Source organism: Niallia yueguangensis (assembly GCF_052663115.1).
This window is the reverse complement of record NZ_JBQTCX010000013.1, coordinates 57,672-115,342: the sequence shown is the minus strand read 5'-3', so window position 1 is coordinate 115,342 and position 57,671 is coordinate 57,672. Positions and strand designations below refer to the sequence as shown.

At 35.2% G+C, this 57,671-nt stretch carries 51 protein-coding genes, 1 pseudogene, 1 riboswitch and 1 other annotated feature (1 of these 54 only partly in view); of the genes and pseudogenes, 39 read left to right on the top strand and 13 right to left on the bottom strand.

Annotated elements, in window-relative coordinates:
- Nucleotides 1-1,658, top strand: partial view of an asparagine synthase (glutamine-hydrolyzing) gene (gene asnB, locus ACTYA4_RS13635; RefSeq protein ID WP_443482270.1) — the 3' portion only. 241 nt of this gene lie to the left of the window's left edge; the window shows 1,658 of its 1,899 coding nt (coding positions 242-1,899); its start codon lies beyond the left edge, outside the window; it ends in the stop codon at nt 1,656-1,658.
- Here the strand turns inward: asnB and ACTYA4_RS13630 are convergent.
- Nucleotides 1,648-2,496 (bottom strand): C39 family peptidase, encoded by an 849-nt coding sequence (locus ACTYA4_RS13630; RefSeq protein ID WP_443482271.1) that lies wholly within the window; start codon nt 2,494-2,496, stop codon nt 1,648-1,650. The two genes, asnB and ACTYA4_RS13630, sit on opposite strands and share 11 nt — an antisense overlap.
- Before the next feature lie 347 nt (nt 2,497-2,843).
- Between ACTYA4_RS13630 and ACTYA4_RS13625 the strand changes: the two genes are divergently transcribed.
- The 3 genes from ACTYA4_RS13625 (at nt 2,844) to thiH (ending at nt 6,531) form a co-directional block, all read left to right on the top strand.
- The gene (locus ACTYA4_RS13625) at nt 2,844-3,647 is read left to right on the top strand and encodes an alpha/beta hydrolase (RefSeq protein WP_443482272.1); all 804 of its coding nucleotides are present in this window, start codon (nt 2,844-2,846) and stop codon (nt 3,645-3,647) included.
- Between the two features lie 14 nt (nt 3,648-3,661).
- Entirely contained in the window at nt 3,662-4,756 is a 1,095-nt protein-coding gene (tbcS, locus tag ACTYA4_RS13620; protein ID WP_443482273.1) for a tetraprenyl-beta-curcumene synthase, read from the top strand.
- 313 nt (nt 4,757-5,069) lie between these two features.
- Nucleotides 5,070-5,167, top strand: a riboswitch (TPP riboswitch).
- Between the two features lie 257 nt (nt 5,168-5,424).
- Nucleotides 5,425-6,531, top strand: a complete 1,107-nt coding sequence (gene thiH / locus ACTYA4_RS13615; protein WP_443482274.1) for a 2-iminoacetate synthase ThiH — start codon at nt 5,425-5,427, stop codon at nt 6,529-6,531.
- A 130-nt stretch (nt 6,532-6,661) separates the two neighbouring features.
- Here the strand turns inward: thiH and mnmM are convergent, their stop codons facing one another.
- Together mnmM and mnmL are read right to left on the bottom strand one after the other, a co-directional pair.
- Nucleotides 6,662-7,234, bottom strand: a complete 573-nt coding sequence (gene mnmM / locus ACTYA4_RS13610; protein ID WP_443482275.1) for a tRNA 5-(aminomethyl)-2-thiouridylate-methyltransferase MnmM — start codon at nt 7,232-7,234, stop codon at nt 6,662-6,664.
- Entirely contained in the window at nt 7,231-8,196 is a 966-nt protein-coding gene (gene mnmL / locus ACTYA4_RS13605; protein ID WP_443482276.1) for a tRNA modification radical SAM protein MnmL/YtqA, read from the bottom strand. The genes mnmM and mnmL overlap by 4 nt, the downstream gene beginning before the upstream one ends.
- Before the next feature lie 203 nt (nt 8,197-8,399).
- Here mnmL and ACTYA4_RS13600 point away from each other — a divergent pair, with 203 nt between their 5' ends.
- Together ACTYA4_RS13600 and ACTYA4_RS13595 are read left to right on the top strand one after the other, a co-directional pair.
- Nucleotides 8,400-8,663 carry a YtzC family protein gene (locus ACTYA4_RS13600; RefSeq protein WP_443482277.1) on the top strand — a complete coding sequence of 88 codons (264 nt, stop codon included), beginning with the start codon at nt 8,400-8,402 and terminating at the stop codon, nt 8,661-8,663.
- A gap of 15 nt (nt 8,664-8,678) precedes the next feature.
- On the top strand, nt 8,679-8,858 hold the full coding sequence (locus tag ACTYA4_RS13595) for a glycogen biosynthesis protein GlgD (RefSeq protein WP_443482278.1): 180 nt from the start codon (nt 8,679-8,681) through the stop codon (nt 8,856-8,858).
- A gap of 46 nt (nt 8,859-8,904) precedes the next feature.
- Here the strand turns inward: ACTYA4_RS13595 and ACTYA4_RS13590 are convergent, their stop codons facing one another.
- Nucleotides 8,905-9,276 carry a DMT family transporter gene (locus ACTYA4_RS13590; RefSeq protein WP_443482279.1) on the bottom strand — a complete coding sequence of 124 codons (372 nt, stop codon included), beginning with the start codon at nt 9,274-9,276 and terminating at the stop codon, nt 8,905-8,907.
- 203 nt (nt 9,277-9,479) lie between these two features.
- On the opposite strand from ACTYA4_RS13590, the gene ACTYA4_RS13585 reads away from it, so the two are divergent.
- The 5 genes from ACTYA4_RS13585 to ACTYA4_RS13565 all read left to right on the top strand — a co-directional run bounded on the left by ACTYA4_RS13585 (nt 9,480) and on the right by ACTYA4_RS13565 (nt 15,197).
- Nucleotides 9,480-10,049 carry a histidine phosphatase family protein gene (locus ACTYA4_RS13585; RefSeq protein ID WP_443482280.1) on the top strand — a complete coding sequence of 190 codons (570 nt, stop codon included), beginning with the start codon at nt 9,480-9,482 and terminating at the stop codon, nt 10,047-10,049.
- Between the two features lie 44 nt (nt 10,050-10,093).
- Complete coding sequence (locus ACTYA4_RS13580) at nt 10,094-11,263, top strand: amidase (RefSeq protein ID WP_443482281.1); 1,170 nt, start codon at nt 10,094-10,096, stop codon at nt 11,261-11,263.
- Between the two features lie 159 nt (nt 11,264-11,422).
- Nucleotides 11,423-11,646: a binding site (T-box leader), on the top strand.
- Nucleotides 11,647-11,710: 64 nt separating this feature from the next.
- Nucleotides 11,711-14,131, top strand: coding sequence for a leucine--tRNA ligase (gene leuS, locus ACTYA4_RS13575; protein ID WP_443482282.1), 2,421 nt, complete (start codon nt 11,711-11,713; stop codon nt 14,129-14,131).
- 186 nt (nt 14,132-14,317) lie between these two features.
- The gene (locus ACTYA4_RS13570) at nt 14,318-14,620 is read left to right on the top strand and encodes a rhodanese-like domain-containing protein (RefSeq protein ID WP_443482283.1); all 303 of its coding nucleotides are present in this window, start codon (nt 14,318-14,320) and stop codon (nt 14,618-14,620) included.
- Between the two features lie 394 nt (nt 14,621-15,014).
- Nucleotides 15,015-15,197 carry a sporulation protein Cse60 gene (locus ACTYA4_RS13565; RefSeq protein WP_443482284.1) on the top strand — a complete coding sequence of 61 codons (183 nt, stop codon included), beginning with the start codon at nt 15,015-15,017 and terminating at the stop codon, nt 15,195-15,197.
- Nucleotides 15,198-15,625: 428 nt separating this feature from the next.
- Here the strand turns inward: ACTYA4_RS13565 and ACTYA4_RS13560 are convergent, their stop codons facing one another.
- Complete coding sequence (locus ACTYA4_RS13560) at nt 15,626-16,903, bottom strand: BaiN/RdsA family NAD(P)/FAD-dependent oxidoreductase (protein WP_445505686.1); 1,278 nt, start codon at nt 16,901-16,903, stop codon at nt 15,626-15,628.
- Between the two features lie 256 nt (nt 16,904-17,159).
- On the opposite strand from ACTYA4_RS13560, the gene ACTYA4_RS13555 reads away from it, so the two are divergent.
- The 3 genes from ACTYA4_RS13555 (at nt 17,160) to ACTYA4_RS13545 (ending at nt 20,748) form a co-directional block, all read left to right on the top strand.
- Complete coding sequence (locus ACTYA4_RS13555; protein ID WP_443482286.1) at nt 17,160-18,788, top strand: putative polysaccharide biosynthesis protein; 1,629 nt, start codon at nt 17,160-17,162, stop codon at nt 18,786-18,788.
- A gap of 37 nt (nt 18,789-18,825) precedes the next feature.
- Nucleotides 18,826-19,545: a pseudouridine synthase gene (locus ACTYA4_RS13550; RefSeq protein ID WP_443482287.1), complete on the top strand. Its 720-nt coding sequence runs from the start codon at nt 18,826-18,828 to the stop codon at nt 19,543-19,545.
- A gap of 357 nt (nt 19,546-19,902) precedes the next feature.
- The gene (locus ACTYA4_RS13545) at nt 19,903-20,748 is read left to right on the top strand and encodes a polysaccharide deacetylase family protein (protein WP_443482288.1); all 846 of its coding nucleotides are present in this window, start codon (nt 19,903-19,905) and stop codon (nt 20,746-20,748) included.
- A gap of 352 nt (nt 20,749-21,100) precedes the next feature.
- Here ACTYA4_RS13545 and ACTYA4_RS13540 read toward each other — a convergent pair whose 3' ends face one another.
- Nucleotides 21,101-21,322 carry a DeoR family transcriptional regulator gene (locus ACTYA4_RS13540; protein WP_016202849.1) on the bottom strand — a complete coding sequence of 74 codons (222 nt, stop codon included), beginning with the start codon at nt 21,320-21,322 and terminating at the stop codon, nt 21,101-21,103.
- Nucleotides 21,323-21,753: 431 nt separating this feature from the next.
- Between ACTYA4_RS13540 and ACTYA4_RS13535 the strand changes: the two genes are divergently transcribed.
- Nucleotides 21,754-23,037 carry a M48 family metallopeptidase gene (locus tag ACTYA4_RS13535; protein ID WP_443482289.1) on the top strand — a complete coding sequence of 428 codons (1,284 nt, stop codon included), beginning with the start codon at nt 21,754-21,756 and terminating at the stop codon, nt 23,035-23,037.
- 261 nt (nt 23,038-23,298) lie between these two features.
- Here the strand turns inward: ACTYA4_RS13535 and ACTYA4_RS13530 are convergent, their stop codons facing one another.
- Complete coding sequence (locus tag ACTYA4_RS13530) at nt 23,299-23,754, bottom strand: NUDIX hydrolase (RefSeq protein WP_443482360.1); 456 nt, start codon at nt 23,752-23,754, stop codon at nt 23,299-23,301.
- Between the two features lie 103 nt (nt 23,755-23,857).
- Here ACTYA4_RS13530 and ACTYA4_RS13525 point away from each other — a divergent pair, with 103 nt between their 5' ends.
- The 4 genes from ACTYA4_RS13525 (at nt 23,858) to dat (ending at nt 28,137) form a co-directional block, all read left to right on the top strand.
- Entirely contained in the window at nt 23,858-24,568 is a 711-nt protein-coding gene (locus ACTYA4_RS13525) for an ABC transporter ATP-binding protein (RefSeq protein WP_443482290.1), read from the top strand.
- Entirely contained in the window at nt 24,561-25,703 is a 1,143-nt protein-coding gene (locus tag ACTYA4_RS13520; RefSeq protein ID WP_443482291.1) for an ABC transporter permease, read from the top strand. Before ACTYA4_RS13525 ends, ACTYA4_RS13520 begins: the two co-directional genes overlap by 8 nt.
- 88 nt (nt 25,704-25,791) lie before the next feature.
- A complete protein-coding gene (gene pepV, locus ACTYA4_RS13515) occupies nt 25,792-27,207 on the top strand; it encodes a dipeptidase PepV (protein WP_443482292.1) in 1,416 nt (471 codons plus the stop codon).
- A gap of 72 nt (nt 27,208-27,279) precedes the next feature.
- On the top strand, nt 27,280-28,137 hold the full coding sequence (gene dat / locus ACTYA4_RS13510; protein ID WP_443482293.1) for a D-amino-acid transaminase: 858 nt from the start codon (nt 27,280-27,282) through the stop codon (nt 28,135-28,137).
- A 170-nt stretch (nt 28,138-28,307) separates the two neighbouring features.
- Here the strand turns inward: dat and ACTYA4_RS13505 are convergent, their stop codons facing one another.
- Nucleotides 28,308-28,940 carry a vWA domain-containing protein gene (locus ACTYA4_RS13505; RefSeq protein ID WP_443482361.1) on the bottom strand — a complete coding sequence of 211 codons (633 nt, stop codon included), beginning with the start codon at nt 28,938-28,940 and terminating at the stop codon, nt 28,308-28,310.
- Between the two features lie 616 nt (nt 28,941-29,556).
- On the bottom strand, nt 29,557-30,483 hold the full coding sequence (gene cysK, locus ACTYA4_RS13500) for a cysteine synthase A (protein ID WP_443482294.1): 927 nt from the start codon (nt 30,481-30,483) through the stop codon (nt 29,557-29,559).
- Nucleotides 30,484-30,769: 286 nt separating this feature from the next.
- On the opposite strand from cysK, the gene thpR reads away from it, so the two are divergent.
- From thpR to ACTYA4_RS13480, 4 genes are all read left to right on the top strand, one after another.
- Entirely contained in the window at nt 30,770-31,330 is a 561-nt protein-coding gene (gene thpR, locus ACTYA4_RS13495; RefSeq protein WP_443482295.1) for an RNA 2',3'-cyclic phosphodiesterase, read from the top strand.
- Between the two features lie 33 nt (nt 31,331-31,363).
- On the top strand, nt 31,364-32,347 hold the full coding sequence (locus ACTYA4_RS13490) for a nuclease-related domain-containing protein (protein WP_443482296.1): 984 nt from the start codon (nt 31,364-31,366) through the stop codon (nt 32,345-32,347).
- A gap of 689 nt (nt 32,348-33,036) precedes the next feature.
- Nucleotides 33,037-35,187 (top strand): type I pullulanase, encoded by a 2,151-nt coding sequence (gene pulA / locus ACTYA4_RS13485; RefSeq protein WP_443482297.1) that lies wholly within the window; start codon nt 33,037-33,039, stop codon nt 35,185-35,187.
- Nucleotides 35,188-35,663: 476 nt separating this feature from the next.
- Entirely contained in the window at nt 35,664-36,437 is a 774-nt protein-coding gene (locus tag ACTYA4_RS13480; protein WP_443482298.1) for a phosphotransferase, read from the top strand.
- Here the strand turns inward: ACTYA4_RS13480 and ACTYA4_RS13475 are convergent, their stop codons facing one another.
- Nucleotides 36,438-36,716 (bottom strand): YtzH-like family protein, encoded by a 279-nt coding sequence (locus ACTYA4_RS13475; protein WP_443482299.1) that lies wholly within the window; start codon nt 36,714-36,716, stop codon nt 36,438-36,440. It abuts the gene before it with no gap.
- Between the two features lie 305 nt (nt 36,717-37,021).
- Between ACTYA4_RS13475 and ACTYA4_RS13470 the strand changes: the two are divergent.
- From ACTYA4_RS13470 to ACTYA4_RS13455, 4 genes and pseudogenes are all read left to right on the top strand, one after another.
- Nucleotides 37,022-37,123, top strand: a pseudogene (locus ACTYA4_RS13470) (IS607 family transposase); the annotation flags it as partial.
- 47 nt (nt 37,124-37,170) lie between these two features.
- Nucleotides 37,171-38,289 carry an RNA-guided endonuclease InsQ/TnpB family protein gene (locus tag ACTYA4_RS13465; protein ID WP_443482300.1) on the top strand — a complete coding sequence of 373 codons (1,119 nt, stop codon included), beginning with the start codon at nt 37,171-37,173 and terminating at the stop codon, nt 38,287-38,289.
- Between the two features lie 163 nt (nt 38,290-38,452).
- Nucleotides 38,453-39,091 carry a tRNA (guanosine(46)-N7)-methyltransferase TrmB gene (trmB, locus tag ACTYA4_RS13460; protein WP_443482301.1) on the top strand — a complete coding sequence of 213 codons (639 nt, stop codon included), beginning with the start codon at nt 38,453-38,455 and terminating at the stop codon, nt 39,089-39,091.
- Nucleotides 39,092-39,177: 86 nt separating this feature from the next.
- Nucleotides 39,178-40,029 carry a YtnP family quorum-quenching lactonase gene (locus tag ACTYA4_RS13455; RefSeq protein WP_443482302.1) on the top strand — a complete coding sequence of 284 codons (852 nt, stop codon included), beginning with the start codon at nt 39,178-39,180 and terminating at the stop codon, nt 40,027-40,029.
- Between the two features lie 373 nt (nt 40,030-40,402).
- Here ACTYA4_RS13455 and ACTYA4_RS13450 read toward each other — a convergent pair whose 3' ends face one another.
- Complete coding sequence (locus tag ACTYA4_RS13450; RefSeq protein ID WP_443482303.1) at nt 40,403-40,720, bottom strand: PepSY domain-containing protein; 318 nt, start codon at nt 40,718-40,720, stop codon at nt 40,403-40,405.
- Nucleotides 40,721-41,038: 318 nt separating this feature from the next.
- On the opposite strand from ACTYA4_RS13450, the gene ACTYA4_RS13445 reads away from it, so the two are divergent.
- The 6 genes from ACTYA4_RS13445 (at nt 41,039) to murC (ending at nt 48,830) form a co-directional block, all read left to right on the top strand.
- Nucleotides 41,039-42,109: a M42 family metallopeptidase gene (locus ACTYA4_RS13445; protein ID WP_443482304.1), complete on the top strand. Its 1,071-nt coding sequence runs from the start codon at nt 41,039-41,041 to the stop codon at nt 42,107-42,109.
- Nucleotides 42,110-42,128: 19 nt separating this feature from the next.
- Nucleotides 42,129-42,647, top strand: coding sequence for a DUF84 family protein (locus ACTYA4_RS13440; RefSeq protein WP_443482305.1), 519 nt, complete (start codon nt 42,129-42,131; stop codon nt 42,645-42,647).
- Between the two features lie 467 nt (nt 42,648-43,114).
- A complete protein-coding gene (locus tag ACTYA4_RS13435) occupies nt 43,115-43,432 on the top strand; it encodes a thioredoxin family protein (RefSeq protein WP_443482306.1) in 318 nt (105 codons plus the stop codon).
- 176 nt (nt 43,433-43,608) lie between these two features.
- Nucleotides 43,609-44,412: a DUF1444 domain-containing protein gene (locus ACTYA4_RS13430; RefSeq protein WP_443482362.1), complete on the top strand. Its 804-nt coding sequence runs from the start codon at nt 43,609-43,611 to the stop codon at nt 44,410-44,412.
- A 388-nt stretch (nt 44,413-44,800) separates the two neighbouring features.
- Nucleotides 44,801-47,257 (top strand): DNA translocase FtsK, encoded by a 2,457-nt coding sequence (locus tag ACTYA4_RS13425; RefSeq protein ID WP_443482307.1) that lies wholly within the window; start codon nt 44,801-44,803, stop codon nt 47,255-47,257.
- Between the two features lie 274 nt (nt 47,258-47,531).
- On the top strand, nt 47,532-48,830 hold the full coding sequence (murC, locus tag ACTYA4_RS13420; RefSeq protein ID WP_443482308.1) for a UDP-N-acetylmuramate--L-alanine ligase: 1,299 nt from the start codon (nt 47,532-47,534) through the stop codon (nt 48,828-48,830).
- Between the two features lie 91 nt (nt 48,831-48,921).
- On the opposite strand, the gene ACTYA4_RS13415 is transcribed toward murC, so the two are convergent.
- On the bottom strand, nt 48,922-50,037 hold the full coding sequence (locus tag ACTYA4_RS13415) for an aminopeptidase (protein ID WP_443482309.1): 1,116 nt from the start codon (nt 50,035-50,037) through the stop codon (nt 48,922-48,924).
- 258 nt (nt 50,038-50,295) lie between these two features.
- Between ACTYA4_RS13415 and ACTYA4_RS13410 the strand changes: the two genes are divergently transcribed.
- The 5 genes from ACTYA4_RS13410 to ACTYA4_RS13390 all read left to right on the top strand — a co-directional run bounded on the left by ACTYA4_RS13410 (nt 50,296) and on the right by ACTYA4_RS13390 (nt 53,829).
- Complete coding sequence (locus ACTYA4_RS13410) at nt 50,296-50,772, top strand: DUF948 domain-containing protein (RefSeq protein WP_443482310.1); 477 nt, start codon at nt 50,296-50,298, stop codon at nt 50,770-50,772.
- 29 nt (nt 50,773-50,801) lie between these two features.
- On the top strand, nt 50,802-51,224 hold the full coding sequence (locus ACTYA4_RS13405; protein WP_443482311.1) for a YtxH domain-containing protein: 423 nt from the start codon (nt 50,802-50,804) through the stop codon (nt 51,222-51,224).
- A gap of 51 nt (nt 51,225-51,275) precedes the next feature.
- Nucleotides 51,276-51,605: a bacillithiol system redox-active protein YtxJ gene (gene ytxJ / locus ACTYA4_RS13400; RefSeq protein WP_443482312.1), complete on the top strand. Its 330-nt coding sequence runs from the start codon at nt 51,276-51,278 to the stop codon at nt 51,603-51,605.
- A 343-nt stretch (nt 51,606-51,948) separates the two neighbouring features.
- Nucleotides 51,949-52,596: a TetR/AcrR family transcriptional regulator gene (locus ACTYA4_RS13395; RefSeq protein WP_443482313.1), complete on the top strand. Its 648-nt coding sequence runs from the start codon at nt 51,949-51,951 to the stop codon at nt 52,594-52,596.
- An 18-nt stretch (nt 52,597-52,614) separates the two neighbouring features.
- Nucleotides 52,615-53,829: an Acg family FMN-binding oxidoreductase gene (locus ACTYA4_RS13390; protein WP_443482314.1), complete on the top strand. Its 1,215-nt coding sequence runs from the start codon at nt 52,615-52,617 to the stop codon at nt 53,827-53,829.
- A gap of 49 nt (nt 53,830-53,878) precedes the next feature.
- On the opposite strand, the gene ACTYA4_RS13385 is transcribed toward ACTYA4_RS13390, so the two are convergent.
- A complete protein-coding gene (locus ACTYA4_RS13385; protein ID WP_443482315.1) occupies nt 53,879-56,035 on the bottom strand; it encodes a cell division protein FtsA in 2,157 nt (718 codons plus the stop codon).
- Nucleotides 56,036-56,378: 343 nt separating this feature from the next.
- On the opposite strand from ACTYA4_RS13385, the gene ACTYA4_RS13380 reads away from it, so the two are divergent.
- A complete protein-coding gene (locus tag ACTYA4_RS13380; protein WP_443482316.1) occupies nt 56,379-57,455 on the top strand; it encodes a bifunctional 3-deoxy-7-phosphoheptulonate synthase/chorismate mutase in 1,077 nt (358 codons plus the stop codon).
- The last annotated feature ends 216 nt before the right edge of the window (nt 57,456-57,671 follow it).

Sequence of the window (57,671 nt, the reverse complement as noted above, 5' to 3'; positions counted from 1 at the left end):
ATAATTACTTAGAAATTAGAGAAGAGCTTATAAAAGCAGGTTTAACATTTCAAACGAATTCCGATACAGAAGTGATTATTGCGCTGTACAGCCATGAAAAAGAAAAAGCAGTGGAAAAACTGCGTGGCATGTTCTCTTTTGTCATTTGGGATAAACAAGAGGAAACGTTATATGGAGCTCGTGATCCATTTGGCATTAAACCTTTCTTTTATTATAATGATGGCGAAAAAACATTTTTTGCATCGGAAAAGAAAAGCATTTTAATGGCATTAGAAAAGGATGTTTTAAACGAAGAATCACTTCAACATTATTTAACTTATCAATTTGTTCCAGAACCTGACACGATGTCAAAAGGAATAAAAAAATTAGAGCCAGGCCATTATTTTACGAAAAAAATCGGATCGCCAATGGAGATCAAACGTTATTGGAGAGCAGCTTTCCAGCCTGTTAACAAAACAGAAGATGAATTTGTCAAAGAAATAAAAGATGTTTTGTTTGATAGTGTTAAAATACATATGAGAAGTGATGTACCAGTTGGTTCGTTCCTTTCAGGAGGGATTGATTCATCGATCATTGCAAGTATTGCAAAAGAATTTCATCCAGCCATTAAGACTTTTTCTGTAGGTTTTGAGCATAATGGCTTTAGTGAAATAGATGTAGCAAAAGAAACAGCGGATAAACTAGGAGTAGAAAATATCAATTATGTTATCTCTCCAGAAGAATACATGAATGAAATTCCAAAAATTATGTGGCATATGGACGATCCTTTAGCTGATCCTGCATGTGTGCCGTTATATTTTGTTGCAAGAGAAGCGCGCAAACACGTGACAGTGGTTCTGTCAGGTGAAGGGGCAGATGAATTATTTGGTGGATATAATATTTATCGTGAACCACAATCTTTGGAAATGTTTAATAAAATACCAAAAGTCGGGAAATCAATGTTGCGTACGATAGCAACAATGCTTCCTGAAGGGGTAAAAGGAAAAAGCTTTATTGAACGTGGTGTAACGCCAATGGAAGAACGTTACATTGGGAATGCAAAAATGTTCACAGAAGAAGAAAAGCAACAATTATTATCCGTTTACCATCATAACTTGCATTATACGAATATTACTAAACCACTTTACAACGAAAGCATAGGATATGATCCTGTCGATAGAATGCAATTTATTGATATTCATACATGGATGCGTGGAGATATATTATTAAAAGCAGATAAAATGACGATGGCACATTCATTAGAATTACGTGTACCGTTTTTAGATAAAGCTGTTTTTGATGTCGCTTCTAAAATTCCAACAAGTTTAAAGACGGCCAACGGAACAACAAAATATATTTTACGTAAAGCAGCAGAATCTTTTGTACCAGAACATGTGCTAAACCGTAAAAAATTAGGGTTTCCTGTTCCAATTCGCCATTGGTTAAAAGCGGAAATGAATGACTGGGCTAAAAATATCATTAAAGAAAGTGGTACAGATCATCTATTAAATAAAGCTGTTATTTTGCAGTTGTTAGAAGACCATTGCCAAGGAAAAGCAGATAATAGCCGCAAGATTTGGACAGTATTAATGTTTATGGTATGGCATAGCATTTATATAGAAAAAAAATATTCCTTCGAAGAGGAATATGTAAAAAAAGTACAAGCTGTTAGGAATTAATATAGGTAATAGCTTGACTTCCCATTTGCACCCAGGATTCTTGAAAATCTTTTATGGGTGCTTTTTTATTTTTTTTACCAGTGAGTGGATCATTAAAATAAATATAATCATCATCATAACCGGTCAGTAAAACAGAGTGTTCAGATTTAGTTATTTTAATAGTGCTGTTTGGTGTAATCCACGTTTGGAACTGATTATCCGACAGCTTTTTATATTTTGTATTAGTAATAACCCAGACTGGACGATTATCGGAAAGATGAGTTTTTAGCTTGTCAAAATCGGAGCCAGTTAAATCTACGATTAAGTTTGGCAAATAGTTATTGGCTAGTTTAGCAATCGGTTTGTGGTAAACACCAAAGCCTGGTTCCTTTATAGAATACATATTGCCTACAAATCCATTATTCGGATGGCCATAATATATTTTCCCGTTTATTTGTTTATAAGGAGTAGAATCTTTTGTTATTTCTTCCGCAAGTGTCATTTTGTCGACATCTATACCTGCATATTGAAGCAGCATAGCTAGGCTTGTTACTTCACAGCCCCTTGGAAGCTCTGGCAATTGACGAATAACGGGAGCGTTTAAATGCACACTTGGTTTTACTGAAGCGGTGCTTTCTTTTTTTTCATTTTCTTTTGTTGCTTGTATCGTTATTTCTTTTGCGAAGGCAATTTCATTTTTGTCTTTGAATTTAAGCACGTAGATGCTGGCAGCTGTTACGAGAAGAATTAATGAGAAAATAATCCCTTTTAACAATATGGTCAGCTTTTTTTGAATATATAAAAATAGAAGGACCAATAATCCTATCATAGAATATAAAATAATTGCATTTGAGTTCATCGTTTCACCTATTTAGTTTTTTATAAAATTATTTCGGTTTATGGACGAAAATGTTGAAGTAAATAGGCAAAGTTACCTATGGCATTCTCACATAAATCGTCAATGTAATCATACCTTCTTTTTTTGAAGTTTGTAAATAAAATAATATTCTAGCAGTTAGTAGAAGAACAATCATGTGTTAACGTCAATTAAGTTAATAATATTCGATTGTATTATTGCAATAATTTATTAAATCTTAGGGAAAGATAGAGAGATAAAGTCCATAGGTTCTTCCTGTTTGTAAAAGTATAGGACCTGCTACATAATAAAAAAAAGAGAAAATGGAAGAATTGGAATGGGGGACAGTTATGTGGAAATGGGAAGCAGAAGGCGAAGCAAAAGCGGTCATCGTTATTGTTCATGGTGCAATGGAGCATCATCGAAGATATGGCTGGCTAATTGAAATGTATCGATTATCTGGCTTTCATGTTGTGATGGGTGACCTCCCTGGGCAAGGAATGACAACAAGATCGAGAAGAGGCCATATTGAATCATTTGATGAATATACAACAGAGATAAAGGATTGGATTCAAGCAGCATATCAATTTGAATTGCCAGTTTTTTTATTAGGTCATAGTTTAGGGGCATTAGCATCTGTACGATTGCTGCAGCAAGAAAAATTAAAGGTGGCAGGGTTAATTTTATCTTCGCCTTGTCTTGGGCTAGTTGAATATCCAAATAAGCTTTTAAACGGTCTTTCCTTGGTTTTAAATAAAATAATACCTACCTTTCGTTTGAAGACAGGCTTAACGATTGATATAGCTACTAGGAATGAATCAATCCGTGAAATCGACAACAATGATACATTATATATTACAAAAGTTTCGGTTAGATGGTATCGAGAAATGCTTACTGCTATTAAGTTTGCCTTTACAGAAGTGGACAAAACACAAGATCTCCCTTTATTGTTAATGCAAGGAGGAGGAGACTTAGTGGTAGATAAAAAAATGGTAAAGAACTGGTTTAATATGGTACCATTATCTGAAAAGAGATATAAAGAATGGCCAAAATGTTATCACGAAATTTTTAATGAACCGGAAAGAGAAGAAGTATTTGAATATGCAAAGGATTTTATTATTAGTCAATTAAAATCTATTGGGTATATTGTATAAGTGAGGTTTTTTATATGTCAGTACCAATTATGCCACTATCTTTACTGTCAAAAGTATATTTGAAAGTGTTTCCTGTCGTCCATAAAGAGTTAAAATACTGGACTGATAGAGCAAGCTCAATACCAAACATAGAGCTTCGAAAACAAGCTTTAGCAAGTATTGAACAAAAGACCTTTCATTGTGAAGGCGGATCGATTATGGCACTTATTGCAAAGGAAAACTATAAAGATGCGATAAAATTTATTGTTGCCTATCAGACAATCAGTGATTATTTAGACAATTTATGTGACCGCAGTACATCGTTAGATCCGGAAGACTTCTCCGCGCTGCATGAATCGATGAGGCATGCGTTAACATTGGATGCAAATCCTAATAACTATTATCGTTTGAGAGAAGATCAAGATGATGGCGGATATTTATATGATTTAGCAAAAACATGTCGCGACGCTCTATCGAAGCTTGATAATTATATACATATAAAGGACCATTTACTAGAGCTTTGCGGCTACTATTGTGATCTGCAAATTCATAAGCATGTTATCGTGGAAGAAAGAATTCCTAGATTACGGTCTTGGTTTGAGCGAAATAAGCATCTAATCCCTGAAATGGAATGGTATGAATTCTCGGCTTGCTCTGGGTCTACTTTAGGAATATTTTGTTTAGTTTCCTATGCGTACCGAAAAGATTTTGAACCAGCTTATGCATTATCTATTCGTGATGGCTATTTTCCATATATTCAAGGTTTACATATATTATTAGATTATTTTATCGACCAAGAAGAAGATAGAATTGGTGGAGATTTAAACTTTTGTTTTTATTATAAAGATGAAAAAGAACTATTTAGTCGATTAAAATATTTTGTTGCCGAAGCAGATAAACACACAAACACACTGCCTCATCAGCAGTTTCATAAATTAATAAACAGAGGCTTATTAGGCGTTTATTTATCAGATGAAAAAGTCAATAAACAACAGAATATCCGAAAACTGGCAAAAGAAATAATTAAAACATCTGGCCCAATCGGTTACTTTTTTTATTTAAATGGAAGAGCCTATCGGAAGTTCCAGAAAATAGTTCCTGCAAGTATAGTGAAAGCGATGATAAAGTAAAACTTTTATAAAGTGAACCTTCCATTTGAGGATTTTCTCATCCTCAAATGGAAGGTTCATTTATTTTCGTCTAGGAAATTATAAACGAAATGGGATGTGGATAACTCGGCGGTTGTGTCCGCATCTAGCTCCAGCGCCTAGCTCTTGTGAAAAATAACCCCATGCCTCTAAAAGTAAAAAGCACTTTTTGAGTCATGTGAACATTTTTCTTCAGAGCTGTTCAAGGCGCTTGCGCTTTTGTTCTTTTTTGTATTTTTTTCGTTTAAAAATTACAAAAATTCTGTTTATTTGATATAATTGAAATATAATTTAACAAAAATGCTAGGGGTGCTGATTGGCTGAGAGGTAGAAAACCGACCCTTTGAACCTGATTTGGTTAAAACCAACGTAGGGAAGCATTAGATGAAAAGAATGACTCTATTTATCTATGCTCACCTATGCACATGCAGGCGGGCATTTTTTAATTTGGCTATGTTAAAGCTCATTGTTGATTTTGGCACGATGTTGATTGTGAGACTCCTGCGGGAAAAGCGAGTCAGAGGCCCACAGGCGTAAAGCGCCGAGGAGGCTCCCGGACCGCCTGCGGAAAGCGAACGCCTAGAACGGAAATCAACAGGCAAGTTTAACAGAGCCTTTAATTTAAAAAAATGGGATAGGAGTGTATTAAAATGAGCTTTTATGATGTTTTTACAAAAGTAAAGGATTTACCTTATTCACAGTTGTTTACAAACGTTACATCAGCTGAAGTGGAGCGTGTTTTAAAAAAAGATTGTTTAACAGAAAAAGACTTCTTTTTATTACTTTCACCTGCAGCGGAAAAATATATAGAAAGGATGGCACAAAAAGCTCATCAATTGACTGTTCAGCATTTTGGCAAAACGATGCAGCTATTTCTCCCGTTATATATATCTGATTATTGTGTAAATACATGTAAGTATTGCAGCTTTAGCTTTAATAATGATTTTCCGCGACGTAAATTAACACTAGAAGAGGTGGAAAAAGAAGCGAAAGCGATTGCTGATATGGGGATTAAACATATTATTCTTTTAACGGGAGAATCGCTAATTCATTCTTCTGTTTCGTATTTAAAAGAAAGTGTAAACGTGTTAAAAAAATATTTCTCTTCTATAGGGATAGAAATTCAACCTCTTGAAACGAAAGATTATCAGGAATTAGCGGATTGCGGCATAGATAGTTTAACCGTGTACCAAGAAGTGTATCAAGAAGAAATTTATCGAGAGCTTCATTTAAAAGGGCCAAAAAGAAATTTTCGTTACCGCTTAGATACACCAGAAAGAGGAGCAATGGCTGGTTTTCGAAATGTAAATATTGGTGCACTGCTCGGCCTGCATGATTGGAGATTTGAAACGTATATGACTGGATTGCATGCAAACTATTTACAAAATAACTATTTAGAAACCGAAGTGGGAGTTTCTTTTCCAAGAATGCGGCCGCATGCAGGAGATTATCAACCGAATGATATCGTCACAGATAAAAACCTGGTTCAAGCAATGCTTGCTATGCGATTATTTTTGCCTCGAGCAGGTATTGCGTTGTCTACACGTGAAACTTCAGAACTTCGCAATTACTTAATACCATTAGGTGTAACAAAAATGTCAGCAGCTTCCTCAACGGTAGTAGGTGGATATACAAAAAAAGATTCGAGAAAAAGTCAATTTGAGATTTCAGATGACCGTTCTGTAGAAGAAATAAAAAAATTATTAAAAAAAAGCGGCTATCAACCAGTTGTGAAAGATTGGGAAAAGGTGAAATAATTATTCTGCATTTGAATATTTGTTTGCTATGCATGAACGAGAGAATTGTTCGGATAGAAATTCCATTAAAAAGTGGAACTATAGAAAAAGGTGTTGCCTAAATCTAAATAGGAAAACACCTTTTGTATTGTTACCTTTTTTCTATAGCAATTATAAACGGAGGATTGTTCACTTGATTCATAAACCGATACTGCAAGACATGGGCAGTTTGCTGGTCGATTGTTTCTACATAGGATAAAAGCTCATCCCTTTCCAGCTGACCTTCTGGGTGGCCATGATAAATGACCAATATAATAATGCCTTCAGGTGCCATTATATCCAGCAAATGTTCGATTGCAGAAATTGTGTTGTTGGCTGTTGTTACAATCGATTTATCTCCTCCTGGCAAATAACCAAGATTAAAAATCGCAGCGGTTACTTTTCCGTGATGGATTGCTGGAATAATTGTTTTTAGTTGTTCATGCCCACATAATGAAAGGGTCGCAACTTCATTTAAGTTGTTTTCTGTTAATCTTTTTTCCGTTGCGGCTAGTGCATCTTGTTGAATATCAAAACTGAACACTTTTCCTGTTTCGCCAACAAGCTTTGCTAAAAATAATGTGTCGTGGCCATTTCCCATCGTAGCATCAACAGCAATATCGCCCGTTGTGATGCTTTTCTCCAATAAGGATCGAGCAAATGGGAGGATTCTTTCTAACTTCATATAGATACCTTCTTGTTTGTTTTGTAGTATTTTCCTTGCCAGCTGTTTCGTCGCTTTAACTCTGCATCAATGCTATTTAGTACTTCCCATTTATTTACACTCCACATTGGACCAATCATTAATTCAATCGGTCCATCTCCGGTGATACGATGAATGATCATTTCAGGTGGTAAAATTTCTAATTGATCACATACTAATGATACATATGCCTCAAATTCAAGAAACTTCAGCATGCCTTTTTCATATTGTTTCACCATTGGTGTCCCTTTTAATAAATGAAGCAAATGAATTTTGATTCCTTGAACGTCCAACTGACTAACCGCACGAGCAGTCTCCATCATCATGTCATTTGTTTCTAATGGCAGGCCATTAATGATATGGGAGCATATCCGGATATTATGTTTTCTTAATTTATTAACACCTTCAACATAGCAGGCAAAGTCATGGGCACGATTAATGAAATCGCCTGTTTTATCATGGGCTGTTTGCAATCCTAATTCAACCCATAAGTAGGTGCGTTCATTCAGTTCAGCCAAATATTCAACGACGTCATCTGGGAGGCAGTCAGGTCTTGTAGCAATAGAAAGGCCAACGACATTGTCTTGCTTCAGCACTGTTTCATATTTTTCACGCAGTTCATGAACAGGAGCATGCGTATTCGTAAAGGCTTGAAAATAAGCCATGTATTTTCCATCTTTCCATTTTGTATGCATTTTATTTTTTATATCATGAAATTGTTTTTCTAAACTGTCGACCCGATTTCCGGCAAAATCACCAGAACCAGCAGCACTGCAGAACGTACAGCCGCCGTGAGCAACAGTGCCGTCTCTATTTGGGCAATCAAAACCGCCATCCAGCGCAATTTTAAAAACTTTATGACCAAATTCATTTCGTAAATGGTAATTCCAAGTATGGTAGCGTTTATTATCTGATGCATATGGGAAAGGGTTAAGCTGATTCATATCAGTAACCTCCTTAGATGAAGTTTAATTTTTTCCATAACAAAAATTTTATCATGAGATACGAGCATCTTCCAACCAGATTTTCTAATGAGTAGCTAAAAGACGTTAAAGTTAAGAAAAGGAAGTTATAAGATAGTAGAACAAACGAATAATAAAAAAGAAGCTTTATGCTTCTAATGGTGATATTTGGGGAGGTTAATAAAATGGCAACTCGACAATCAGTAGAGGAACTTCTGCAAAGATGCAATGAGGTCATACATGATGCACAAGAGCAATGTAAAATAGGAAGTCTGCAAGAACATTATAACAAGGATGAATTCACCGAATCACAATTAAAATTAGAAGAAGTTACGAATGACTTAATTGTGATGGCGCACAGTGCAAATCCGCAGCAGCGGGAACAGCTGAATAGAATGAGAATACAGCTAGAGCAATTGCAGGCTGCAATGACGATAGAAATGCATTAAGGGGGAATTATAATAATGACAAAACGTTCGAAACAAAATAACCCAGAACAAAAAACGCGCAATGGCATCAATAACCAAGACTTAGAACTGGGTGCAGAGTTTGATCAGGTCAAATTGTCAAAAAAGCAATACGAAAAAACAGGAGGACAACCTGTGAAATCTAAATTCAGACCAGAGCCGGAACAGTCAAAGTAGACTTTTTAAACAAAATACTTCCCCATCCTATAAGATGGGGAAGTATTTAATAGTTAGATTTGGAATACGCTTGCTTTTCATCTAGTTGTTTACTCGAACCATGATTGCTGGATAAATTAAGTAAAATTACTCCTACAATAATAAGAACGATGGAAAAAACTTTAAGTGGATTCAAGTTCTCTTGAAAAAAATAAAAACCAATAACGCTTAAAAGTACAATTCCAAGGCCAGACCAAATAGCGTATGCAATTGAAATATCCATTGATTTTAATGTTAAGGTAAGAAAACCAAATGCCGCAAGATAAAAAATAATAAATAAAATGCTAGGAAGAATCTTTGTAAACCCATAAGAAAGCTTCATCGTAACAGTTCCAGCCACTTCAAAAAGTATAGCGAGACACAAGAACAGCCAATGCATACAAAATACCTTCTTTCTTTATCTTTTTAAAAAACCTCCATTATAATAAAATTTCTTACATAGAATATCAAGTTTAACGATGCAAAACATTTGAGAATACTTTGTTTCTTTATTAAATTTAATTGAAAAATAAGACTTTTTCGACTAAATTAATAAATAGGATAAAATGTTTTTGAACTACCTATTTAGGAAGGAAACGAGTCATGACGAATATATGTTTAATCCGACACGGAGAAACGGACTGGAATTCTTTAGGGAAGATTCAAGGGAAAACGGATATTCCCTTAAATGAAAAAGGAATAAAACAAGCTGAAAATTGCCGGGATCACTTAAAAGGATCTAATTGGAATGTTATGGTGACTAGTCCATTAATACGGGCGAAAAAAACAGCAACCATCATTAATGAAGCTTTAAACTTGCCACTTGTAGAAATGGAGCAGTTTATGGAAAGAAGCTTTGGTGAAGCGGAAGGGAAAACAAGAGAAGAAAGAGAAAAGTTATACCCTGATTTACAATATCCTAACCAGGAATCTCGAGAAGATTTAATTGATCGAATTTTAAAAGGTCTTCAAAAGGTTGTATTAGATTATCCGAATAAAAATGTGTTATTAGTAGCGCATGGTGCAGTGATCCATACGATTCTAAACACCTTATCAGAAAATCAAATTACATTAGAAAATACGTATTTAATGAATGCTTGTATCAGTAATATTCATTATAATGATAATAAATGGACAATTAAAGATTATAATGTAGTCGATCACCTCTCGTAACAAAAAGAATGAAAAAGACGGTACAACAATGGGGGAATTGTAAGATGACAAATAATTATGGTGCATACATGGATAAAGATTTAACAATCAAGGGATTAGGTGACGGAGAATTACATAATATGCGTTTTGCCGTAAAGGACGTTTTTGAGATTGAAGGACATATCGCTTCAGCTGGAAATCCGGATTGGCTGAAAACACATAAAGCAGCCAAAAAAACGGCACCAGCTCTTAATCGTTTATTGCAAGAAGGGGCAATTCTAGAAGGGACAACGATAACAGACGAAATCATGTATAGTTTAAATGGGGAAAACTTTCATTATGGAACGCCAGTAAATCCAAAGGATCCTCGAAGAATTCCAGGCGGATCTTCATGCGGCTCTGCTGTTACGGTTGCAGCTGAATTATCCGATTTTTCTATTGGTACAGATACAGGCGGTTCCATTCGAATTCCATCGTCTTATTGCGGATTATTTGGCATTCGTCCTTCACATGGACTAGTTCCAATTGAAGGTGTAATTCCGCTTGCAAAAAGCTTCGATACAGTTGGCTGGATGGCAAGAGAAGCGGAAGTTCTTCTCAAAGTAGGGAAAGTATTAATCGATCAAAAGGAAGAAGAGCAAAAGCCTTTTACTCGTTTTTTGCAAGCAAAGGATGCTTGGGAGTTAACAGATGAAAAGGTGAAAACAGTGTTAGAAGCTCATCTGCAAAAGGTTATCGATAATCCCGAGCCTGTGATCGTTGCAGAAGAAGGGCTGCAAGAATGGAAAGAAGTATTCCGTATCCTTCAAGCGAATGAAATTTGGACAGAGCATGGAGAATGGATTAAAAAAGAAAATCCCACATTTGGACCAGGAATTGCTGAACGTTTTGAAATGGCAAGCAATGTCACAACAAGTGAAGTGGAAGCATGTCTTCCAAAAAGAAAGAAAATTAGAAGCGATATGGAGCAGCTATTACAAGAAGATGGCATACTAGTGATTCCAACAGCACCTGATGTAGCCCCATTATTAAATTTACCAAATGAAGCTTTAGAGGTTCGCCGCAGCCAAACATTACAATTATGTTGTATCGCAGGCTTGTCAGGGTTGCCGCAAGTGAATGTTCCAGTTGCTGAGGTAGACGGGGCGCCAGTAGGATTATCCTTTATAGCAGGAAAAAATCAAGATTTAAAACTATTGCAATGGGTTGTTGATCATTTCAGCAAGAATAAATAGGGGAAAATATTTCTTTTTCAGATAAAGGTACATAATGGTCAAGTAAGCATATATTAAAGTACCTTTTTAGGAATTCAGCACTTTTTTAGCCGTAATATATATTCTGTTAGCCTACTTGCATCCTTACAAGAAATACAATACAATAAGTAAAAGATATAGGGAAAAACATCGAGAAGGAATAGTAAAGATGATTTTTTGCAATAGAGAGCTGACGGTTGGTGAAAGTCATGCCAAAAAACATCTTGAACTCGCCTTTGAGTTGCAAGTGTGAACTAGCAGTAATGCTTGCCGTCCACCGCGTTAAGGGTTAATGAAGCGAGTGGATTTTTCACTAATGTGGGTGGTACCGCGGGAGAACATACATAATACCTCTCGTCCCTATTTGGGATGAGAGGTTTTTTATTTGTAAATTAACATAAAGATATTTTTACAGTAGGAGGAAAAAAGATGAGCTTTAATCATCAACAGATAGAGAAGAAATGGCAAAATCATTGGGAAGAAAATAAAACGAATAAAACAAGTGAAGAAAAAGGCAAAAAAAAGTTTTATGCACTTGATATGTTTCCGTATCCGTCAGGAGCTGGTTTGCATGTAGGGCATCCAGAAGGCTACACGGCAACAGATATTCTGTCCCGTATGAAAAGAATGCAAGATTTTAATGTACTGCATCCAATGGGGTGGGACGCATTTGGCTTGCCGGCAGAACAATATGCATTAGACACTGGGAATGATCCAGCGGTTTTCACTCAAAAAAATATAGACACATTTAGACGTCAAATTAAATCATTAGGATTCTCTTATGATTGGGATCGTGAAATTAATACAACAGATCCTGAATACTATAAATGGACACAATGGATCTTTTTACAGTTATTTGAAAAAGGACTTGCTTATGTAGATGAAGTTGCGGTGAACTGGTGTCCTGCACTAGGAACAGTGCTTGCAAATGAAGAAATTATTGATGGGAAAAGTGAACGTGGAGGACATCCTGTTGAAAGACGTCCAATGAAACAATGGATGTTAAAAATTACAGCGTATGCTGATCGTTTAATTGACGATTTAAAGGATGTAGACTGGCCAGAAAGCATTAAAGAAATGCAAAGAAACTGGATTGGTCGTTCTGAAGGTGCAGAAGTAACATTCCAAATCGACAATCATGAAGAAACATTTACTGTGTTTACAACAAGACCGGATACACTTTTTGGTGCAACCTATGCTGTATTAGCACCTGAGCATGCACTTGTAGAAAAAATTACAACAAGTGAACAAAAAGACGCTGTTGCAGCTTATTTAGATAAAGTCAAAAGCAAAAGTGATTTGGAAAGAACGGATCTTGCAAAAGAAAAAACAGGTGTTTTCACTGGCGCCTATGCGATTAATCCAGTAAATGGAGAAAAACTGCCAATTTGGATTGCAGATTATGTGCTAGTCAGCTACGGAACTGGCAGCATTATGGCAGTTCCTGGACATGATGAGAGAGACTATGAATTTGCAAAAACATTTAATCTTCCAATCAAAGAAGTAGTCGCAGGAGGAGATTTAGGAAAAGAAGTTTATACTGGCGATGGAGAGCATGTTAACTCCGATTTCTTAAACGGGCTTAAAAAAGAAGAAGCGATTGCAAAAATGATTCCTTGGTTGGAAGAAAAAGGAATAGGAGCGAAAAAAGTTACGTACAGATTGCGCGACTGGTTATTTAGCCGTCAACGCTACTGGGGTGAGCCAATTCCGATTATTCACTGGGAAGATGGCACAATGACAGGTGTTCCAGTTGAACAATTGCCGTTGACTCTTCCAAAAACTACAGAAATTAAGCCTTCTGGAACAGGGGAATCTCCACTTGCCAACATTGCAGAATGGGTAAATGTTGTAGATCCTGAAACAGGGAAAAAAGGGCGTCGTGAAACAAATACAATGCCACAATGGGCGGGAAGCTGCTGGTACTATCTACGTTATATTGATCCAAAAAATAGCGAAAAACTAGCAGATCCTGAAAAAATTAAAGAATGGCTACCTGTAGATATTTATATCGGAGGCGCAGAGCATGCGGTATTACATTTGCTTTATGCTCGTTTCTGGCATAAATTCCTTTATGATATAGGAATCGTCCCAACAAAAGAACCATTCCAAAAATTATTTAACCAAGGAATGATTTTAGGGGAAAATAATGAAAAAATGAGTAAATCAAAAGGAAATGTTGTAAACCCAGATGAAATTGTGGAAACACATGGTGCTGATACTTTACGTTTGTATGAGATGTTTATGGGACCACTTGACGCATCAATTGCCTGGTCGACAAAAGGACTTGATGGTGCAAGACGTTTCCTTGACCGCATTTGGCGTTTAATTGTAGAGGATAATGGTGCACTTTCTGCTAAAATTGCAAATGCGGAAGGAGAAAAAGCATTGGAAAAACTATATCATCAAACGGTTAAAAAAGTGACAGATGATATTGAAGGTCTTCGTTTTAATACAGCCATTTCTCAACTAATGGTATTTATTAATGAGTGCTATAAAGCAGATACATTGCCGAAAGCATATGTAGAAGGTTTTGTAAAATTACTTTCACCAATTTGTCCACATATTGCTGAAGAACTTTGGGAGAAGCTAACAGGACAATCTTCTACTATTGCTTATGAAGCTTGGCCAGCATATGATGAAGCAAAATTAGTAGATGATGAAGTGGAAATCGTTGTGCAAATTAATGGAAAAGTGAAAGCGAAGCTAATGGTTCCTGCAGATGCAAATAAAGAAGCTTTAGAACAAATTGCAATGGATGATGTTCAAGTAAAAGAACAAATTGACGGCAAAACGGTTAGAAAAGTAATTGCCGTTCCAGGTAAATTAGTAAATATAGTAGCTAATTAAGAAGTTCTTTTGTAGAAAAGGTTCAGCATGGTGAAAAAATCCATTGTTGAACCTTTTTTTGTTGTTATGTAGAAATCAATCATACGATTTGCATCTTCTAATGGTTTATTCTATATTACAAAGAGAAATAAGTATATGCATAGTGAAAATGAAATTTATTTTTGCAAATAGATGGAGGGAAAAAAGATGGAGATAAAAGAAATAACAACAGATGAATTAGAGAAAAAATTGAAAAATGGGGAAAAAGTGGAGTTAGTAGACGTGCGGGAAGATCAGGAAGTGGCAGAAGGAATGATTCCAGGTGCAAAACATATTAGAATGAATGACATCCCAGCGAATTTAGAGTATTTTTCTAAAGAGAAAGAGTATGTTTTTATTTGCCGATCTGGCGTAAGAAGCGAAAATGTATGCTATTACCTGCAGGATCAAGGCTATCATGTTGTAAACATGCTTGGTGGCATGCTTGATTGGAAAGGAAGTACTATTTAGTAGGGGAAGCTCTTCCATGGTTTATAAATAGTGGGAGGGCTTTTTTTGTAGTCAGAAGCAAAATGATTTTGCTGTTTAAACATATTTTCCTTTTCATTCAGCGTGAAGATAGAAGGAGTTAGGGCTAAGAATGATGTTGGTTTGGAGAAGCGTTTGCTCGACTCCTGCGGGATTTGCGAGAAAGGCGAGACCCCGCAGGAGCAAAGTGACGAGGAGGCTCGGCGCTCGCCCCGCGGAAAGCGAGCGATAAGCTTCGGAAACCCCCTTTTAACAGAGCTTATTTTCAGGGGAGCCAAAAGATACTTAGATTAAAAGTAGAATGGATGAATATTGTTTATTTTGTCTATGATGATAATAGAAAGCGGTTATTTTCTCAAAGGGAGCAGGATAAACAATGATAAAAGTGAAATTATTTGATCAAGAGCATGAAAAAGATTTAGAGCTGGAAATGAATAAGTTTTTAGAAAAGATAGAGGAAAAGAAACTTATTGATATTAAATATAATGTGGCAGCTATGCCGGAAGAAGAAGACGAACAAATTTATTGTTTTTCTTCGATGATTATTTATAGGAGCTAAGTGAGGCTTCTATATAGATAAAAAGCTGAACAAAAGGTGTTCAGCTTTTTTAATAATAGGCTCTTTTTCGTATAGATTATTGTTATTTTAACCCGCAGCCTGAATACACTTCGCTTTCCGCGGACGAGTGCCGAGCCTCCTCGTCGCTATGCTCCTGTGGGGTCTCGTCTTTCTCGCTTTTTCCGCAGGAGTCTACGTGTATTCAGGCTGCTCAGTGCTTCAGTCATGTTTATTATTTTATTCAAAAACAACAAACTTTGAGAAAACAGCCTAATATCAGAATTTATAAGTCTCAAGTTAGAAGAGTGTCTAGCTCCAGCGCCTAGCCCCTGTGAAAGATAACCTCTTGTCTCTAAAAGTAAAAGACATTTTTTGAGACAAGAGAACATTTTTCTTTGGCGCTGGTCAAGGCACTTGCGCTTTTCTAATTAATCCACATGCATTTGTTTAGCAAATAATGCTGCATTAACACCAGCTAATCGTCCTGTTACAAAGGCAGAAGTAATATTGTATCCACCTGTATAGCCATGAATATCTAATATTTCTCCACAAAAATACAGGCCTTCCATTAGCTTTGATTCCATTGTTTTCGGAAAGATTTCCTTAATGGATACACCGCCGCCAGTAACAAATGCTTTTTCCAGCGGCAATGTACCATTAACTTTAAATGAAAAGGATTTACAATAGCCAGCAAATTGTTTTAATTTTTCTAAAGAAATAGTAGCTCCTTGTGCGGCTGGATCAATTTGTGCTAGCTCCAGCAAAAACAATAAATAGCGTTCTACTAAAAAGCCTTTTAATGTATTTTTTATAGCTTTTTTTGCATCTTTTTTTATCATCTGCTTAATATCTTCGAGAAGCTTGTCTTCTTTAATAGTGGGAAAGGAATCAATAGACACCGTTGCTTCTGATAAATTCCACTTTTTTAATGCTTTTACGACAAATTGACTACAGCGCAGCACCGCTGGGCCACTTATGCCAAAATGAGTGAAAATCATATCCATTTGATGCGTAATCAGCGGTTTTCCTTTTGGATTTAATACACTTAATGCAACATTTTTTAAGGATAAACCTTGGAGAACCTTGTCTTTAATAAATGGTTCTTTGGAAGTTACTGGAACTTCCGTTGGGAATAATTCTGTTATCGTATGTCCGGCCTTTTTCGCCCAAGCATAGCCATCACCTGTTGAACCAGTATGGGGAACAGACTTTCCGCCAACTGCAATGATTAAGGAAGTACAAGATTCTGTTTTTCCATTTGTTAATACGACTGTTTTACTACTATCTTCGTTGTATTGTATCGTTTTAACAGGTGTATTTATTTTTCTTGTCACCTTTAGGCGATCCAGCTCCTTTATTAACGCATCTACAACTGATTGTGCTTTGTTGGAGACAGGAAACATTCTGCCGTGATCCTCTTCTTTAAGCGCAATGCCAAGATTTTCAAAAAAAGCAATGATATCTTCATTATTAAAAATCGAAAATCCGCTATATAGAAACCGGCCATTTCCAGGGATATGTTTAATAATCTCTTCTACAGGCAAGCGATTCGTTACATTACATCTTCCTCCGCCGGAAATAGCAAGTTTTCTGCCTAGTTTATCTCCTTTATCAATTAATAATACTTTCGCTTTATTTTCGGCTGCCCCAATAGCTGCCATCAGTCCAGATGGTCCTCCACCGATTACAATTACATCATAATGCATGCAAAATTCAACTCTCTTTTTTATGATTTTCTAATGTACTAAGTAGCGTTTCTTATGAAGAAAGGGTACACTAATATAAGTGTGTCTAAAAATGTTCATGAAATTTTCTTAATTTATTGTTTGTATAATGATATTTTCATGGTAAAATTTTTTGTTATGTCAGAGAATTTTTTAAAATTTACATATGAACTAAATATAGAAAAATACTTACTATTATTTAAAGTTTTACCTTAGATCCATTTAAGGAAGGGATTTTATGTCATCAAAACTGTTAAGAGGTACATTTATATTAACATTAGGAACGATTATATCAAAAGTGTTAGGATTATTCTATGTTATTCCGTTTAATATGATCGTTGGAACGCAAGGCACGATTCTGTATCAGTACTCTTATGTAGCGTATACAATTGTTATTAGTATTGCAACAGCTGGAATTCCCCTTGCAGTCAGCAAGTTTATTTCTAAATATAATGCATTAGGAGAATACGGAGTAGGCAGGCGTTTGTTTAAATCAGGTTTGCTTGTAATGGCATGTACTGGATTTGTTTCTTTTCTAGTGCTTTATTTAATAGCACCATTTCTTGCAGAAATCATTATCCCTGCTGAGGATTTAACTTCGTCTGTGAAGGATGTTACGACAGTAATTCGGGCAGTCAGTTTCGCCCTCATTGTTGTACCAATAATGAGTTTAATCAGAGGGTTTTTTCAAGGTCATGAATCTATGGGCCCTTCAGCTGTTTCACAGGTTGTTGAACAAGTTGTCAGGATCTTATTTTTACTTGGTGGAGCAGCACTTGTCATTTATGTGCTAAAAGGAAAATTAATAACGGCTGTTAGTATAGCTACATTTGCCGCTTTTATAGGTGCCATCGGGGGATTGGTCGTCCTCTTATGGTATTGGAAAAAAAGAAAAGGTAACTTAAATAAATTATTATTAGAAGATAAAAGTGAGATGTCGCATATTTCTTTAAATTCTATGTATAAAGAAATTCTAATATCTGCTGCACCTTTTGTTTTTGTAGGTATTGCCAATCCAATTTTCCAGCTCATTGATACTGTTACCTTTAATAGGGCTATGGCTAATATCGGTTTAAGTACTGTTTCGGAAACGGCATTATCTATTTTTAACTATCAAACACATAAAATTGTCATTATTCCTGTTTCGTTGGCAACTGCTTTCTCATTAGCTTTAGTGCCAATGATCACAAAAGCTTTTGTGAATCAAGATCAACAAAATGTAAACTATCACTTAAATCAAACATTTCAGGTGTTATTATTTATCACCCTTCCGGCAACCATTGGATTATCTATATTAGCAGAGCCAGTATATAGGCTGTTTTATGGAGCAACTGCAGATTTACAATTAGGTACAGAAGTTTTAAGAATGTATGCACCAGTTGCTATTTTATTTTCTCTTTATTCAGTAACGGCTGCCATTCTGCAAGGAATTAATGAGCAGCGTTATACGATTCTTAGTTTATTAGTAGGGATATTGGTGAAGTTAAGCTTAAATATACCACTTATTGAGAAATGGGAAACGATGGGGGCGATTTTAGCGACTGCATTAGGCTATACTGTTTCTATTGTTATTAATTTAGTGGTTATTAAAGTATATGCCAATTTTTCCTTTAAACTAGTTTTTAGAAGAAGTGTCCTTATTATGGCATTTAATTTTATTATGTTTATAAGTGCAGAATTGGTTTATCAACTATTAAATTTGTTTTTATCTGTAAACTCTCTTGTTGCGTCATTGCTTTTAGTTATAATGGTAGGTATTGTAGGAGGCGTTACGTATGCTTATTTAGCATACCGGACAAAATTAATCTATATTTTGTTTGGCGATAGAGCAAAACGGATAAAACAAAAATTACGTCTTCCTTTTTAAGAGGGCATTATATAATTTCAGTTTAGGTTGTGAAAAAATGAGAATTGATAAAATGCTGGCTAATCTTGGCTACGGCAGTAGAAAAGAAGTAAAAATGCTTTTAAAAAACAAAGTAGTAAAAATAAATGATGTCCTTGTAAAGGATGCTAAGCAGCAGGTGGATCCATTTAAAGATGTTGTCACACTTTATGGCGATATTGTTGAATATAAAGAATTTATTTATTTAATGATGAATAAGCCACCTGGTTTTATTTCAGCAACGGAAGACACAAGAGAAGAAACAGTAATTGATTTATTGCAAATTGAAGATTCTGTGTATAATCCATTTCCGGTAGGGAGATTAGACAAGGATACAGAAGGGCTGCTGCTTATTACAAATGATGGGAAGCTTTCCCACCGTCTTTTGTCGCCGAAAAAGCATGTTCCGAAAACGTATTTTGCCGTAATCAAAGGAGAAGTCACAGAAGAAGATATAATCGCCTTTAAAAACGGGGTGGTATTAGATGATGGGTATGTGACAAAGCCTGGACAATTAACGATTTTAAAATCTGGTGAAACATCAGATATCGAATTAACAATATCAGAAGGAAAGTTTCATCAAGTAAAACGAATGTTTGAAAGTGTCGGCAAAAAAGTGATGTATTTAAAAAGAATTTCGATGGGCCCGTTAACGCTTGATGAGACATTAGAACTTGGAGAATATCGGGAACTAACTGATGAAGAAATCGAACTTTTACAAAATTATGAAGTGAAATAATCAAAACGTCCAGATTATGATGGACGTTTTTTTATTATGCTGTTTTCGTAAAGATTTTTGCTTTTAAACTCGCAGGCTGAATACACTTCGTCCGTTTAGCGAGCGCCGAGCCTCCTCGTCGCATACGCTCCTGTGGGGTCTCGTCTTTCTTGCATTCCCACAGGAGTCTACGTGTATTCAGCCTGCTGAGTACTTCTTCTCCCATTTTTTATGTGAAAAACAACAAATTTTGAGAAAACAGCCTTTTATTATTATCTTTTCTAAAATCTTTATTGTAATAATTGTAATTTTTTTGAAACAAACATCTTGTTATCTGTTATACTTAATAAAGAATCGTTATAGAAGGTGTGCAGCAAGATGAGAAAAAAACGAAAAAAAAGAATAGTAAAACCACAAATCTATGTTATTAGTATTCTATGTATTTCTTTATTTAGTATTTTTTTCTGGAATATTTTTGCTGGTGAAACTGAGGGAAGTACAAGGAAACAAGTAGGAGTATTACAGGAAAAGAAAATATATCGTCCCCCGTTACAAGAGAATAATCCGCTTTTTCAACAAAAGAAACAACAGATTAAAGAACAACTCAAAGCGAAGGCAGAAGCAGCAGACCGTAATAAAAAAATCGTTTATTTAACATTTGATGATGGTCCATCAGCTGTATCATCCGCCATACTAAAGCAATTACGAGATTATCATGCAAAAGCTACGTTTTTTTATTTAGAACCAAACATGGAAGTATATTCTGAAATTGTGCAAGAAGTACATAAAGAAGGCCATTCTATCGGTTTGCATGGTGTTACACATGATGTGAAACAAGTGTATGCAACAAGCAATTCAGTTGTTCATGAGATGAACAGTACGAATGAAGAGCTGGAACAAATTATTCATCAAAAAAGTCTGCTGATTCGAACACCCTATGGCAGTAAACCACATATGAATGAAGAGTCCTTAAATAAAGTAAAACAGGCTGGGTATATTTTATGGGATTGGGATATAGATAGTCAAGATTGGTATTATAAAGATAAAAGATATGTGGACAATACAATTAACCAATTAAAAAACATTGGCCATAAAAAACCCGTTATCCTTTTACATGAACGACAAGCGACAGCACAATATTTAAGTCTGCTATTAAACTATTTAGATAAAGAAGGATATGATTGTAAAGCGATAACAGAAGAAATGATGCCAATACAGTTTTAATCTTTAAATAGGCTACTAACAAGTTCTTCAATTGAATATACACACGATTGACCTCTTATTTTGAGGTCTTTTATTTTATCTGAAAAAATTTCGATGGAAAGGAAGGTTTTAGTGAGGACAGAGGGAGATTAGCAATTTTAGTTTTTTCGCCAAAAAAAACGCCCATATAACACTTTGGGCAGTTTAATTCTATTCATATATTCATTTTAAATGATAATGGAAATTCAAATGACTGAGTTTCCATGGAGATAGCTTAACACCTGTTTATGTTTTCTCTTTATGGTAGAATGCTAAAAAAGCAGGTATGATAAGCCAATTTATATTTTACGTAAACAATGTTCATTTCACTATTTCAAGAAGTCATTTTAACTTTTTTTCTTGTTGTTGTCCATTTACCACGACTTGGGCTTTGTACTAAGTCGTTATAAGCTAAAACATTCAAATCTCTTTGAATCGTTCGAGGAGTAATACCAAATTCCTCCACTAGCTCTTGTGTTGTTACAGTTCCACGCTTACTAATAAACATGTAGACGGATTTGATACGGTTTAACATCCGGTTAGTTGAAGGTTTCAATAAACCACTCCCTATCCTTTTTTCAAACCTTTGGCAAATTCCTACGACCGACAGCTTATTTGAAGAATATTCTTCAAGCGTATGTAATTTTCTTTTCCACAGACAACTCCTTTTCGACAGGCTAATAGTGAACACAATAGAATGTCAAATCCTTAGTATCATTGTACCCTTATTTTGTGATTAATTCTACATCATTTGCTGAAATTTACAAAATATTTGCTTTAAATGGTCTGGTTTGTATGTATTTAGGGCTGTAGCACCCCAGCTTCTGTGTTCTACTAATATTCATATGGTACATACTATGGGATTTATAAGGTGTTTATGCGCAAATAGTCGTCAATTGCTACTATTTTCCTGTATTCTGATAATTTCCTTTAAACATAAAGGCTTATCTATTATAATCAAAAAGACTTTACAGCAGGAGGGGATACATGTTGAATAATATAAAAAAAGAAAATCTAGTTTACAAAAAAGAAAATATATATTTTGCTATTATTCTATTAATTAGTATTTCTGGATATATATTTTTATTATTTTCTGTTATTGGGATAGTGATTATCTTATTATTGGCAGTTTTATCTTTATTTTTTCATGGCATTATGCTAGGGGGAATTAGAAGAAACGGCGTAAAATTAGGAGAAAATCAATTTCCTGATCTCTATGAAAAGGCGGTTAAAACAGCAAAAGATTTAGGGTTAGAAAAAATGCCGGATATTTATATTCTTGAATCAGAAGGAATACTAAACGCATTTGCTACAAAGTTTTTCAGAAAAAATATGGTAGTCTTATATGCAAGCATTTTTGAATGTATAGAAAAAGATGCGGAGAAGGAAGTATTATTTGTTCTTGCACATGAGTTTACTCATTTAAAACGAAAACATATACAAATGGGCTTTTTTGTTTTGCCTGCTTTATGGATACCGTTTTTAGGAAATGCCTATTTACGTGCGTGTGAATATACATGTGATCGAACGGCTGCCTATTATGTACAATCATATGAGGCAGCAAAAAATGCATTAACAATGCTTGCTATTGGACCTGAAGTGTATAAAAAAGTGAATAAACAAGCGTATATGGAGCAATTGGAAAACGAAAGCGGTTTTTTTACATGGTTTCATGAAAAATTGTCCACTCATCCGCATTTACCTAAACGGATATACGCTATTGAAAGCTTCTACAATTTCAACGAAGGACAAGTTTTAAAAGAACCAAAAAACGGGGTCATAAGAGGGATTATTTTATTTGTTATTGCTTTGCTTCTATTCATTGGTTTAGTTGCCGGTGCATTAAAATTGGTGAAGAAGTTAGACTTATTTTCGATGCTTAATGATTATGAAACCTCATTTGAGGAGACAGAAACTCCTGATTATGATGCTATCGTGGAAAGCGGAACGGTCAATGAAAAAGATGCAGATGGATGGACTCCATTACATTACGCTGTAAATTCATATGATGCGGATGCTGTTCAATATCTTCTGGAGAACGGTGCAAACCCAAATATAAAAGATGAATATTTAGGCAGTACTGTTTTACATGATGCTGTGTACAATTACGAAGGAGATACGGAAATTATTACTCTTTTATTAGAAAATGGTGCAGATATTAAAATAGAGGATATTGATGGCTACAGCGCACTTGAATATGCGGAAGAAACGGGTGACAACGAGTTAATACAAATATTAAAACAGTATAGCGATTCGAAAGAAAAGAATTAGTAGAAATAAAGAGGTTGTCCCCTTGTAAAGTGGGATAACCTCTTTTTATTTATGGCTGTTTTCGTATAGATTGTTGCTTTTAAATTCGCAGCCTGAATACACTTCGCTTTCCGTGGGCGAGCGTCGAGCCTCCTCGTCGCATACGCTCCTGTGGGGTCTCGTCTTTCTCGCATTCCCACAGGAGTCTACGTGTATTCAGTCTGCTGAGTACTTCTTCTCCAATTTTTCATGTGAAAAACAACAAACTTTGAGAAAACAGCCTTATTTATTTAGAGAAAAATAATCTTTTAAAAACTGGCGGTGGCTTTTAACCATTTTTTCCGGTAATTCGTCTTGGGCAAAATAAGTTAAATCTATTGCCTCCTCTTTATTTAGCTGCAGAGAACCGCTGTATGTATTGGTGTAATAGGCAGCTGTGACAGAATAAAAAGGATCGCCATTTGCGGCAACGGTATAATATTGTTTTCCAGAATATACTTGCAGTAATTGTAGGCCAGATACTTTTAATCCTGTTTCCTCATACACTTCTCTTATCGCCGTTTCTTCTGTTGATTCTCCAGGTTCCATTAGTCCGCCAGGAAGCCCCCAAACTCCATGTGGATGTGTTCGCTGCTGTAACAAGATTCTCTTTTTTTCGTCTAAAATAATAACAACTGATCCGACAAGAATGACGGGCATTTTCCCGATTAATTTTCTTAATTGTTTAATATAATCCAATCCATTCATTCCTTTCCCCCTCTTTTGTCATATTTTACATAAAAAAAGGAATTTTTAAAACTTTTTTGAATGTAATTCGTATATAAACGGAGGGGGGATATAAGTGAAAGTATTGAATGTAAACATTAACAAGGCTGGTTATGAAGGAAATAAAGATATCATTCATAACATTAATTTTGAATTGCAAAAAGGAGAACTGGTCGGATTAATTGGTTCAAATGGCGCCGGAAAAAGCACGACGATAAAAGGCATGCTTGGGCTATTAGCCCATATGGATGGAAAAATAGATATAATGGACCATACATACAGCTATATACCAGAAAGGCCAGTATTTTATGATGAATTAACGTTATGGGAGCACTTAGACTTTATCGCTGCTGTAGAAAAGTTAGAGGACGCAGCCTATCGAACGGATGCAGAACGATTATTAAAAAAGTTTTCGTTGCAGGACCATATCCATCAATTTCCGCAAACTTTTTCAAAAGGAATGCAGCAAAAAGCAATGCTTGTGCTGGCATTCATTACAAAACCGGACTTTTACATCATTGATGAACCATTTATGGGATTAGATCCAATGGCAATGAAGCTGCTATTGGAATATATACAAGAAGAAAAAAACAGGGGTGCTGGCATTATTATGTCCACACACGTACTGGATACAGCAGAGAAAATTTGTAATCGGTTTTTAATGATTCATAATGGAGCAATCGTTGCCAATGGAACACTGAGTGACTTTAGAGAAACATGTGGACTGGAAGATGCTTCTTTATTTGATTGCTTTCATCATATTGCGGGAGAGCCAGTCCATGAATAGTTTTCACCTTTTTTTCAGTCGTTTTAGGAAAAATAGTCGCTATCAATACAATGTGATAAAAAGAATTATGGATTGGACGATTATTCTTTACCTTGTTGTTCCATCCGTTGTCATTTTTGCATTTATTTACCGATCGTGGTGGAAAGCTACGCCATCATGGATGGAAAGTATTTTATTACCATTAGTTTTTTTGTTTTTTTATTGTTTTACTTGGTTTGGAAAAATCCGTACATTTGTACTTGAGGCAGACAAAGTTTTTTTAATAAAGGATTCCCAGCTTTTTTATGGAATAAAAAAATGGGGCTATTTGTATTCCTGCTTGACGAATTTTATTGGAACGGCAGTATTCATCTGTTTATTCCTTCCTTATTTTGTTGTTGTTTCTCATTGGAGCTTGATACAAGCAGTACAACTTTTGCTCGCCGTGTATATTGTAAGGTTATGGATTATCCTTTTTAAGCTGTTTCTTTTACGGATAAGAAATAAATTTTTGAATATTGTCTGCACCATTTTTGCTTTTTTTATTGGACTGTCTATTTGGAATATATTTATTTCATTTCATCCAATCGTGTTATTGCTGCTATTAATGATGTTTATTTTTCATCCAATCTTGTATTTTTATCAAATAAAAAGAAAGAGCTCCTTTGATCAGGAAGTAGTAGAGGAGAAAAAAGCAAAATTAGGATTTACTTCACTGATTTTACAGCTTTCTATGCAGGTGGAGAAACCTTCCTATTCTACGAGGGAAAAACCATTTTTTAATCGGAATTCGCGGAGAATATTTAAAAAACGTACCGGTGTTACAGGGTTTTTAGAATTATTTATAAAAGTGTTGATTCGCAATCCTTCCTATTGGTTTAGTTATATTCAAATTATTTCTTCTTTATCAGTAGCGATGGTTCTGCTGCCTGTTTTATGGTTGAAAATAAGTATTTTCTTTTTCTTTATTATCATTTTATCGATTTGGTGTCATACAATTTGGGAAAAGATAATGAATGCAACACCTATTTTTAACAGATATAAAAACGAAGATAGTTATTATGTTGCAAAAAAATGGGCAAGCACCTTATTAACGGTATTAGCAATTTTGATTGGACTGTTCTTTTTTTATTGCAGAACGTTTTTGTTTTTTTGACCGTTGATAAAGCGCTCATTTCACTTAACAATCGATTTGTGGTATGTTTACTGAATTGTACTCGAAAACCTTATTTTAGGAGGATAAAATGAATACGATAGATTGGTCAAAAGAAGTAAATAGTCGAAAAGATAATTTAATAAAAGATTTACAAGGGCTGCTGCAAATCAAAAGTGTGTTAGATGAAGAGAATGCGACAGAAGAAGCACCGCTGGGAGTTGGCGTAAAACAAGCATTATCTTATTTGCTTGAATTAGGAAAAAAAGATGGTTTTGAAGTAAAAAATGTAAAAAATCTTGCTGGGCATGTGCAATTTGGTACAGGGAAAGAAAGTTTAGGCATTCTTTGTCATGTCGATGTTGTTCCAGAAGGTGATGGCTGGACAAGTAATCCGTTTGCTGCAGAAATACGTGATGGGAAAATATATGCGAGAGGCGCATTGGATGATAAAGGTCCTACAATGGCAGCATATTATGCGATGAAAATAGTAAAGGAATTAAATCTTCCTATAAAGAAAGAAGTCAGGATGATTATTGGCACGGATGAAGAAAGTGAATGGCGTTGTGTAGATGCTTATTTTCAAGAGGAAAAAATGCCGACAATGGGGTTCGCACCAGACGCTGATTTTCCGATTATTTTTGCAGAAAAAGGTATTGCTGATTTTGATATTGTGCAAGTTCGAGAAAAGGCAGAGCTGGAAAAAGAAGCATTGATAGAAGTTATGTCATTTAGTGCTGGAAGAAGATATAATATGGTGCCAGATTATGCAAAAGCGGTTTTACATAGCAAAAATAAACAGGAAGTGATCCAGCGTTTTCATGACTATTTAACAGAGCAAAATGTCACAGGTCGTGATATGGTTGAGAACGGTGAATTGATACTAGAGATGGATGGAGTTTCCGCACATGGTTTAGAGCCTGACAATGGGGTGAATGCAGGGTTGAAGCTTGCTGCATTTCTAGCGGCATTATCTCTTGATGAAAAGGCTGCACCTTTTTTTACTATTCTTGCTGATTACTTTACAGACGAAACAAGAGGGAGTAAATTAGGAATAGCGTTTCACGATGATATAACAGGGGATTTAACGATAAATGTTGGGAAATTGCATTATACAAATGAAAACGGTGGAAGATTAGGTCTTTCCTTACGCTATCCAGTCACAAATAATATGGACGAAACAAAACGTTATCTCGATGAATTATTAGATAGAGATGGATTTTCGATTGAACATTATTCAAATTCAAAACCGCATTATGTCGAAAAAGACTCGCAGTTAATTAAAACTTTAAGCAAGGTCTATGAGGAACAAACGGGTGAAGAAGCGGCATTAATATCAATTGGTGGAGGAACGTATGCCCGTTCTTTAGAAAAAGGTGTAGCATTTGGACCACTTTTTCCGAATAGAGAAGATATTGCCCATCAAAAAGATGAGTACATGTATATTGAGGATATCGTAAAAGCAACCGCTATTTATGCTCAAGCAATATATGAATTGGCTAAATAAGGTGAAACTACTATCAGTGAGGGTCTTGCTGTCAAGAGTAGAATACATCTAGAGACTAAAGGGGGAGAGAGAATGAGTACTGTATTAATGAATGGAGTATTTATTCCAAGAGAAGAAGCAAAAGTAGATATAGAAGATCGAGGTTATCAATTTGGGGATGGAATCTATGAAGTGATTCGTGTTTATAATGGCAAAATGTTTACTGCTAAAGAACATTTTGAGCGATTGCAAGCAAGCTGTGAAAAAATTAATATTCCAATTTCTTTTACTGTCGATAATTTAACGTTTTTATTAGAGGAGTTAATAAAAAGAAATGCTTTACATAATGGGATTATTTATATGCAATTTACAAGAGGAACTAGTCCAAGAAATCATGCGTTTCCAACAAAGGAGATTGCACCAACTTTTGTTGCTTATACAAAAGAATTAAACCGTCCTGTAACTAATTTAAGCAATGGTGTTACGGCAATTACTGTAGAAGATATTAGATGGTTTCGATGTGATATTAAAAGTTTAAATTTACTTGGAAATATCATGGCAAAACAAAAAGCGGCAGAAGCCGGTTGTTTTGAAAGCATTCAATACCGTGATTTAACGGTAACAGAAGGAAGCTCCTCGAATATATGGGTTGTAAAAGATCAAGTGATTCGAACACATGAAGCAAATCAATATATCTTAAACGGAATTACAAGACAAAAAATCGTGGAAATATGCCAAAAACAAGGAATGGAAGTAAAGGAAGAAGCTTTTTCTATTGAAGATTTAATCGACGCAGATGAAGTGTTTCTTTCCAGTACAACTTCAGAAGTAACGCCGATCATAACGATAAATAATGTTCCCGTGGCAACTGGTGAAGTAGGAGAAATAACTAGAAGATTGCAAGATTATTTCAAAGAAGAAATTATAGCACAATGTGGAGAGTTAGAATAATAATTCAGTAAGCTTTATTGGATTTTAAGAAAAATGTCCTTCATCAGAGTGATGAAGGACAAATCTTCATTCGAGTTTTTCGGTGATTTGTGGGTGAAAAAACTTGTGAATGAACAAGTGATTTATTTTTGTAATTCCTGATTTTCCCCCCACAAGTAACCCCATTTTAATTATAAGAGGATGTTTTTTTCATTTGCTTCTTTTATCCATGCTGGAAATTCATTTAATAATTTATCATACAATTCGTTATCTTGAATCTTTTCTATATCTTCTATATGAAAAAAATTAGCATTATCCACATAGCGCCCTTCCATTGTATCGAGTTTTTCGAATACTTCAAAATTACTGTTTCCTATACCGACAAATTGCCAAAATATAGCTTTATCAGAAGAAGAAACAATTGGTTTTTTAATCGTACGTTTACAGCCGCCATCATTAATAAATACGATAAATGCCGGATCCGGACTTCTATCGTCTACTGTGTATTTTGCAATAACATCTTCCATTACTGGAGGCTCATCATTGCGTCCAAATTTATGAATAAGTGGATTATTCAGTATATAAGTATTAACATAGTCTGTAAAATCTAATTCTGTAACTGGTTTTAAACGGGAATATTCGTTATCATATACCCAGACATCAAGAGAACCATCATCATCAAACTGACTTGCTACTGCTAAAATTCGTTCTACAACCTTTTGAACCGTTCCATTCTTATAAAGTGATCGCATCGAACCGGAAATATCCAAAACTAGTCCAACTCTCGCTTTTACATGTTGTAGCTTCTTTTTTTCCAAAACGATTGTAGCAGAAGTTTACTCTTTTTTATTTATAAGGCTATTTTAAAGCTCATTGTTGATTTTGGCACTATGTTGATTGGAGTGGAAGGCGTGAGACTCCTGCGGGAAAAGCGAGTCAGAGGGAGACCCCACAGGCGGACAGTGAGGTCACTGAAAAAGTGGATGCTATAAAATATAGGTAGTGACAATTCAAGCAACTCAGAGGTTTTCGTTCGGTTTTCCGAGGCTTACCACACGCTTTCCGCGGGGCGAGCGCCAAGCCTCCTCGTCGCTTTGCTCCTGTGGGGTCTCGCCTGTCTCGCTAATCCCGCAGGAGTCGTGCGGACGCCTCTCCTAACCAACATGATGGTCGTTTTCAAACTCTCTATACCAATTTCCCCCTAATAAATTTAAGTGTTTCACCTATAATTTATATAATAAAACACTTTTTCAGTGGCCTCCGCACAGTGCCGAGGAGGCTCCCGGACCGCCCGCGGAAAGCGAACGCCTGGAGCGGAAATCAACAGGCAAGTTTAACAGAGCCATTTATAAAAAAGAATTTTAATTGAGAAAAGTCGTTAATTTTCTTAGGAAGGTTTAATTATTCTTTTTTGTTTGTTAAAAAAATTGGAGAAATCCATTACATAAACACATCACTCGATAAATACCTTTCTCCTGTATCACATACGATAAAAACAACAATATCTTCTGGAGACAGTGTTTTGGCAACTTCTGCTGCGGCAAAACAAGCAGCACCTGAAGAAGGGCCAACTAAAATTCCTTCCTCTTTTGCTAGTCTTTTTGTATACTCATACGCCTCTTCATCTTTAATTAAATGAATTTTATCATAAACATTTTGATTTAATATTTCTGGAATAAACCCTGGGCTTGTACCAACAAGTTTATGAAGTCCCGGTTTTCCGCCGGATAATACAGGAGAGCCAGCAGGTTCTACAACATGAACCGAAAGCTCTGGATAATGTTCTTTTAAAACTTCTCCAGTTCCTGTAATTGTTCCGCCAGTCCCTGCTGTTGCAACAAAGGCAGCCAGCGGTTTCTTTAATTGTTCCATCGCTTCGATAATTTCTACAGCAGTAGTATGTCGATGAGCGTCTGGGTTATGTACATTATTAAACTGCATCGGGACAAAGCTGTTTGGAATCTCTTTTGCTATTTGCAAAGCTTTTTTGATAGAGCCAGGCATTTTTTCGTCACCAGGAGTTAAAACAACTTCCGCACCGTATGCTTTTAAAATATTTATTCTTTCTTTTGTCATCGTATCCGGCATCACAAGAATGGCTCGATATCCTTTTGCTGCTGCATTCATGGCAAGACCAATGCCTGTATTGCCGCTTGTAGGTTCAATAATCGTTGCTCCAGGCATTAATTTTCCTTCTTTTTCTGCTTCGGCAATCATATGATAGGCTGCCCGATCCTTTACACTTCTGCTTGGGTTGAAATATTCTAGCTTTGCATAAATGCTTGCACCCCCTTCTTTTCCAATAGAGTTCAGTTTTACTAATGGAGTATTGCCGATTAATTGAGCGATATTTTCATAAATTTTCATGATAAGCTTCCTTTCCTTTAAAAATATAAAGTAGCAGAGCATTAGAAATGCGTGTTTTGATACATCCATAAATAGACGAATAGAGAAAAAACTACTAAAATCATAGTTACAGTTAAAGGAAAACGCCCTTTAACCATTAATATAGTTATGGCTGATGTTAATGATAAAAAATAAAGCAACGATTAAAGGATTAAAATAAACGATAATGGATATATAATAGCATTATAACTTGTGCACTAAATGAACGATATGAATAATGTGAAGAAAATAAAGGAAAGGTGTTTATATGTCTAAACAGCCTCATTATTTTATAGCAGTGATTTTGCCTTCAGAAGTAAAAGAAAAAATAAATGAAGCGAAAGAAGAATGGCAGCGTTCTTTTCCCTTTAAGAAGTGGGTACACCCATCTGATTATCATCTTACCTTAGCTTTCCTAGGATCTTCTTCTATGGAGCAATTGCAAACTTTAATCAATCTGACCAATAAGCAAATTCAATCAAAACAAGCATTTTATTTACAGATTCATAAATTAGGGATTTTCGGGAATCCAAATAAACCAAAAATATTTTGGTTAGGGGTAAACGAGAGCAAACCATTACATATGCTAAGAAACGATGTATATGATGTATGCAAAAGTGCTGGATATATATTAGAATCAAGAGCCTTTCATCCACACATTACATTAGCAAGAAAATGGAGTGAAGGAGATTTTCCTAAGCAATTGCTAGACGAAGAAGCTCTTTCTCTAGAGAAAGAATTATTATTTGAAGTGAAAAGCATTCAGCTATTCCAAACACATCTTGACAAAGTTCCGAAATACGAGGCCATTCATACTTTTAACTTTTAAAAAAAGAAGGTGGACAGCAAAGGGGGAAAAGGGTTGGCACAGTTAATCAAACTAAAAGATTATATTTCGCGATATGAACAAAATATTATTGTCTATCCATCACGGTTTGTTCGTCTAAAAAAGCAAAAATGGGAAGGGGTAAAAACTTCCTTTGAAGCAGGAGAACGAGCGTCTGAATATGTAGAAGAACCTTCTCTAATTGGAGCAAAATCGAATGAAGAAAAAACATCTATTTTCTCAAAGCTAAAAGGAATTATGAAAAGAAATACAAACGCCGATGAATGGTTGGAAAAAAGAGAAATAAAAGAAAATCAACTAGAGGAATTAGAAGAAGATGAGTTGGCATTTGATTATCAACCAAATAATTATTTTGCACCAAAAAATATTGAAGAAGTAAAAAGGCAATTTTTAAATCAACTTTTTCAATTTCAAATGAAATGGGCAAGTTCGACATTAACAGAAAAATCGATAGTAAAAAAAGAAATGTACTATGACGAAGTATTAAAATATTATCTGCAACGATTTCCAGATACATATTTAGTCCTTTATAAGCCAGTATTTTTACTGCAGCAAGCTCCAGTTGAGTTGGATACCATTATTATTACACCTACGGAAATATGGTGCATTACACTGCTAGAAGCAGAAGATTCAGCTGTTTTTGTTGGTTCTAATGAAAAGTTCTGGACAAAAAAAAGGGAAGAAAATGAGAAAAAAATCCTTAGTCCTGTCATAACTATTAACAGAACGGAAAAGATTATAAAAAGCATTTTAAAAAAATACGACATTCATTTACCTGTACAAAAAGCGATTCTTTCAAGAAATGGCTATATTGATTATCCAATGTCTCCATTTGATATAAAAACCATTGAAAAACGCAATTATGATGAGTGGTTTCAAATGATGCGCAACAATCGCTCACCGATAAAAGCCATCCAGCTAAAAACAGCAGAAAGTCTATTGCATCATTGCTTAACAACTTGTATGAAAAGATATGAGTGGGATAGTAGTGAAGAGTAAAGTTTGAAGGGACTTTTTTTGGCAAGCAGAAACTGCAGGAAACAGGGCAGAATCTACATTACTAAAAGCTGTTTTCTCAAAGTTTGTTGTTTTTTACGTAAAAAAATGGGAGAAGAAGTACTCAGCAGGCTGAATACACGTAGACTCCTGTGGGAATGCGAGAAAGACGAGACCCCACAGGAGCGTATGCGACGGCACTGAAAAAGTGTTTAATTAGATAAATTATAGGTGAAACACTTAAATTTATTAGGGTAAAAATGGTATAGAGAGTTTGAAAACGACCATCATTTTGGTTAGGAGAGGCGTCCGCACGACTCCTGCGGGATTAGCGAGACAGGCGAGACCCTGCAGGAGCGTAGCGACGAAGCGGCTCGGCGCTCGCCCCGCGGAAAGCGTGTGGTAAGCCTCGGAAAAACGAACGAAAACTTCTTCGTTGCTTGGATTGTCATTACCTATATTTTATAGCATTCACTTTTTCAGTGGCCTCAGCGTATGCGACGAGGAGGCTTGACGCTCGCCCACGGAAAGCGAAGTGTATTCGGGCTGCGAGTTTAAAAGCGACAATCTACACGAAAACAGCCTTACTAAAAAACAGTAGTCTTTCTCCTAAGAGGAAAAACTAAACAGAAAAAATTCGGTTTTTGTTCCAATATGAAGAATTTAGGTTATATCTAAAGGAGTTGAAGCTGTTGTTATCGATAAAGCGTACATTTTTTGCTTATTTAGATGAACTAACCAGTATTACGATTTTACTTCCTTATTCTTATCACAGCGGCGAATCAACCTGTTTTTTCCTAATAGAGGACAATAGAAAAATCTCCATATCTATTGAATCAAAAGAAAGCATAAAGGACTTTTTGAAATACATATGCAAAGTTCCGGTTAATGTTGAGATAGGGAAAAACTATGTGATTGAAGATGAACATAAAGGAAAGACAGATTTACAGGTTGGTGCGGTTATTCGAACAAAGGAATTTGATGAACTTTTTTATTATTCTGGACCTTTAGGTGTAGATTATTCTCCTGATAAATGTGATTTTTCTTTATGGGCTCCCACCGCTCAACAAGTAAAATTAATCATCCAAGACCCACAAAAAACAGTTGATGAAAGAAAAGAAATAGACATGATTCGAATAGAAAAGGGAGTGTGGACGACTACTGTTGCGGAACAATTGGAGGGCTTTTATTACACTTATCTCGTTCTGATCAATTTAGAATGGAGAGAAGCGGTTGATCCATATGCAGTTGCAGTCAGTGCGAATGGATTAAAAGGGGCAATTGTTGATTTGTCAAAAACAATGAGAATAAAGCCAAGCTTACCTCCATTAACACACATAGTCGATAGTGTTATATACGAAACACATATCAGGGATTTTACGATTCATGCAAACAGTGGCGTTCAAATGAAAGGAACTTATCTCGGAGCGGCAGAACTGCATACAACAACGGATGCAGGTGACATAACAGGACTTTCTTATGTGAAGGAGCTAGGTGTTACACATATAGAGTTTCTTCCTGTTCATGATTTTGAAGAGATCGATGAACTTAAAGACGTAAAAGAATACAATTGGGGCTATAATCCATCCCATTACAATGTGCCCGAGGGCAGCTATTCGCTGAATCCCCACAATCCTTATGCTAGAATTGATGAATTAAAAACGATGATTCAAGTAGTTCAGCAACAAGGATTAAGAGTCATCTTAGATGTGGTGTATAATCATGTGTACAAAAAAGAAGAGTCTTCTTTCGAAAAAATCGTTCCCGGCTATTTCTTCCGCTATGATGCATTTGGCATGCCCTCGAATGGAACGGGAGTAGGAAATGACATCGCATCAGAGCGGTTAATGGTAAGAAGGTTTATCGTGGATTCAGTACGGTATTGGTTGGAGGAATACAAGGTAGACGGACTTCGATTTGATTTAATGGGTATTTTGGATATTGCAACGATGAACCAAATTCGTAAGCTTTGTGATCAGTATGATGCAAATTTCTTAATAATTGGCGAAGGGTGGAATTTACAAACCGCTCTGCCAGAATCGCAAAAAGCGATTATTCTTAATCAAAAAGAACTGCCTCGTATTGCACAATTTAACGATCGATTCAGAGATAAGATAAAGGGAAGCACGTTTCAATTAGGTCATAAAGGGTTTGCTTTAGGTGGAGTGGAACAAAACATCGATGAATTATTGTCTGGCAGTATTGGTCTTTTGCGTCCTTTAGATGGTCTCTTCTCAGAACCGGATCAAACGGTTAATTATGTCGAGTCACATGATAATCACACATTATGGGATAAAATTAATATTTCTTTTCCAGATTTGTTAGAGGAAAAAAAGCAGAAAAAACATCGATTAGCGACTACCCTTGTGCTGCTAAGTCAAGGAATTCCTTTTTTACACAGTGGCCAAGAATTTTTCCGTACAAAACAAGGAGTGGAAAATAGTTATCAATCACCAGATAATATTAATCAGTTAGATTGGGATCGAATGATAAGGTACCGAAAAAATGTGGAGTATATAAAAGGGATTATTGCATTTAGAAAAGCGAATAGTGCCTTTCGTATGCAGACAGCTGAACAAATAAGAAAGCATATAAAAATTTCCCAAACGTCTAATGACGTGATCGAATATAAATTAGAGAATATAGAGAAATTTAGTTATTGGAAAGAAATCATTGTCTATATTAATGCAAATGATAACGAAGTCCAATGCCCTGCCCCATCTGGAAAATGGAAAAAGCTGATAGAAGACGAAAGAGTATATGATCATAATCCGATGGAAATAGATGAAAAGATCATTATTTATCCTATTAGCGTTACAGTAATTGGAAAATTATCATCTTAAATAAAAAGAAATTTTTGAAAAATAATATTAAATAACAGATTCACTTGACTATAAAATGAAAAAAGAGATAATATTTAAAGTGATAGCTATTGTTTTCAGTTACTGATTGAATAGCTGTTTTTTTACTTTTATTCATAAAAAAGATGATTAATCATGGATGACATAGTGTAATTTTACTTATTGATGATGTATAAAATGGTGCTTTATAGTGCGTATTCAAAAAAGAGGTAAACAGAGCGGAGAAGGTCGAGGTGTGGAAGTCATAAGCTTCGAGCGTAGGTGGTACATTGACGAGGACTGAAGTGCCACTGGATGAAGAGATGTGCAAGCTTGGGTTCCTGGACTTTTTGAACAACCTCTTAATAAGACACACCATTTTTGTTTGTTCTTCCTACAACATAGGGTACAAAAGATTCAAACAGGGATTCCTTAACCCTATCAAACTAGGGAGCATAATATATAGTAGGTGAACAATTTTGGAACATTTATTAGGACAAGAATGGAAAATAACCCCTGCAGGCGGAGAAACAGGTGAAGCATTTTTTGCCCAAAATAAAGGACAAAAATTATTTTTAAAGAGAAATTCATCTCCTTTCTTAGCTGTGTTATCTGCAGAAGGAATTGTCCCAAAACTTGTTTGGACAAAGAGGTTTGAAAATGGAGATGTATTTACAGCTCAACAGTGGCTTATTGGCAGAGAGTTTAGTCATTCTGATATGACGGATGAACGGGTAGCGATGCTGTTAAAAAAAATTCATACTTCTAAGCCGTTATTAGAGATGTTAAAAAGACTCGGTAAAACATCTCTGCTGCCAAGCATGATTTTTGCAGTGATTAATGCGGAGTTAGATGAAGAACTTTTAAATCAGCCTATCATTAGCGAATCCATCCATTATTTAGAAAGAAATTTGCCTTTTATGAAAATGGAAGAGCATGTTGTTTGTCATTGTGATGTAAATCATAACAACTGGCTGCTGTCAGAAGACAACCAGTTGTATTTGATTGATTGGGATGGAGCTATGATTGCAGATCCGGCGATTGATGTAGGGATGCTGCTGTATTGGTATATTCCGAAAGAAAAATGGGAAGATTGGTTGACGAAATATGGATATGAGCTAAACGAGCAGTTGCTGCTTAGAATGAAATGGTATGTTGTTGCTCAAACACTTAACTCTATTCAATGGTATAAAAAGAAAGCTCGCTTTACGGAAATGGAAAAATGGATTCAGTTCTTACATGATATGGATTAATTAAGATAATGCATTAATATTATCTACCCATTGTGAAAGCTGTCCTTGGTAAGAGCCAATATGATCATTAATATTGGAAGATTGAATTCCTTTTTGACTGTATTGATGGATTTCTTCCAATGTTGGAAGAATGTTTTGATCGATATTTCCATTTTCTTTTAAAGAAGTAATGAGTCTTTCTAATTGTTCACATTCGGAAACAGATCCGCAACAATCAGATTGATGATTATTTAAAATATCTTTTAATAAATTTATTTGATCTTCATGATTGATTGGCATGCTTTAAACACCCTTTCTGCAGGTTCATATAAAATGGGTTGCAAATTCAAATTTACGAGTAAAGGAATTCACTTATAGGTTGTGAATTCTTTTTTTCTTTATACTTTTTTATTATTTGTAAAATTATCCTTGCTTATTTTAATGGGGAAAAAAAGGGACTTGCATGAAACTTAGAAGCATGTTATTGTTTGAACGATAAGTGGAAGAAGGCAAAAGAACAGTTAAAGGTAGTTTATAAAAGTTCATAAAAACTTCTTATTTTATTATATTCTTTATTTTTATAATAAAACTAAGAGGTGATATAAATGAGATACTATTCAATAGATGAGTTTACTAAATGGATAGGAAAAACAGCACAGACATTAAGTAAATGGGATAAACAAAATACTTTCAAACTACATCATGTGATAGAAGGGGATTGTACCATTAGTTTAAAACAAGAAGTTGATGGAAAGTGATCCTTGCAAAGAAAATAAGGATAAAACCAACTAAGAAGCAGGAACATCAGCTTTGGAATTCAGCAGGAACAGCTCGTTGGGCGTATAACTGGACATTAGGGAAACAAGAAGAACATTATAAGAACGGTGGTAAATTTATATCTAATGATACCCTGCGTAAAGAATTGACTGTTTTAAAACAAACGGAAGAATATGCTTGGTTGTATGATGTATCAAATAATATTACAAAACAAGCAATTAAAGATGCTTGTGATGCGTATAAGAAATTCTTTAATAATCAAGCAAATAAACCACGTTTCAAAAGCAGGAAGAAATCAAAACCATCTTTTTATAATGACCCTATCAAGTTAAAAGTCAAAAAGAATAAAGTATTAATTGAAAAAGTTGGCTGGATTAAAACATCTGAACTTTTGCCAATAGGTGTAAAGTACTTCAACCCAAGAATCAATTTTGATGGTAAGTACTGGTATCTGTCTGTAGGGATGGAAGAAGAAACACAACCAACAGAATTAACAGATGTTTCACTTGGAATTGATGTAGGTGTAAAAGAACTAGCAGTATGTTCAGATGGTAGAAAATTTAAAAGTATTAGCAAAACAAAAGCAGTAAAGAAGGCAGAGAAACGCCTTCGCAGGTTACAGCGTCAAGTTTCTCGGAAATATGAGATGAATAAGGAGGGAGACCGTTTCGTCAAAACCAGCAACATTATAAAAATCGAAAGGAAAGTGCGGAACCTATATAGAAGATTATCGAATATCAGAACCAATCATCTTCATCAAACGACAAACGATATCGTGAAAACCAAACCATATCGAATTGTAATGGAAACCTTGAATATTAAAGGAATGATGAAGAATAAATATTTGGCAGAAGCGATTGCCAAACAAAGCTTATACGAATTCAAACAGCAAATCCAGTATAAATGTGAGAAGCATGGCATTGAATTTGTGGAGGCTGATAAATGGTATCCATCTTCTAAAATGTGTTCATGTTGTGGAAGTGTTAAAAAAGACCTAAAGCTATCTGACCGAGTGTATCAATGTGATTGTGGTCTTATAGTGGATAGGGATTTGAATGCATCTATCAACTTGTCACATTATCAATTAGCAAATTAACACCAAAACGTTACTTGCTAATATGTAGGGTTCGTTGTATCCGAATTTACGCCCTCAGAGTGTCATATCAAACGAAAGTAGCTTCGGCAAAATTGGGCACGAAGAACAGGGAAATAAACAAACTTTATAGATTTTTATAAGGTTTTGGCAACGGAGAGTCAAAATGCGATTAAGACATAAACCATGGGCGAAGGACAAGCTAAGTTCATATCCACAATATGTTGTCCAAAATCCTGAAGAAAATAAAGGGAAATGGCAACATATTTTTGAACAAGAAGGACCCATTCATATAGAGGTTGGAACAGGAAAAGGCCGTTTTATCAGCGAAATGGCAAAAGCAAATCCAACAGTTAATTATATCGGAATTGAATTACAGGAAAGTGTCATTGTATCTGCGTTAGATCGATTAATTGAAGCAGATGTACCTAATGTCAAATTAATGAATAGCAATGCAGCTGATTTAACCACATTTTTTGCTGATGGAGAAGTAGACCGTGTTTATTTAAATTTCTCTGATCCTTGGCCAAAAACAAGGCATGAAAAAAGAAGATTAACGTATAAAACATTTTTAAAAACATATGAAGAAATTCTTGTCAAAAATGGAGAAATTCATTTTAAAACAGATAATCAAGGGTTGTTTGAGTATTCATTACAAAGTTTTTCAGAATATGGTTTATTGTTGAAGTATATTAGTCTTGATCTTCATCGAAGTGATTTCGAAGCGAATATTATGACGGAATATGAAGAGAAATTTTCTAATAAAGGAAATAGAATATATCGAAGTGAAGTTCAATTTCAATAAATAATTAGTATTAGATGGACGGGTACCTTTTATAGATACTCGTTTTTTTATTGGGTATAATGAAAACGAATGGAGGGAGACTAAATATGGATTCTTTACAATTAGATACGATTACATTAACTTGGTTAAATGGTGGAAATACGGGGATGGATGGTGGTGCAATATTTGGTGTCGTACCAAAACCGTTATGGTCTAAAAAGTATACATATAATGAAAAAAATCAAGTGGAAATTCGAACAGATCCGATTTTTGTCTTATGGAATGGGAAAAACTTTTTAATTGATGCAGGAATCGGAAAAGGCAAATTAACAGAAAAACAGCTTAGAAATTACGGAGTAACAGAAGAGTCAGAACTGGAAATAGAATTACAAACATTGGGGCTTGTTCCTGAAGATATTGATTATGTCCTAATGACACATATGCATTTTGATCATGCATGTGGATTGACCACTTTAAAAGGTGAATCTTATACATCAACATTTCCTCATGCGAAAATTATTACTTCTGCAAAAGAATGGAACGAAATGAAAAATCCGAATATTCGTTCAAAAAATACGTATTGGGAACAAAACTGGAAAGCGATTGAACATCAAGTAGAAACCTTTGAAAAAGAATGGACATTTGGCCCGTTTCAGCTTATCCATACGGGCGGACATAGTGATGGCCACTCCATACTAATCATTAAGGATGAGAAACAAATCTGTTTACATATGGGAGACATATTGCCGACACATGCCCATCAAAATGTACTATGGGTAACAGCATATGATGATTATCCATTGGATTCTATCAGCCAAAAACAAAAATGGATAAAATGGGGAGTGGAACAAAAAGTTTGGTTCACTTTTTATCATGATGCTGTATATCGTGCATTGAAGTGGGATGTTGATGGGAAAATTGCAGACAGTTTTTTAATAAATAGCAAAATGTCGAAATGATTATTTGAAATAAAAAATAGTTCTTTTTTTAGAATTAGGCTACCATGAAAAGAAGTTCCGCAGTGTGAATACACTACGCTTCTTGCTTAGCGAGCGTCGAGCCGCTTCGTCGCTACGCTCCTGCAGGGTCTCGTCTGTCTCGCTTTCCCGCAGGAGTCTTCGTGTATTCACGCTGCTCTGCGCTATAAATGTGAAGACTGCTTCTTTCCATGCGCCATGGTGCGAATTTTATTAGCATGGGTGTCTTACCTTAAAAATAAACCCTATTAAAAGCTTCGCATTGCTGCACTCTTGAAGGGTCTCGCCTGCTTCGCTTTCCCGCAGGAGTCGAGCGAACGCTTCTCCAAACAAAAAAAAGAGCTGTTTTTTATTCTTAGTCAGTAATCGGATGATAATCCAGAATACGACCTGTTTTACTGTCGGCAATAAATTCAATCTGTTCCACTCCATTTTGTTTCTTTGTGGTAATGCCGCCTTTATACACATAGTAAGAAGCATTAGCTTGTTCATAAAGTTCCTTTTGCATATTAATCCAAGAACCTGTAATTGGAGCTTGCTCTTTCCATTGTTTTTTTACCATATTTAAAACATCATCGCTAGAAAGGGAATTGTTTTTTGCGACTACTTCTGTTGCAATATAAGCAGTCGTGATGCCGACTCCAATTCCTGCTAAAAAAGACTTCCAGTTCATTATGATATTCCCTCCATTTCCCTTCTTTTATTATAGCCAAAATTGTATAGACAAGTGAATAAAACAATAAAAATCATATATGCTATTGGTCTAAAAAAGCAAATAGTGGTAACCAATTTAATATTTCGGTAAAATAAAGGATAACTTCCTACGGTTACTAAAAATAGAATAACCTTTTTTAAAAAGCTAAGAAGGATAAAATTTTTCAACTTAGCTAACTGTCTAGCTTCGGCGCTGAGCAAGGCGCATGCACTTTTCTGACTCATCATAGTTTAAAAAGATATACATAAAAATCATAGGAAAGAAGGAGCTGTAAAGATGAATGAACAAACTTTAGAGTTATTTCGAACGTTAACGGAACTGCGAGGTGCTTCTGGAAATGAGCATGAAGTTCGCCATTTTATGCGTGAACAATTAAGTTTGTACAGCGATGAAATTATTCAAGATAAACTTGGTAGTATTTTTGGCGTCAAAAAAGGAAAAGAAGACGATCCAACAGTAATGGTAGCAGGGCATATGGACGAGGTTGGATTTATGGTAACCTCTGTTACAGATAACGGCATGCTGCGTTTTCAGCCTTTAGGGGGATGGTGGAATCAAGTATTATTAGCACAGCGAGTGCAAGTAATGACTTATAACGGACCAATTATAGGGGTTATTGCATCTATTCCTCCCCATCTTTTAGATGAAGCACAGCGCAATAAACCGATGGAAATAAAAAATATGTTAATTGATATTGGGGCAGATGATAAAGAGGATGCATTATCGATTGGCATTAAACCAGGGCAGGCAGTTTTGCCGATTTGTCCTTTTACTCCGTTGGCAAATAAAAAGAAAATTATGGCGAAAGCATGGGATAATCGTTATGGTTGCGGTCTTGCGATTGAATTGCTGAAGGAGCTGCAAGGAGTAGATCTACCGAATAATTTATATTCTGGTGCGACTGTTCAAGAAGAGGTTGGCCTAAGAGGTGCTCAAACTGCAGCAAACATGATTAAACCAGATATATTTTACGCATTAGATGCCAGTCCTGCAAATGATACATCTGGGGATAAAAAGCAGTTTGGCCAGCTTGGAAAAGGTGTACTTCTTCGTATATTTGATCGAACAATGGTAACGCATAAAGGAATAAGAGAATTTGTTTTGGATACGGCAGAAAGTAATGATATCCCATATCAATATTTTGTTTCACCAGGTGGTACGGATGCAGGAAGAGTGCATCTGTCTAATGAAGGGGTTCCAAGTGCTGTAATTGGAATTTGCTCTAGATATATACATACAAGTGCATCTATTATTCACATTGATGATTATGCCGCGGCAAAAGAATTATTAATCAACCTTGTAAAATCAACCGATAAAGCAACAGTCGATTCAATTATATCGCTGTAATAAAGTGGAGAAATGAAAGATGAAAATATGTATAGGTACAAAAAATCCTGCAAAAGTGTCTGCAGTAAAGGAAGGTTTTCAATCATATGAAGATACGACTTTCCTTGCATTAAATATTTCTTCTGGTGTAAGGGAACAGCCGTTTTCGGATGAAGAAACGATTCAAGGAGCGATAAATAGAGCCAAAGGCGCAGTTCTTGAAGGGAATGGCGATGTTGGCATCGGCTTGGAAGGTGGTGTGCATCGCACAAAGGATGGTTTGCTTTTATGCAATTGGGGAGCGCTTGTTACAAAAGAGGGGCAGTCCTTTATAGTTGGAGGTGCACGATTGCCTCTGCCTAGTGAATTGGCGGAATATTTATTGGCAGGAGAAGAATTGGGGCCGGTTATGGATCGATATGCCAATAAGCATAATGTCCGTCATCATGAGGGTGCTATTGGAATTTTAACAAATGGAAAAGTCTCGCGTACTTCCATGTTTTTGCATGTCATTCATGTATTAATTGGACAGTATGAATATTTTAAACATAAAAAATAAGGTTAAAGAGAGAAGGCTGTCCAATTTGGACAGCCTTTGTTGCATAATCAATGATTTTTGCGTTTTATCTTTGGAGGAAAGCTTTATTTTTAGTGGAAATAAGCTTTTTTAAAGCGGATAAGAAATTTATTTTTTTTGGCGAAAAACTTGTCATACTATCATAGTCAGAATCGTTTTGTAAATTAAAATGATTTACTTCATTGTGAAGTTCATTGGAAATTTGATTAAGCTCAGTTGCTGCTTTTGTAATATTTTTTAATAGATAAACACTAATAATGGACAAGGCAATAATAAGGAAGATGCTAATTGATATGATGGTTATTGTATAAATAGTGTTTTGTTTTTTTTATTGTAAAAGCAATAGTAAGATTTTCTATCCAAAATTAGCTGGAGCATTTTATTAGGAAGTAAGAAAAAAATTTGATACTATCAAAAGATAATAATGCATGGTTAGGGAGGAAACAGAAATGAAAGAATTGCAATCACAAGAAGAGATAAAGGATTTACAAAACAGTAATCAAAAACATATATTTCTTTTTTCAGCAGAGTGGTGTGGGGATTGCCGCTTTATTGAACCTTTTATGCCAGAAGTGGAAGAAAAATATAGTGATTACACATTTGTTCATGTTGACCGAGATAAATTTATTGATACTTGTATAGAATTAGATGTTTTTGGGATTCCAAGTTTTATTGCCTATGAAAACGGAAAAGAATTAGGCCGCTTTGTCAGCAAGGATCGCAAAACACAAGAAGAGATAGAAAAATTTATTGAATCGTTATCATAAAAAATAGTAGGAAAGAGCAGTACTTCATAGGTATTGCTTTTTTTTTGCTTACATCTTTTGAAAACAAGGGATGTAGCCTTTATAATAAACAAGTGTTTCTAAAAATCGTATTGGTGAAATTTTTATATAGTGTTATTAGACACCAACTTATAAAGGGGAATGGTGCATAAATGAAAATGAATAGTAAAAAAATGAAAGAGTTATTAAAAACAAGATTAGATACAAGCGATAGGACGTTTACTTTTGATGCCAAAAAAGATCAAATTCGCATCGAGAGTAAAGAAACTGGAAAAGGTGTAACCGTAACACTTCCAGGTATTATTGCCAAATGGGAAGTGGAAAAGGATAAGGCGGTAGATGAAGTAGTTTATTATATTGAGCAAGGGTTGCAGGCAATAGAACAAGATACGGAATTAAAAGGAAAAGAAAAGAATATTTTTCCTGTTATTCGTTCTACTTCTTTCCCTGTGCAATCAAAGGAAGAAATTCCTTTCGTAACAGATGAGCATACAGCTGAAACAAGAATTTATTATGCGTTGGATATGGGGACAACATACCGTTTAATTGATGAACAATTAATGAAAAAGGAAAATTGGGAGCATCATCGAATAAAAGAAATTGCCCTTTTTAATGCTAGATCGTTATCGACCGTACTAAAAGAAGATACGGTGGCGGGGAATCGTTTTTATTTTCTTAACAGCAACGATGGATATGATGCAAGCAGAATACTAAATGATGCTTTTTTAAAGGAAATGAGTGAAAAGATAAAAGGAACGATGGCGATTGCAGTTCCTCATCAAGACGTATTAATTATAGCGGATGTTCAAAATGATACGGGCTATGATGTTTTAGCGCAAATGACAATGAGCTTTTTTGCTAGTGGTCGAGTGCCTATAACGGCATTATCCTTTTTATACGAGGAAGGCAGTTTAGAGCCTATTTTTATTCTTGGTAAAAATAAAAAGCAAGAAAAGAAATAAAATTTGTCTATAAAGTTTAATGAAATAGATTTTACTTTGAAAATAAAATGTAATATAAGAGAACTAAAATGAGGGTGGCTTCCAATAATCGTTTATCAAAACAGGTTGTATTCCATGAAGAAACATTCTTCTTGCGTCATACATCCTGCTTTTTGGAAAAACTTTTTTGGAAGTTATCCTTTTTTTAAAAAGATAAGAAAGCATAAAATTTCGGACCTAGTTTAGTGTCTAGCTCCGGCGCCTGCGCTTTTCTTATATGTTTAGAATCATGATAAAAAAATCGTAAAATATGGTACGATAAAGGAATAAAGTAAATGAAAATTAGTACGCCATTTGCTTTTTTTATTGGTAATATTGGAAAGAGAATGTACAGAAAGAGTGATTTAAATTGAATTGGTTCAAAAAAGTTTTAAAACAGATAATAAAAGATAATCCAAATGAATTGGACCAAGTGGAATCCTATATAGAAGAAAAGGATTCTGCCCCTTCGAATGAATGGAAAAAGGAAATCGATTCGAAGGTTATTTATCAATATCCAAAAGGAAAGTTTCGCTTCCCGGTTATTCCAGATAACACAACGGAAGAAAATAGAAGAGAAAACAGACAACGAGAGTTTACGAAAGAACGAAATAGACCGGTTTCTCAAACATCTAATATAGAGAGGAAACAACCACAAAATGAACCAGTCTTAAAAAATACTACTCCTAAGGAGAATCTGAATAAAATAAAAAAACCGTTTCGATTAACAGAAACAATCTCTCCTATATATGGATATAATAGACCGGTGCAAAAAGGAAAAACCCAAAATAATAAGGAAATAGTGGCACCAGTAAAGGAATATGTCGCTTCTATACAAGATAAAGATAAACAAGAAGAAAATTTCCTGTTGTTTGAAGAGGAAATATCGGCTGGATTACAGATACAGGATGATGTATCTCTAGAAAGAGAGATAAGCAAAAAAGTAGATGAAAAGCAATCTTTTTTTGATGATGAAGAAGCAGACATTTTGGTGCAAACTGATCCTAAAAATGATTTTGTTATAACAGAAGAAGTCCAAGAAGAAATGGAACAGTCAACAGATAGATTGCTAGAAGAGGCGGTGGAAATAGAAGAAGCTATCTTGCAACAGGACCCTACTTCAACGGAATTAACAGAAGAAGATAGTATCGTAGAAATAGTAGAAAAAGAAAATATTATGCTTTCTTCGAATGATGTTTGTGATAAGAAAGAAAATTGTACAAACACTGAGGAGATTAAGCCAAAAGGAACATCTATTAAACGTGGCCCACTTCCTTTTAATGTTCTCATGTTAAATAAAGATCGACAATACATGCAAAAGAAGAAGTTAGAAGAGAATTCAGCCAATAAATCGATACAACAACAGTCTATTGAAAAACGTCCTGTTGAAATAGAAGAGATGGATATCCCTTATTATGCTTTTCCAGCAATAAATTTATTGCATCCACCAATCATGAAAGTAGAAAACGATGATTGGATACAAGAACAAACAAGCGTGTTAGACGATACATTTACAAATTTTAATGTGCAAGCAAAAGTTGTAAATGTAACGCAAGGACCTTCTGTAACAAGATATGAAGTGCAGCCTGCACCAGGCGTAAAGGTAAGTAAAATCACGAATCTTTCCGATGATCTCAAACTAAGTCTTGCTGCAAAAGATATTCGTATAGAAGCACCTATTCCTGGAAAACACACTATTGGCATTGAAGTGCCTAACCATTCAAGCAGACCAGTGTTAATAAGTGAAATCATAAATAGTGCTGCTTTTAAAGAATCCGCTTCTCCTTTAACCGTTGCGTTGGGATTAGATATTGCAGGGAAGCCGATTGTGACCGATTTAAGAAAGATGCCACATGGGCTCATAGCAGGTGCAACAGGCTCTGGAAAAAGTGTGTGTATTAATACGATGCTAGTTAGTTTATTATATAAATCAAAGCCGGAAGAATTAAAGCTGTTATTAATCGATCCAAAAATGGTGGAACTCGCTCCGTATAATTATATTCCTCATTTAGCCAGTCCAGTTATTACAGATGTGAAAGCTGCAACTGCTGCATTAAAGTGGGCGGTTGAAGAAATGGAGCGCAGATATGAATTGCTGGCGCATTCAGGTGTTCGGGACATAACGAAATATAATCAATTGGCAGAAGAGCATAAGCGTTATTCCGACAAGCTACCATACATTGTGATTGTTATTGATGAGTTAGCCGACTTAATGATGATGGCACCAGCTGATGTGGAAGAGGCGATAAGCAGGATTGCACAAAAAGCGAGGGCTTGTGGGATTCATTTGCTTATTGCAACACAACGACCATCTGTAGATGTTATTACAGGACTTATTAAAGCAAATGTGCCAACCCGAATTGCCTTTTCTGTTTCATCACAGATTGATTCTAGAACCGTTATTGATATAAGTGGTGCAGAGAAACTATTAGGAAAAGGAGATATGCTTTTTTTAGAAAATGGTACGTCTAAGCCTGTTCGATTGCAAGGAACATTTGTCTCCGATGAAGAAATAGATGATGTAGTTCGTCATGTACGAAATGAACAAAAACCAGAATATTTATTTGAACAAGAAGAGCTGCTGAAAAAGGTACAAATGACAGAAGAAGAAGATGAGTTATTTTACGAAGCTTGTGAATTTATTATTGAACAAGGGGGAGCTTCTACTTCTAGTCTGCAAAGAAGGTTTAAAATCGGTTATAATCGTGCCGCAAGATTAATTGATATGATGGAAAAACAAGGGTTTATTTCAGAAGCGAAAGGTACGAAACCTCGAGATGTTTTAATTACAGAAGGAGAATTTCTTCAAATGCAAGAAAATGTATAATAAAATCATTCACATCAAGTTTTATTTCAAATGTAGCCTGTTTTTGCCCGTTAATAACGGGGGAAACGTGAGAGTGAAAGTTAATTTGAGGATGATAAAAATTGTTGCATAGTTTTTCTTTATAAAAGATGGTATAATGAATAAATGCGAATACAACAGGAAAAAAAAGTTAAATCATCTTACAGCTAACATAGCGAAAAAGGATGCTATGAGCAAATTAAAGATTGATGTCATATACTGTTTAACAGATATACGATAGTTGGAGGTTCTTTATATGACTATTTACCACTTCGTAGGTATAAAAGGGTCAGGAATGAGTGCATTAGCACTAATTCTGCATGATATGGGTTTACAGGTACAAGGATCTGATGTAGAAAAGACTTTTTTTACACAAGCAGCTTTAGAACAATCTGGAATAACTATTCTTCCATTTAATAAAGAGAATATAAGTCCAGGCATGAATGTAATAGTTGGAAATGCTTTTCCAGACACACATGAAGAAGTGGAGGAGGCAATGAAGCTAGGCCTTCCAATTCTTCGTTATCACCGTTTTTTAGGTGATTTTATGAAACAATTTACTAGTATTGCTGTAACAGGAGCTCATGGGAAAACATCTACAACTGGATTGCTTTCCCATGTAATAAAAGGTGCGAAGCCCACTGCTTATTTGATTGGCGATGGTACTGGAAAAGGCATAAAAGGAGCAGAATATTTTGCATTTGAAGCATGTGAATATAGACGACATTTTCTGTCTTATTTTCCGGACTATGCGATCATGACAAACATTGACTTTGATCATCCTGATTATTTTGCGAATGTTGATGATGTATTTTCTGCATTTCAGGAAATGGCATGGCAAGTGAATAAAGGAATTTTTGCCTGTGGTGATGATGAACAACTTCAAAAGATACAAGCAAAAGTCCCAGTTGTTTTTTACGGTTTTGACGATGAAAATGATTTTCAGGCGAGAAATGTGGTGAAAACGACAGAGGGAACAACTTTTGAAGTATATGTACGAAATACGTACTACAATACTTTTTCCATCCCAACATTTGGCGATCACAATATTTTAAATGCACTGTCTGTTATTGCATTAAGCCATTACGAAAACTTGGATGCAAACATTGTGAAAGAAAGATTACTATCTTTCCAAGGTGTGAAACGGAGATTTTCAGAAAAAATAATAGGCTCGCAAGTTGTCATTGATGATTATGCCCATCATCCAACAGAAATCAAAGCAACAGTTGAAGCAGCAAGACAAAAATATCCGGATCGTGAAATTGTGGCAGTCTTTCAGCCGCATACATTTTCAAGAACACAAACTTTTTTAAATGAGTTTGCTGATAGTTTAAACTTAGCTGATTCTGTTTATCTATGTGAAATATTTGGTTCCGCCAGGGAAAATCATGGGAAATTAAGCATTCATGATTTAGCCGAGAAAATCCCAGGCAGCAACATTACTTCAGAAGAGACGATTTATTCATTAAAAACACATGGAAATGCGGTTATTATTTTTATGGGCGCTGGAGATATTCAAAAGTTCCAAGAAGCTTATGAAAAATCGTTTGTATAAAGAAAAGTTTTACTTCTTTAAGAAAAAATCCACGTTGGGAAAAATTCCACGTGGATTTTTTGTTGAAGCTTTTAGTTTTGCCAGTTTGTTCTTATTTTAAGTTTTCCGGATTAAGTGGCTCTAATTCAGGAATAACAAATCTGCCGTCTTTTCTGATTAATACATCATCAAAATAAATTTCGCCCCCACCGTAATCTGGTCTCTGTATATTTACCATGTCCCAATGTATAGTGGAATGATTCCCATTAAAAGCTTCATCATAGCATTGTCCAGGAGTAAAGTGGAAGCTTCCATCGATTTTTTCATCAAATAAAATATCTTGCATCGGGTGTAGAATATATGGATTAACACCGATAGCAAATTCTCCGATATATCTTGCGCCTTCATCAGTATCTAAAATTTTATTTAATCTGTCAGTATCATTGGCTGTTGCTTTTATAATTTTTCCATTTTCAAAAGTTAAGGATACATTTTCAAATGTAAAACCATGATAAGGAGAAGGAGTATTGTATGTCAGTTGACCATTAACAGAATCACGGACTGGAGCAGTATAAACTTCTCCATCTGGAATATTCATTTGCCCAGAACATTTAATGGCAGGAATATCTTTAATGGAAAAAGTTAAATCAGTCCCTTGTCCCGTTATTTTCACTTTATCTGTTTTATTCATCAAGGCAACAAGCTCGTCCATCGCTTTATCCATCTTGCCGTAGTCAAGATTACATACATCAAAATAAAAATCTTCAAATGCTTCCGTACTCATTTTAGCTAGCTGAGCCATAGAAGGGTTTGGATAACGCAATACTACCCATCTTGTTTTTGGTACTCGAATTTCTCGGTGTACTTTTTTACCGATTGTGCTTCCTTCTATTTTCATTTTTTCAGCAGGTACATCGGCATGTTCATTAATATTATCACCAGAGCGTAAACCGATATATGCGTCCATTTGACTCATCACATTTGCTTCGAAATTTGCCATCATTTCATATTGCTCTTCTTGAGCTCCTAATAATAGGCTTCGGTTGACTTCATTATCTTTTAGAGAAACAAAAGGATAGCCACCAACTGCATAAGCTTCTTTAACAAGCGCTTTTACTAATTCTTTTTGCAATCCAAAGTTTTCGATTAGCACTTTTTCTCCTTTTTGCAACTGTATCGAGTATTGAATAAGATTTTTCGCCAATTGTTCTATTCGTGGATCCTTCATATGTACCTCCAAAATTAAAAATATGTATACGATAGTACTATTGTACATGAAAAAATATTTTTCTTAAATAATAATAACCAACAAGCAGAAGATTTATCCAGGGTAAACCTTCTCATCGTATACAAAAAAATTGGTATAAAATTGGTTCAGCCCCTTATTATTTTTGTATAGCAGGTACAAACAAAGACAAAGTAACTCAATGGACAAATATTTGTTTCTCTTTTCATTTTTCTCTATAATAAAGTCATGGTTGAAAAAATGGTAAAACTGGTAATGGTACTAAGTGGAGGTGCAATCATTATGATTGATATTTTATATTGGAGTGTTGCTTTAATAGCAATTGCATTTACTGTTTTAGTCATCTATCTGGCCAAAACATTAAAATCCCTACATATTACGTTAGATAGTGTTTCCAAAACATTATCTGGCCTTGAAAGACAGCTTGATGGTGTGACAAGAGAAACGACTGTGCTGCTTGAAAAAACGAATCATTTAGCAGCAGATATTCAACAAAAATCTGAAAGCTTAAACAGCGTAGTAGATGCGGTTAAGGGTGTAGGGGAGTCTGTTCGAGGATTTAATCAGTCTGTTCAGTCTATTACAAATAATGTCGAAACAACTCTAGAAAAAAACCAAGATAAAATTTCGCAAATTGTTCAGTGGAGTAATATTGCGATGAATATTAGAGATCAGTGGAATTCTCGCAGAGAGATGGCAAAACGTAAAACGAATTAAACAACAGGATAAATGGAGGAGGTCATATTATGAAAAAAGAATATGAAAACACGAGTACAAAAGATTTTTTATTAGGTGCTATTGTAGGCGGTGTTGTTGGTGCAGCAGCAGCTTTATTTCTTGCTCCTAAACCAGGGAAAGAGTTAATAAATGATGTGAATGAACAGGCTAATAAGTTTAAAGGAAAAGGGATCGACCTTTCCGGTACAGTAAAGGAAAAAGGTTCAGATTTTATAAGTATAGCAAAAGAAAAAACGGACCGTTTAAGTACAACTGTGTCGAAGCACTCGAATGATTTAATGAGTAAGTTAAAAGTGAAGAATGATAGTGAAAAAGCATCTGCAAGTGAAGATGTAGAAGAGCCAATAAAAACTAGTTATGATGAAATTCAGCAAAAGCTTGAAGAAACGAAAAAAGCATTCGACGAAACAGAAAGTAAATACCATCAATAATCGTAGAAAAAAACTGCTAATTTTCTTAATACATGCTTAGGAGGAATGAAAATGAAAAAAATAAATTCAATTGAAGAATTCGATAAAGAAGTACAAAATAATTCATCTGTATTGCTGTTAAAGCATAGTCTAACATGTCCGATTAGCCAAGCTGCTTTTGATGAATATCAGCAATTTACAGAAGCTAATGAAAATGTTAATGCTTATTATTTAGCTGTACAGGATTCAAGACCATTATCCAATCATATTGCAGAATCGTATCAAATTAAGCATGAGTCTCCACAAGTATTGTTATTTTCAAATAATGATGTCGTTTGGAATGCATCTCACCGTAATATAACCGTTGATGCTTTAACAGATGCTGTTAATACGAATAAATAAAAAATGACGGATTCCCTAGACGTTTTTAAACGATTTGGGGAATCCGTTTTTTTTTGCTCTGTTAAATTCTATTGTTGATTTTCAAAAGGTCAGGGAATCCACTCCCTTTCCGCGGACGAACTGGCAAGCCTCCTCGCTCGTACCTCACTGCGGGGTCTTGCCAGCCCGTTTTTCCACAGGAGTCTCGTAGATTCCCTTCCTATAAACAACATTATCGTTTAACAGAGCCTTTTTTTAGATGAAAAAGACAAAATTTTACTGACAATCGTCATTATATGTTTTATAATGCAATTAAGTAAACTTCGGGTTTACTTAATTGCACATAGATGAATGGGTGTGTTAAATGGGAATAAATGAGCGAAAACAGAAAGAAAAACAAATTCGTCGAAACGATATAATTGATGCTGCTGAACGAGTTTTTTTCTCAATGGGATATTCAGTGGCAACGATGAATGATGTAGCGAGAGAAGCAGAGTTTAGTAAAAGAACGGTGTATGTTTATTTTAATAGCAAGGAACAAATTTATTTTGAAATAATGTTAAGAGGCTACAGACTATTAATAGAAATGCTAGAAAAAGAATGGCAGAACAAAAAGGTTGGTGACTCGCTAGATTATATTCGAAAAATGGGAAGAATCCTTTTTCAGTTTAGCAAGATGTATCCCGATTATTTTGAAGCAATCGTTGAATATGAAAACGGGGAAAAGGATTTTGACAATGGTATACCAGATCATTCTAGGGAAGAATGTTATGCTTTGGGAGAGAAAGTATTTGGATTTTTGATTGACGCATTAAAGGAGGGAGTAGCGGAAGAGCATATTCGTAAGAATTTAGATTTGACTAATACAGCCCTCATTTTATGGTCATGTATCGTAGGTGTATTTACGATGACAAAGAGAAAGAAGAGTTATTTTAAACATTATCATCAAAAAAATTCTGAAGATTTGATTCCTGAAGCATTAGAGCTTTTAATAAGATCCATTCAAAATTAAAGAAGGGGTAGAAACGAAATGAAAAAGGTGAAAAGAAAAATAAGTTTTCTTACCATATCATTGTCGGTTTTTCTAGTAATTGTATTTTTTACAATCTTAATAGTTAGCGGTGCTTTTTTAACACCTAAATATTTAGAGCCATGGAAAAAAAGCTATGCATCACAATTTGATGACCCTAGAGTAAGTTTAGCATCACAAGGGCTTTTAGCGGCTAGCGGTCACAACATGCAGCCGTGGATCATCCGACTTGATAAAGAAAATCCGAATGTATTTTACCTGTATGCGGATTCAAAAAAGCTAGTACAACAAGTCGATCCATATGCAAGACAAACGCTAATCTCTCAAGGGACTTTTTTAGAATATGTGAAAATAGCAGGTGCAGAACATGGCTATGATGTAGGTCTGGACTTATTTCCTGAGGGAGAATATGATAAACGGAACATTAAGGAAAGCATGAAACTAAAGCCTGTAGCAAAAGTTACTTTAAAGAAAGTGGAAAGAAAAGAAAATGTACTTTATCCTTATCTTTATTTGATGGATACAAATAGATTTGAATACGAGAATATTACATTAACTGATCAACAAATCAAGCAGTTAAATGAGCTGAGTAATGAAGCTGGTATTACGATTAAGATTTTTCAGGATCATACTAATGTAAAAAATCTTGGTCGATTTGCAATTGATGGTGCAAAAATTGAATCTAAGATTCACAGAATCAATAAAGAATCTGGAGAAATTTTTCGTGCCAATGAGTATCAAAAAAATAAATATCGATATGGTTTTTCTGTTGAAGGGCAAGGGATTACGAGAATGAAAAAACATCTAATGCAAGGCTTACTGACACTTATTCCCTCTATGAATAATGAAAAAGCATCAGCTGATTTATTTGTAAAGTCCACTCAGATTGGAGTGAATAACACTCCAGTATATGCGATGATTATGACAAAAGATAATAGCAGAAGCAATCAGGTGAAGGCAGGAATGATCTATAGTCGTCTTGTTTTGACTGCACACAGCATGGGCTTTGTCATGCAGCCCCCTAGTCAAGTATTGGAAGAATACCCAGAAATGAAAGAACAGAATCATAAAATTCATCAGGAATATGCGTTACATGGAGAAACGATTCAGATGTTTGTTCGCATGGGCAAGCCAACAAAAGAAGCTCCGAAAAGTATGCGACAGGATATACTGGAGTTTATTGAAGGAAAAGGGGACGGAGCTTCGCATACTTGAAATGTAAACAGATGCTGTTACAACATGCGAAGCCCCGCAGACACCGCCTTTATGATGTCGTAACGGACCAAATAATGTCAAGATCGTCGCCTTTTTTAATAGGGGTTAAAAATGTTGCCGTTTTCCCATTTCTTTTTAATTCAAATGTACCGTTATTTGTTTTCGGCATATCTATTTGCACGTACGCAAATAAATCTTGGAATAGAAAACCTTCGAATGGTTTTTGCTCTATTATAATGTCATCATGATCAAAGACCTTATCTTCCATGGAAAGAATTTGATCATTTCTTTTAAATTGAGCTAATTGCTTGGATAATGTCAGTTTTTTTCCATTAAAAGTAATAGGGATGACTTGGTATAATAATACTTGTTTTATTTCTGCCAACTCTTGGACGGTAGGTGACTTTCTCTTTTTTATCGTTAGTTCATCACGATGATTAAATGTAGAAGATAATTTAGCCTGTATACCGTTGCGTAGGATTTTTCCGGAAAATGCAGGGAACACAGTTTCTTTTCCATTAATTTTTACTTTAAATGGTGTTAATTCAGCAAGGAAATCATGTAATTCCAGGGAAAGAAGGACATCTTGAATAGTAGCTGCAAGTTTATACTCTATAACATCTCTGTCTTGAATCCATGTCTCTTGTGATGCTGGTTTGCCGTTGCATCGTATAGTTGCTTGCAGCTTATGATTTTCACCATTAATGTTAATGATATTTTCTGTTAAGTCATCTAATAAATCCTTTATTTGCACTACTGCGGCCTGGCCATCTTCCCCTTTATTTACCGTTAATTCTTCTCCATTCTCAACAGTATCATCTAAGGAACATTCTATACCATTTCTGCTAATAACCGGAGCTTGACCATGGGTGCCTGGAATGGTGATATTTTGATTATTTAAAGTGATAATCATGGCGTTCCCTGGTTTTCCATATAATTTTGTCAATTTTAAACCTGAGGCAAGTAAACAATCACCGACTGTTAATTTATTTACTTCAAATAATCGAACTGGCTGTTCATTCACGTATACAGTTTTATATTGAACAGGTGATTTTCCTGCTGCTATCGCAATCCCTATTGGTGTAACTAATTCTGGACCGTTCATCATCGAATTTTCAAACGTCAAATTGGTAATGGCATCCATCCCTCTAATGGCCACTCGATTCGATGTTAACTCTAACATCTCGGCAATTTTTTGCTGTAATGCCGGTGTTTGGCTGCCTCCGCCGACAAGCATAACCGCTTTTGGTGCTTTTTGATTATTAAGCGCAAGAATTTCTCTGCATATGCTGTCCGCAAGCTTATCTAACGCAACAGAAATCTTCTCCATTACCTCGTTTTTATGTAATTCCGTTGTAAATCCTAATATATCAGTTACGGTAATGATATCTTGATTGGATAGCTCCTTTTTAGCTGCTTCAGCAAGTGGAAAGTCTAATAAATACTGATCACTTATTGCTTCTGTAATTTCGTCCCCAGCAACTGGTACCATTCCATATGCAATAACTGTTCCTAAATCGGTAATTGCAATATCAGATGTTCCTGCACCAATATCTACTAGTGCAACATTTAATCTTCGCATGGATGGAGGAATGAGTACATTAATAGCGGCAATTGGTTCTAATGTTAATGCATCCATTTCTAAATTCGCACGATGTAAGGCAGCAATTAAAGATTCTACTACCACTTTAGGGAGAAAGGTAGCAATAATTTCGACAGTGGCCATATTTCCTTGTTGATCCAGTAAATTTCCTAATTCTTGATCATCTAATACATAACGTAATACAGAATAGCCAACGCAATAATAAAACTGACTTTTTTCTCGATTATTTTTTTCTGCAACAGAACTTTGCGCTATTTGAACAGCCGTAAGCTCCATATGTAAAATATCTTGTTTCGTCATCATTGGTTTTCCTTCCATATTGACAGAATAGGAAGATTTTTCTGTTTTAAGTGCACGTCCTGCAGCAGCAACACACACTTTGTGTAATGGTCCATGATTTTGTTCTAATTGCGTTTTGATTTTTTGAATAATTTTAGAAACCGCCAATACATCATGTATTTGACCATCAAGCATAGCTCGTTCTGTATGTTCAACGGAAAGAATTTCTAAAACATGATAATTTTCTTCTTCTTTTTCTAATATAATACCGACGACAGAGCGAGTACCAATATCTAAAGCGAATAACTTTTCTTTATTAGACAAAAAGACACCTTCTTTATTATTTAAAAATAGTGAAATGATAGGAAGTAATAAATATTACAATGCTTTAACGCTTAAAAGCGTTTAATTATTAAAGAAAATTAGTGACAACGGAAAAAAGATGATTTATAATAAACCCAATTACAAGAAATGTAACATATTTTTATATGTCGATAAAGATTATTAAAATTTGTTTAAAGTGTGTGTTCAAAAAGGGAACAAATTAGAAGCAAGCTAACGAAGAGATTAGAGGCTTTAACTTTGCGACTTTTTGGAATCCTTTTAAATAGAAAGTGTATATAAATTAATTTTTCTGCATTGACATAGGATAAAGGATGGGATAATAGTGAGTAACAAAGATTTAGATGCACTGCGTAATCGTGTAGACGAAGTGAATTTAGAAATACTAGAAAAAATTAATGAAAGAGCTGCACTCGTACAAGAAATTGCCCAAACAAAAGTAACACATGGTGCACACCGTTACGATCCGGTACGCGAACGCAAAATGCTTGATAATATTTTAGAGAAAAACAACGGTCCATTTGATAATGCAACTGTTGCTCATTTATTTAAACAAATTTTCAAAGCTGGGTTACAATTGCAGCAAGATGATGACAGCAAAGCGCTGCTAGTTTCTCGTAAAAAGAAACCAGAAGATACGATTATCGATTTAAAAGGAACAAAAATTGGCGATGGAGTTCCAAAGTTTGTATTCGGACCATGTTCTGTTGAGTCATATGAACAGGTTGCTAAAGTTGCAGAATCGGTTAAAGCAAAAGGCTTAACCTTATTACGTGGAGGTGCATTTAAGCCAAGAACATCTCCATACGATTTCCAAGGTCTTGGTGTGGAAGGCTTAAAAATATTAAAACGTGTAGCAGATGAATATGATTTATCTGTAATCAGCGAAATTGTTAGTCCAGAGCATATTGAAGAAGCATTAGATTATATCGATGTGATTCAAATTGGTGCTCGTAATATGCATAACTTTGAATTACTAAAAGCAGTAGGAAGTGTGAAAAAGCCTGTTCTACTAAAAAGAGGGTTAGCTGCAACGGTTGAAGAATTCATAAATGCGGCTGAATATATTATTTCACAAGGAAATGATCAAATCATGCTTTGTGAACGAGGCATTCGTACGTATGAACGAGCGACAAGAAATACATTAGATATTTCTGCTGTACCAATTTTAAAACAAGAAACACATCTTCCTGTCTTTGTTGATGTTACACATTCTACTGGAAGAAAAGATTTACTGTTGCCATGTGCAAAAGCAGCACTTGCAATCGGTGCAGATGGAGTGATGGCGGAAGTGCATCCAGATCCTGCAGTAGCATTATCTGATTCTGCACAACAAATGGATTTAAACCAGTTTGATGAATTTTATAAAAACATTCAAGCAACTCCGTTTGTAAAAGCATAAGTTTATCTATATGAAAAGCGCTGTTAAACGATAATGTTGATTTGGAAAGCGAGTGGATTCCCTGACCATTTATAAATCAACAATGAAATTTAACAGAGCGATTTGAAAAAAAGCGTAGGTTTGATTCTATCCAAACGTTTGGAGGATCATCAGCCTATGCTTTTTTTATCTTTGGCTCTGTTAAACGATCATGTTTTTTAGAGGAAGGAATCTGCG

Excerpts from the sequence above, each read along its gene's own strand:
- ACTYA4_RS13455 (WP_443482302.1), top strand. The coding sequence starts at position 39,178 with ATGGATTCTTTACAATTAGATACGATTACATTAACTTGGTTAAATGGT.
- thiH (WP_443482274.1), top strand. The coding sequence starts at position 5,425 with ATGAGCTTTTATGATGTTTTTACAAAAGTAAAGGATTTACCTTATTCA.
- ACTYA4_RS13570 (WP_443482283.1), top strand. The coding sequence starts at position 14,318 with ATGGAGATAAAAGAAATAACAACAGATGAATTAGAGAAAAAATTGAAA.
- ACTYA4_RS13445 (WP_443482304.1), top strand. The coding sequence starts at position 41,039 with ATGAATGAACAAACTTTAGAGTTATTTCGAACGTTAACGGAACTGCGA.
- ACTYA4_RS13450 (WP_443482303.1), bottom strand. The coding sequence starts at position 40,720 with ATGAACTGGAAGTCTTTTTTAGCAGGAATTGGAGTCGGCATCACGACT.
- ACTYA4_RS13545 (WP_443482288.1), top strand. The coding sequence starts at position 19,903 with ATGAGAAAAAAACGAAAAAAAAGAATAGTAAAACCACAAATCTATGTT.
- thpR (WP_443482295.1), top strand. The coding sequence starts at position 30,770 with ATGTCTAAACAGCCTCATTATTTTATAGCAGTGATTTTGCCTTCAGAA.
- trmB (WP_443482301.1), top strand. The coding sequence starts at position 38,453 with ATGCGATTAAGACATAAACCATGGGCGAAGGACAAGCTAAGTTCATAT.
- ACTYA4_RS13565 (WP_443482284.1), top strand. The coding sequence starts at position 15,015 with ATGATAAAAGTGAAATTATTTGATCAAGAGCATGAAAAAGATTTAGAG.
- pepV (WP_443482292.1), top strand. The coding sequence starts at position 25,792 with ATGAATACGATAGATTGGTCAAAAGAAGTAAATAGTCGAAAAGATAAT.
- mnmL (WP_443482276.1), bottom strand. The coding sequence starts at position 8,196 with ATGAATCAGCTTAACCCTTTCCCATATGCATCAGATAATAAACGCTAC.
- ACTYA4_RS13585 (WP_443482280.1), top strand. The coding sequence starts at position 9,480 with ATGACGAATATATGTTTAATCCGACACGGAGAAACGGACTGGAATTCT.
- ACTYA4_RS13600 (WP_443482277.1), top strand. The coding sequence starts at position 8,400 with ATGGCAACTCGACAATCAGTAGAGGAACTTCTGCAAAGATGCAATGAG.
- ACTYA4_RS13550 (WP_443482287.1), top strand. The coding sequence starts at position 18,826 with ATGAGAATTGATAAAATGCTGGCTAATCTTGGCTACGGCAGTAGAAAA.
- ACTYA4_RS13440 (WP_443482305.1), top strand. The coding sequence starts at position 42,129 with ATGAAAATATGTATAGGTACAAAAAATCCTGCAAAAGTGTCTGCAGTA.
- ACTYA4_RS13535 (WP_443482289.1), top strand. The coding sequence starts at position 21,754 with ATGTTGAATAATATAAAAAAAGAAAATCTAGTTTACAAAAAAGAAAAT.
- mnmM (WP_443482275.1), bottom strand. The coding sequence starts at position 7,234 with ATGAAGTTAGAAAGAATCCTCCCATTTGCTCGATCCTTATTGGAGAAA.
- ACTYA4_RS13410 (WP_443482310.1), top strand. The coding sequence starts at position 50,296 with ATGGTAAAACTGGTAATGGTACTAAGTGGAGGTGCAATCATTATGATT.
- ACTYA4_RS13595 (WP_443482278.1), top strand. The coding sequence starts at position 8,679 with ATGACAAAACGTTCGAAACAAAATAACCCAGAACAAAAAACGCGCAAT.
- ACTYA4_RS13430 (WP_443482362.1), top strand. The coding sequence starts at position 43,609 with ATGAATAGTAAAAAAATGAAAGAGTTATTAAAAACAAGATTAGATACA.
- ACTYA4_RS13390 (WP_443482314.1), top strand. The coding sequence starts at position 52,615 with ATGAAAAAGGTGAAAAGAAAAATAAGTTTTCTTACCATATCATTGTCG.
- ACTYA4_RS13405 (WP_443482311.1), top strand. The coding sequence starts at position 50,802 with ATGAAAAAAGAATATGAAAACACGAGTACAAAAGATTTTTTATTAGGT.
- ACTYA4_RS13560 (WP_445505686.1), bottom strand. The coding sequence starts at position 16,903 with ATGCATTATGATGTAATTGTAATCGGTGGAGGACCATCTGGACTGATG.
- ACTYA4_RS13395 (WP_443482313.1), top strand. The coding sequence starts at position 51,949 with ATGGGAATAAATGAGCGAAAACAGAAAGAAAAACAAATTCGTCGAAAC.
- leuS (WP_443482282.1), top strand. The coding sequence starts at position 11,711 with ATGAGCTTTAATCATCAACAGATAGAGAAGAAATGGCAAAATCATTGG.
- murC (WP_443482308.1), top strand. The coding sequence starts at position 47,532 with ATGACTATTTACCACTTCGTAGGTATAAAAGGGTCAGGAATGAGTGCA.
- ytxJ (WP_443482312.1), top strand. The coding sequence starts at position 51,276 with ATGAAAAAAATAAATTCAATTGAAGAATTCGATAAAGAAGTACAAAAT.
- ACTYA4_RS13625 (WP_443482272.1), top strand. The coding sequence starts at position 2,844 with ATGTGGAAATGGGAAGCAGAAGGCGAAGCAAAAGCGGTCATCGTTATT.
- dat (WP_443482293.1), top strand. The coding sequence starts at position 27,280 with ATGAGTACTGTATTAATGAATGGAGTATTTATTCCAAGAGAAGAAGCA.
- ACTYA4_RS13475 (WP_443482299.1), bottom strand. The coding sequence starts at position 36,716 with ATGCCAATCAATCATGAAGATCAAATAAATTTATTAAAAGATATTTTA.
- cysK (WP_443482294.1), bottom strand. The coding sequence starts at position 30,483 with ATGAAAATTTATGAAAATATCGCTCAATTAATCGGCAATACTCCATTA.
- ACTYA4_RS13580 (WP_443482281.1), top strand. The coding sequence starts at position 10,094 with ATGACAAATAATTATGGTGCATACATGGATAAAGATTTAACAATCAAG.
- ACTYA4_RS13435 (WP_443482306.1), top strand. The coding sequence starts at position 43,115 with ATGAAAGAATTGCAATCACAAGAAGAGATAAAGGATTTACAAAACAGT.
- ACTYA4_RS13630 (WP_443482271.1), bottom strand. The coding sequence starts at position 2,496 with ATGAACTCAAATGCAATTATTTTATATTCTATGATAGGATTATTGGTC.
- ACTYA4_RS13520 (WP_443482291.1), top strand. The coding sequence starts at position 24,561 with ATGAATAGTTTTCACCTTTTTTTCAGTCGTTTTAGGAAAAATAGTCGC.
- ACTYA4_RS13555 (WP_443482286.1), top strand. The coding sequence starts at position 17,160 with ATGTCATCAAAACTGTTAAGAGGTACATTTATATTAACATTAGGAACG.
- tbcS (WP_443482273.1), top strand. The coding sequence starts at position 3,662 with ATGTCAGTACCAATTATGCCACTATCTTTACTGTCAAAAGTATATTTG.
- ACTYA4_RS13590 (WP_443482279.1), bottom strand. The coding sequence starts at position 9,276 with ATGCATTGGCTGTTCTTGTGTCTCGCTATACTTTTTGAAGTGGCTGGA.
- ACTYA4_RS13415 (WP_443482309.1), bottom strand. The coding sequence starts at position 50,037 with ATGAAGGATCCACGAATAGAACAATTGGCGAAAAATCTTATTCAATAC.